The 55,394-nt window shown below is 68.2% G+C and carries 65 protein-coding genes, 3 tRNA genes and 1 pseudogene (2 of these 69 cut by a window edge); 65 read left to right on the top strand and 4 right to left on the bottom strand.

Going from position 1 to position 55,394, the window contains the following annotated elements; translation table 11 throughout:
- Positions 1-417, bottom strand: partial view of an AAA family ATPase gene (locus ACLQ28_RS00390; protein ID WP_425684221.1) — the 5' end (the start) only. 891 nt of this gene lie to the left of the window's left edge; the window shows 417 of its 1,308 coding nt (coding positions 1-417); the start codon lies at positions 415-417; the stop codon falls past the left edge of the window.
- 259 nt (positions 418-676) lie between these two features.
- Here ACLQ28_RS00390 and ACLQ28_RS00395 point away from each other — a divergent pair.
- Together ACLQ28_RS00395 and ACLQ28_RS00400 are read left to right on the top strand one after the other, a co-directional pair.
- Positions 677-931: pseudogene (locus ACLQ28_RS00395) on the top strand (transcriptional regulator); the annotation flags it as partial.
- Positions 835-1,398 (top strand): DUF2637 domain-containing protein, encoded by a 564-nt coding sequence (locus tag ACLQ28_RS00400; protein WP_425684222.1) that lies wholly within the window; start codon positions 835-837, stop codon positions 1,396-1,398. The pseudogene ACLQ28_RS00395 and the gene ACLQ28_RS00400, both read left to right, overlap by 97 nt.
- A 26-nt stretch (positions 1,399-1,424) precedes the next feature.
- Here ACLQ28_RS00400 and ACLQ28_RS00405 read toward each other — a convergent pair whose 3' ends face one another.
- Positions 1,425-1,778 carry a hypothetical protein gene (locus ACLQ28_RS00405; protein WP_425684223.1) on the bottom strand — a complete coding sequence of 118 codons (354 nt, stop codon included), beginning with the start codon at positions 1,776-1,778 and terminating at the stop codon, positions 1,425-1,427.
- A 95-nt stretch (positions 1,779-1,873) separates the two neighbouring features.
- On the opposite strand from ACLQ28_RS00405, the gene ACLQ28_RS00410 reads away from it, so the two are divergent.
- The 60 genes from ACLQ28_RS00410 to truA all read left to right on the top strand — a co-directional run bounded on the left by ACLQ28_RS00410 (position 1,874) and on the right by truA (position 50,232).
- Positions 1,874-3,628, top strand: coding sequence for a replication initiator (locus ACLQ28_RS00410; RefSeq protein WP_425684224.1), 1,755 nt, complete (start codon positions 1,874-1,876; stop codon positions 3,626-3,628).
- On the top strand, positions 3,625-3,810 hold the full coding sequence (locus tag ACLQ28_RS00415) for a helix-turn-helix transcriptional regulator (protein ID WP_030329852.1): 186 nt from the start codon (positions 3,625-3,627) through the stop codon (positions 3,808-3,810). The genes ACLQ28_RS00410 and ACLQ28_RS00415 overlap by 4 nt, the downstream gene beginning before the upstream one ends.
- Entirely contained in the window at positions 3,807-5,288 is a 1,482-nt protein-coding gene (locus ACLQ28_RS00420) for a tyrosine-type recombinase/integrase (RefSeq protein ID WP_425684225.1), read from the top strand. The genes ACLQ28_RS00415 and ACLQ28_RS00420 overlap by 4 nt, the downstream gene beginning before the upstream one ends.
- 1,264 nt (positions 5,289-6,552) lie before the next feature.
- Entirely contained in the window at positions 6,553-6,684 is a 132-nt protein-coding gene (locus ACLQ28_RS00425) for a hypothetical protein (RefSeq protein ID WP_425684226.1), read from the top strand.
- A gap of 104 nt (positions 6,685-6,788) precedes the next feature.
- Complete coding sequence (locus ACLQ28_RS00430) at positions 6,789-9,317, top strand: putative bifunctional diguanylate cyclase/phosphodiesterase (protein WP_425684227.1); 2,529 nt, start codon at positions 6,789-6,791, stop codon at positions 9,315-9,317.
- A gap of 93 nt (positions 9,318-9,410) precedes the next feature.
- Positions 9,411-9,483: transfer RNA gene (locus ACLQ28_RS00435), tRNA-Thr, on the top strand.
- A gap of 24 nt (positions 9,484-9,507) precedes the next feature.
- Positions 9,508-9,580: transfer RNA gene (locus ACLQ28_RS00440), tRNA-Met, on the top strand.
- 132 nt (positions 9,581-9,712) lie between these two features.
- Complete coding sequence (rpmG, locus tag ACLQ28_RS00445) at positions 9,713-9,880, top strand: 50S ribosomal protein L33 (protein WP_007073056.1); 168 nt, start codon at positions 9,713-9,715, stop codon at positions 9,878-9,880.
- A 125-nt stretch (positions 9,881-10,005) separates the two neighbouring features.
- The gene (locus tag ACLQ28_RS00450) at positions 10,006-10,452 is read left to right on the top strand and encodes an FAS1-like dehydratase domain-containing protein (RefSeq protein ID WP_425684228.1); all 447 of its coding nucleotides are present in this window, start codon (positions 10,006-10,008) and stop codon (positions 10,450-10,452) included.
- Position 10,453: 1 nt separating this feature from the next.
- Complete coding sequence (locus tag ACLQ28_RS00455; protein WP_425684229.1) at positions 10,454-10,846, top strand: MaoC family dehydratase; 393 nt, start codon at positions 10,454-10,456, stop codon at positions 10,844-10,846.
- Between the two features lie 129 nt (positions 10,847-10,975).
- Positions 10,976-11,048: transfer RNA gene (locus ACLQ28_RS00460), tRNA-Trp, on the top strand.
- A gap of 213 nt (positions 11,049-11,261) precedes the next feature.
- The gene (gene secE / locus ACLQ28_RS00465) at positions 11,262-11,654 is read left to right on the top strand and encodes a preprotein translocase subunit SecE (RefSeq protein ID WP_425684230.1); all 393 of its coding nucleotides are present in this window, start codon (positions 11,262-11,264) and stop codon (positions 11,652-11,654) included.
- A 39-nt stretch (positions 11,655-11,693) separates the two neighbouring features.
- The gene (gene nusG, locus ACLQ28_RS00470; protein ID WP_425684231.1) at positions 11,694-12,416 is read left to right on the top strand and encodes a transcription termination/antitermination protein NusG; all 723 of its coding nucleotides are present in this window, start codon (positions 11,694-11,696) and stop codon (positions 12,414-12,416) included.
- Positions 12,417-12,603: 187 nt separating this feature from the next.
- Complete coding sequence (rplK, locus tag ACLQ28_RS00475; RefSeq protein WP_110563109.1) at positions 12,604-13,035, top strand: 50S ribosomal protein L11; 432 nt, start codon at positions 12,604-12,606, stop codon at positions 13,033-13,035.
- 78 nt (positions 13,036-13,113) lie between these two features.
- Positions 13,114-13,830: a 50S ribosomal protein L1 gene (gene rplA, locus ACLQ28_RS00480; RefSeq protein WP_357110203.1), complete on the top strand. Its 717-nt coding sequence runs from the start codon at positions 13,114-13,116 to the stop codon at positions 13,828-13,830.
- 80 nt (positions 13,831-13,910) lie between these two features.
- Positions 13,911-14,762 carry an ATP-binding cassette domain-containing protein gene (locus ACLQ28_RS00485; RefSeq protein ID WP_425684232.1) on the top strand — a complete coding sequence of 284 codons (852 nt, stop codon included), beginning with the start codon at positions 13,911-13,913 and terminating at the stop codon, positions 14,760-14,762.
- A complete protein-coding gene (locus tag ACLQ28_RS00490) occupies positions 14,759-15,448 on the top strand; it encodes a hypothetical protein (protein ID WP_425684233.1) in 690 nt (229 codons plus the stop codon). Before ACLQ28_RS00485 ends, ACLQ28_RS00490 begins: the two co-directional genes overlap by 4 nt.
- A gap of 351 nt (positions 15,449-15,799) precedes the next feature.
- Positions 15,800-16,345: a 50S ribosomal protein L10 gene (rplJ, locus tag ACLQ28_RS00495; protein WP_204942106.1), complete on the top strand. Its 546-nt coding sequence runs from the start codon at positions 15,800-15,802 to the stop codon at positions 16,343-16,345.
- 55 nt (positions 16,346-16,400) lie between these two features.
- Complete coding sequence (rplL, locus tag ACLQ28_RS00500) at positions 16,401-16,790, top strand: 50S ribosomal protein L7/L12 (protein WP_184178735.1); 390 nt, start codon at positions 16,401-16,403, stop codon at positions 16,788-16,790.
- Positions 16,791-17,360: 570 nt separating this feature from the next.
- The gene (locus ACLQ28_RS00505) at positions 17,361-20,792 is read left to right on the top strand and encodes a DNA-directed RNA polymerase subunit beta (protein WP_425684234.1); all 3,432 of its coding nucleotides are present in this window, start codon (positions 17,361-17,363) and stop codon (positions 20,790-20,792) included.
- Positions 20,793-20,872: 80 nt separating this feature from the next.
- On the top strand, positions 20,873-24,763 hold the full coding sequence (locus ACLQ28_RS00510) for a DNA-directed RNA polymerase subunit beta' (protein ID WP_425684235.1): 3,891 nt from the start codon (positions 20,873-20,875) through the stop codon (positions 24,761-24,763).
- 94 nt (positions 24,764-24,857) lie between these two features.
- Positions 24,858-25,226: a hypothetical protein gene (locus ACLQ28_RS00515; RefSeq protein WP_425684236.1), complete on the top strand. Its 369-nt coding sequence runs from the start codon at positions 24,858-24,860 to the stop codon at positions 25,224-25,226.
- 618 nt (positions 25,227-25,844) lie between these two features.
- Complete coding sequence (locus ACLQ28_RS00520; RefSeq protein ID WP_425684739.1) at positions 25,845-26,225, top strand: hypothetical protein; 381 nt, start codon at positions 25,845-25,847, stop codon at positions 26,223-26,225.
- Between the two features lie 518 nt (positions 26,226-26,743).
- Complete coding sequence (rpsL, locus tag ACLQ28_RS00525) at positions 26,744-27,118, top strand: 30S ribosomal protein S12 (RefSeq protein ID WP_014440718.1); 375 nt, start codon at positions 26,744-26,746, stop codon at positions 27,116-27,118.
- A 1-nt stretch (position 27,119) separates the two neighbouring features.
- On the top strand, positions 27,120-27,590 hold the full coding sequence (gene rpsG / locus ACLQ28_RS00530; RefSeq protein WP_007465317.1) for a 30S ribosomal protein S7: 471 nt from the start codon (positions 27,120-27,122) through the stop codon (positions 27,588-27,590).
- 74 nt (positions 27,591-27,664) lie between these two features.
- Entirely contained in the window at positions 27,665-29,761 is a 2,097-nt protein-coding gene (gene fusA / locus ACLQ28_RS00535; RefSeq protein ID WP_425684237.1) for an elongation factor G, read from the top strand.
- Between the two features lie 212 nt (positions 29,762-29,973).
- Positions 29,974-31,167 (top strand): elongation factor Tu, encoded by a 1,194-nt coding sequence (tuf, locus tag ACLQ28_RS00540; RefSeq protein WP_184178727.1) that lies wholly within the window; start codon positions 29,974-29,976, stop codon positions 31,165-31,167.
- Between the two features lie 350 nt (positions 31,168-31,517).
- A complete protein-coding gene (gene rpsJ, locus ACLQ28_RS00545; protein WP_007073037.1) occupies positions 31,518-31,826 on the top strand; it encodes a 30S ribosomal protein S10 in 309 nt (102 codons plus the stop codon).
- Positions 31,827-31,837: 11 nt separating this feature from the next.
- Entirely contained in the window at positions 31,838-32,503 is a 666-nt protein-coding gene (gene rplC, locus ACLQ28_RS00550; RefSeq protein WP_425684238.1) for a 50S ribosomal protein L3, read from the top strand.
- A complete protein-coding gene (gene rplD / locus ACLQ28_RS00555; protein ID WP_357557765.1) occupies positions 32,500-33,150 on the top strand; it encodes a 50S ribosomal protein L4 in 651 nt (216 codons plus the stop codon). The genes rplC and rplD overlap by 4 nt, the downstream gene beginning before the upstream one ends.
- On the top strand, positions 33,147-33,449 hold the full coding sequence (gene rplW, locus ACLQ28_RS00560; RefSeq protein WP_007465304.1) for a 50S ribosomal protein L23: 303 nt from the start codon (positions 33,147-33,149) through the stop codon (positions 33,447-33,449). The genes rplD and rplW overlap by 4 nt, the downstream gene beginning before the upstream one ends.
- A gap of 12 nt (positions 33,450-33,461) precedes the next feature.
- Positions 33,462-34,301 carry a 50S ribosomal protein L2 gene (gene rplB, locus ACLQ28_RS00565; protein WP_110563095.1) on the top strand — a complete coding sequence of 280 codons (840 nt, stop codon included), beginning with the start codon at positions 33,462-33,464 and terminating at the stop codon, positions 34,299-34,301.
- Positions 34,302-34,313: 12 nt separating this feature from the next.
- Entirely contained in the window at positions 34,314-34,595 is a 282-nt protein-coding gene (gene rpsS, locus ACLQ28_RS00570; RefSeq protein WP_007465299.1) for a 30S ribosomal protein S19, read from the top strand.
- A gap of 41 nt (positions 34,596-34,636) precedes the next feature.
- The gene (gene rplV, locus ACLQ28_RS00575; RefSeq protein WP_007465297.1) at positions 34,637-35,095 is read left to right on the top strand and encodes a 50S ribosomal protein L22; all 459 of its coding nucleotides are present in this window, start codon (positions 34,637-34,639) and stop codon (positions 35,093-35,095) included.
- Positions 35,095-35,964: a 30S ribosomal protein S3 gene (gene rpsC, locus ACLQ28_RS00580; RefSeq protein WP_091402401.1), complete on the top strand. Its 870-nt coding sequence runs from the start codon at positions 35,095-35,097 to the stop codon at positions 35,962-35,964. The genes rplV and rpsC overlap by 1 nt, the downstream gene beginning before the upstream one ends.
- Before the next feature lie 3 nt (positions 35,965-35,967).
- Entirely contained in the window at positions 35,968-36,393 is a 426-nt protein-coding gene (gene rplP, locus ACLQ28_RS00585; protein ID WP_007465292.1) for a 50S ribosomal protein L16, read from the top strand.
- Positions 36,393-36,629, top strand: a complete 237-nt coding sequence (gene rpmC / locus ACLQ28_RS00590; RefSeq protein ID WP_007465283.1) for a 50S ribosomal protein L29 — start codon at positions 36,393-36,395, stop codon at positions 36,627-36,629. Before rplP ends, rpmC begins: the two co-directional genes overlap by 1 nt.
- Complete coding sequence (rpsQ, locus tag ACLQ28_RS00595) at positions 36,626-36,904, top strand: 30S ribosomal protein S17 (protein WP_425684239.1); 279 nt, start codon at positions 36,626-36,628, stop codon at positions 36,902-36,904. The genes rpmC and rpsQ overlap by 4 nt, the downstream gene beginning before the upstream one ends.
- Before the next feature lie 101 nt (positions 36,905-37,005).
- Positions 37,006-37,374 (top strand): 50S ribosomal protein L14, encoded by a 369-nt coding sequence (gene rplN, locus ACLQ28_RS00600; protein WP_007073026.1) that lies wholly within the window; start codon positions 37,006-37,008, stop codon positions 37,372-37,374.
- Positions 37,371-37,691 (top strand): 50S ribosomal protein L24, encoded by a 321-nt coding sequence (gene rplX / locus ACLQ28_RS00605; protein ID WP_184178719.1) that lies wholly within the window; start codon positions 37,371-37,373, stop codon positions 37,689-37,691. The genes rplN and rplX overlap by 4 nt, the downstream gene beginning before the upstream one ends.
- Positions 37,691-38,257 (top strand): 50S ribosomal protein L5, encoded by a 567-nt coding sequence (gene rplE, locus ACLQ28_RS00610; RefSeq protein ID WP_110563094.1) that lies wholly within the window; start codon positions 37,691-37,693, stop codon positions 38,255-38,257. Before rplX ends, rplE begins: the two co-directional genes overlap by 1 nt.
- 1 nt (position 38,258) lies before the next feature.
- Positions 38,259-38,444, top strand: a complete 186-nt coding sequence (locus tag ACLQ28_RS00615) for a type Z 30S ribosomal protein S14 (protein WP_007465272.1) — start codon at positions 38,259-38,261, stop codon at positions 38,442-38,444.
- A 116-nt stretch (positions 38,445-38,560) separates the two neighbouring features.
- Positions 38,561-38,968, top strand: a complete 408-nt coding sequence (gene rpsH, locus ACLQ28_RS00620; RefSeq protein ID WP_007465270.1) for a 30S ribosomal protein S8 — start codon at positions 38,561-38,563, stop codon at positions 38,966-38,968.
- Positions 38,969-38,984: 16 nt separating this feature from the next.
- Positions 38,985-39,527: a 50S ribosomal protein L6 gene (gene rplF / locus ACLQ28_RS00625; protein ID WP_184178717.1), complete on the top strand. Its 543-nt coding sequence runs from the start codon at positions 38,985-38,987 to the stop codon at positions 39,525-39,527.
- Positions 39,524-39,913: a 50S ribosomal protein L18 gene (rplR, locus tag ACLQ28_RS00630; protein WP_110563093.1), complete on the top strand. Its 390-nt coding sequence runs from the start codon at positions 39,524-39,526 to the stop codon at positions 39,911-39,913. The genes rplF and rplR overlap by 4 nt, the downstream gene beginning before the upstream one ends.
- A 33-nt stretch (positions 39,914-39,946) precedes the next feature.
- Positions 39,947-40,561, top strand: coding sequence for a 30S ribosomal protein S5 (gene rpsE, locus ACLQ28_RS00635; RefSeq protein ID WP_074314587.1), 615 nt, complete (start codon positions 39,947-39,949; stop codon positions 40,559-40,561).
- Positions 40,561-40,743: a 50S ribosomal protein L30 gene (gene rpmD, locus ACLQ28_RS00640; RefSeq protein WP_204942098.1), complete on the top strand. Its 183-nt coding sequence runs from the start codon at positions 40,561-40,563 to the stop codon at positions 40,741-40,743. Before rpsE ends, rpmD begins: the two co-directional genes overlap by 1 nt.
- Positions 40,743-41,186, top strand: coding sequence for a 50S ribosomal protein L15 (gene rplO, locus ACLQ28_RS00645; protein WP_112584816.1), 444 nt, complete (start codon positions 40,743-40,745; stop codon positions 41,184-41,186). The genes rpmD and rplO overlap by 1 nt, the downstream gene beginning before the upstream one ends.
- 232 nt (positions 41,187-41,418) lie before the next feature.
- Positions 41,419-42,747, top strand: a complete 1,329-nt coding sequence (gene secY / locus ACLQ28_RS00650; RefSeq protein ID WP_425684240.1) for a preprotein translocase subunit SecY — start codon at positions 41,419-41,421, stop codon at positions 42,745-42,747.
- Entirely contained in the window at positions 42,748-43,401 is a 654-nt protein-coding gene (locus tag ACLQ28_RS00655; RefSeq protein ID WP_007465256.1) for an adenylate kinase, read from the top strand.
- Between the two features lie 87 nt (positions 43,402-43,488).
- Entirely contained in the window at positions 43,489-44,340 is an 852-nt protein-coding gene (map, locus tag ACLQ28_RS00660) for a type I methionyl aminopeptidase (RefSeq protein ID WP_425684241.1), read from the top strand.
- 171 nt (positions 44,341-44,511) lie between these two features.
- Positions 44,512-45,087, top strand: a complete 576-nt coding sequence (locus tag ACLQ28_RS00665; RefSeq protein WP_425684242.1) for a DUF1707 SHOCT-like domain-containing protein — start codon at positions 44,512-44,514, stop codon at positions 45,085-45,087.
- A gap of 322 nt (positions 45,088-45,409) precedes the next feature.
- Positions 45,410-45,631, top strand: a complete 222-nt coding sequence (infA, locus tag ACLQ28_RS00670; RefSeq protein ID WP_007073013.1) for a translation initiation factor IF-1 — start codon at positions 45,410-45,412, stop codon at positions 45,629-45,631.
- Positions 45,632-45,722: 91 nt separating this feature from the next.
- Positions 45,723-45,836 (top strand): 50S ribosomal protein L36, encoded by a 114-nt coding sequence (rpmJ, locus tag ACLQ28_RS00675; protein ID WP_043965539.1) that lies wholly within the window; start codon positions 45,723-45,725, stop codon positions 45,834-45,836.
- Between the two features lie 267 nt (positions 45,837-46,103).
- Positions 46,104-46,484, top strand: a complete 381-nt coding sequence (gene rpsM, locus ACLQ28_RS00680; RefSeq protein ID WP_007465236.1) for a 30S ribosomal protein S13 — start codon at positions 46,104-46,106, stop codon at positions 46,482-46,484.
- A gap of 89 nt (positions 46,485-46,573) precedes the next feature.
- Entirely contained in the window at positions 46,574-46,981 is a 408-nt protein-coding gene (rpsK, locus tag ACLQ28_RS00685) for a 30S ribosomal protein S11 (RefSeq protein ID WP_030329919.1), read from the top strand.
- 13 nt (positions 46,982-46,994) lie between these two features.
- On the top strand, positions 46,995-47,621 hold the full coding sequence (gene rpsD, locus ACLQ28_RS00690) for a 30S ribosomal protein S4 (RefSeq protein ID WP_030489600.1): 627 nt from the start codon (positions 46,995-46,997) through the stop codon (positions 47,619-47,621).
- Positions 47,622-47,719: 98 nt separating this feature from the next.
- Positions 47,720-48,742, top strand: a complete 1,023-nt coding sequence (locus ACLQ28_RS00695; RefSeq protein WP_007465227.1) for a DNA-directed RNA polymerase subunit alpha — start codon at positions 47,720-47,722, stop codon at positions 48,740-48,742.
- Positions 48,743-48,776: 34 nt separating this feature from the next.
- The gene (gene rplQ / locus ACLQ28_RS00700) at positions 48,777-49,334 is read left to right on the top strand and encodes a 50S ribosomal protein L17 (protein ID WP_184178700.1); all 558 of its coding nucleotides are present in this window, start codon (positions 48,777-48,779) and stop codon (positions 49,332-49,334) included.
- Between the two features lie 67 nt (positions 49,335-49,401).
- Positions 49,402-50,232, top strand: a complete 831-nt coding sequence (gene truA, locus ACLQ28_RS00705) for a tRNA pseudouridine(38-40) synthase TruA (protein ID WP_425684243.1) — start codon at positions 49,402-49,404, stop codon at positions 50,230-50,232.
- Between the two features lie 21 nt (positions 50,233-50,253).
- Here the strand turns inward: truA and ACLQ28_RS00710 are convergent, their stop codons facing one another.
- The gene (locus ACLQ28_RS00710; RefSeq protein ID WP_425684244.1) at positions 50,254-51,333 is read right to left on the bottom strand and encodes a hypothetical protein; all 1,080 of its coding nucleotides are present in this window, start codon (positions 51,331-51,333) and stop codon (positions 50,254-50,256) included.
- Positions 51,334-51,436: 103 nt separating this feature from the next.
- Between ACLQ28_RS00710 and ACLQ28_RS00715 the strand changes: the two genes are divergently transcribed.
- From ACLQ28_RS00715 to ACLQ28_RS00725, 3 genes are all read left to right on the top strand, one after another.
- On the top strand, positions 51,437-52,042 hold the full coding sequence (locus ACLQ28_RS00715; RefSeq protein WP_425684245.1) for a class I SAM-dependent methyltransferase: 606 nt from the start codon (positions 51,437-51,439) through the stop codon (positions 52,040-52,042).
- Between the two features lie 41 nt (positions 52,043-52,083).
- Positions 52,084-53,763: an ABC-F family ATP-binding cassette domain-containing protein gene (locus ACLQ28_RS00720; RefSeq protein ID WP_425684246.1), complete on the top strand. Its 1,680-nt coding sequence runs from the start codon at positions 52,084-52,086 to the stop codon at positions 53,761-53,763.
- Positions 53,764-53,910: 147 nt separating this feature from the next.
- Positions 53,911-54,855, top strand: coding sequence for an aldo/keto reductase (locus ACLQ28_RS00725; RefSeq protein ID WP_425684740.1), 945 nt, complete (start codon positions 53,911-53,913; stop codon positions 54,853-54,855).
- A gap of 73 nt (positions 54,856-54,928) precedes the next feature.
- Here ACLQ28_RS00725 and ACLQ28_RS00730 read toward each other — a convergent pair whose 3' ends face one another.
- A protein-coding gene (locus ACLQ28_RS00730; RefSeq protein WP_425684247.1) for a hypothetical protein crosses the window boundary here: on the bottom strand, positions 54,929-55,394 show its 3' portion. 59 nt of this gene lie beyond the right edge of the window; only the last 466 of its 525 coding nucleotides appear in the window; the start codon falls outside the window, past its right edge; it ends in the stop codon at positions 54,929-54,931.

The following is a 55,394-nucleotide window of genomic DNA, read 5'->3' on the forward strand; positions in this document are numbered from 1 at the left end:
CTCGCGTTCAAAAACTCTGCGGCGCTTTCTCTCCGGATAGTGGAAAAGTCCTTCATAAAGGACCTGGCTAGCATCAAGCTCGAGGACGTACTCGAAACGCACCCCGTCAACCGTGGCTTCGACGACGAATTCGCTAGGTCTGGCTGGTCCTGAGCCGAATGCAAAGGGCTCCAGTGGGATTTCTTCCTCCCAGAAGCGCACCGAATCTTCCACGGCGTCGCGCAGCCAGGCGAGTGCACCGACAACGTTCGACTTGCCGGAGGCGTTCGGTCCGTAGATCGCACCTAATGTCAGGAGGCTCTCCCCAAGGTTGGGGGCCTCCCGGGCTGCCTCGCGCCCACGGTCAACAGCCACCATCGACAACTCAACGCTCTTGGCGATCGACCGGTAGTTGCTGGCCTCAAATCTGATCAGCACGAGTGCACGTTACCCCACGCTGGGGCGCGAACACCCTGGATGCTTCGTCACTTTCGAACGAAATCGCGCCTCTTCCTGCAGGCAGGGCGCGGACATCGGGTGGCGGCTGGCTCAGTAGGCGCTTCCGCCAGGTGTCCAAGGGGTGGCGGCTAGTGCAAGCCAGAGTTGTTTGGCCTACGAAGTTGTTGGCTTGTCTGCCAAGTGTCGTCTACCTTGGATCGCAACTTGGCAGACAAGTTAACAAGTTGGAGGTTGGGCGATGGCTCTGCGTGGCGGAACGAGGTTCGCGGTGCGGTGTGAGGACGTGTTCCCGGCGGGGTGCGCGTTGGTGCCCGAGTCCTTGGGCGAGGTCGAGGACTACGACGAGAAGACCGGCCGGCGCAGCCCGGCGAAGGACAAGCTGACCGGCCAGCGGGTGTGGCAGGTCCGGGTGATGGACCTGGATCCGGAGCTGGGGAAGCGGTCGCGGGAGACGACGGTCAAGATCTCGGCGGACTACCAGCCGGTGCCGCCGCCTTCACCCACGTCCACGACCTGACCGTCGCCCACGGCCAACCCGACTGGATCGGCTGGGCCAACGCCGTAGCCGTCGAGCTGATGGCCATCTACCTCGGCCTGGAAATCCGCGCCCGCCGCCGTGCCGGTCGACCCGTCGGCCTGGTCGGCGTGCTCCTGATCGCGTTCGCGCTGCTCTCCCTCGCCGCCCAGGTCGCCGAAGCCGAACCGTCCGTCTGGGGCTGGATCGTCGCGGCGGTACCGTCGCTGGCCTTCCTCGCCCTGGTCAAGGTCGTCCTGTCCAGCGAACCCACCACCCCGCCGGCTCCTGAGGTCGATCAGCGGCAGGGCGATTGGTACGACGAGCCGCAGCCGGTCGAACTCGCGCCGCCGGCTCCGGTGATGCCGCCGGCATCAGCCGCGGTGCTGCCTCCGATCGGCGTCGTCCAGCACAACCGGCCCCAGGTCGTCGGGATCATCCGATGACGGCCACCCTCGCCGCCGGGCGGCGGCTACCGGAACTCGTGAACCACCACGATCAGTCCAACGATGTGAGCGTTGAACTCGTCCAGCTCCTCGGCCGGCACCCACAGCTCCAGGATGGTCTTTCCGCCTGCCTGGCGAACCGGGTACCGACTCAGGAACTCCGACTCCACCCGGAAGCGGGTCACGTAGCCGACGCCGGACGCGGGCACGTTCCAGTCCCGGGCAATCATGACCGCGTAGTCCTCGTTCAGGACCGGGTAGAAGATCGGCTGATCCGGCAGGCGCGGCGGCCATGCCCGCCATCCCGACTCGCGGACGAGATCCAGCTCTTTCGGCCCGGTTGGGCGCCACAGCACCGTCGTACCGTCATCGCTGTTCATGTCGACCTCGCCGCTCGGATTCTTGGTGAGCCCGGACAGTACCGGCGGGCCGGCACCCGAGACCACCGCATTCGACTCACGGTGGGGGTGGGCCGATGACGGCTTCGACCCTGCCCGGTCTTGAACCCGCCCCGACCCCGGTTGCTCCTCGACCGGGGTCGCGGGCGGCCCGCATGGCGCTACCCCGCTCGATCGACGTGCTCAAAGACATCGCCATCGAGTACGGCGTCTACGTCCGCCCGCTCGCCATGCGCCGCACCGATCTCGACACCGGCCTGACGGAGGTCATCGACCTGCCCTGCGGCGCGACCCGCGAGGACAAGTGCCCGCCGTGCGCCAAGAAGAACCGCAGGCTCCGGCAAGCCCAGATCCGCGAGGGCTGGCACCGCGACGACGAGCCACTACCCGGCCCGGAACCCGCCACCGAGGCGCAGAAGTCCCTGATCCTGTTCCGCGCACACCTGGAGTTCTCCCGGGATGAGGCGGTGAGGGCGGCCCAGTGGAACCAGGTGACCGACCTTGACGAGGCAATTCGCGAGGTAGAGGAAGCCAACGCCGCCGAGGGCCTGCGCGGGCGCGTCGGACCACCGCACTCCAGCGACGACGAGGACCAGGACGACGAGCCCGGCCAGCGACGCAAGCGGTCCACCAAGCGGCGCCAAGATGCCCCCGAGCTGCCCCGGCGCAAGGTCGAGCGCCGCACCGTCGGCAAGACCTATACCGCCCCGGACGGCTCCACCTACCAACCGTCGATGTGGCTCACACTCACCCTCGACTCGTACGGCCCGGTCCGCCCCGACGGCACCCCCGTCAACCCGGCCAGGTACGACTACCGCCGCGCAGCCTGGGACGCCGTGCACTTCCCTCGGCTTCTCGACCGGTTCTGGCAGAACCTTCGGCGGTGCGAGGGCTGGAACGTCCAGTACGCCGGCTGCGTCGAGCCGCAACGCCGCCTCGCCCCGCACGCCCACTTCGCCATCCGGGGCACCATCCCTCGGGACGTGCTCCGCACGGTGGCGGCGGCGACCTATCACCAGGTGTGGTGGCCCTCGGTCGACGTCCAGCGCTACACCCTCGACCGGCTCCCGGTCTGGGACGAGCAGGCGGAGACATGGGTCGACCCCGACTCCCGCGAGCCGCTGACCACCTGGACGGAAGCCCTCGACGGCATCGACGACGACCCGGACGCCGAGCCGGTGCACGTCGTGCGCTTCGGCGCTCAGGTCGACGCCCGCGGCGTCATGCCTGGAACCGAGGACGCCGAACGGACCATCCGGTACGTCACGAAATACATCACCAAGCACACCGGCGACTGCCACAAGGCAACCACTGACCGGCAACGCAGGCACCTCGACCGGCTCTGGCAGCAACTCCAGCTGACCCCCTGCACCGACCGGTGCGCCAACTGGCTGCTCTACGGCGTCCAGCCGAAGAAGGCACACGCCAAGCTCAAGCCCGGCCGTTGCAAGGGCAAGGTCCACCAGCGCGACACCCTCGGCATCGGCTGCCGGCGCATCCTCATCTCCCGGGACTGGTCCGGCAAGACCCTCGCCGACCACAAGCACGACGCACGGGCCTGGGTGCGGGCACTGCTTGGCGTCACCACCGACGGCACGCAACTCATCGACGACCAGGGCGCCATCACGGAACGGGTCCGGCACGCCTGGGAGTTGGCCCGACCCGATGACCCGGACGTCGGCCCCATGACCCACCGGCTCATGCGGTCTATCAGCGAACGCGCCCGCTGGCGCTCCGAACTACTCGCCGCCAAGGACCGGGCCGCACAGGGGTCCCCAGATCTTTCGGCAACTCAGCACAGCGCACAGCACGACGGGGAGGAAACGCAGTGAACGAGGAGTTGTTGACCGTGCCGGAAGTGCTCGCCGAACTGCGCGTACCGCGCTCGACCTGGTTCTACTGGCGGCAGACCGGCAAGGGACCACGGGTCATCAAGCTCCCGAACGGGCAGCTTCGGGTCCGCCGGTCGGCGCTCGGTCGGTGGCTCGGCGACCTGGAGCAGGACGCCGCATGAAGAGCTACGAGGTCCAGATCTGGGAGATCGCCAAGCGCGCCGACCGGAAGGCTCGGCCGTGGCGGGTCCGCTGGGCGGTGAGCGGCCAACGCTTCGAGGACATGTTCCGTACCAAAGCCCTGGCGCACTCGTTCCGCGCCGAGCTGGTCCAAGCGGCCAACGCGGGGGAGCCCTTCGACCCGGCCACCGGCCGCCCGGTCTCCGAGGCCAGAACCAAGAACCCCACCACCTGGTACGCGCACAGCCGGGCGTACGTCGAGATGAAGTGGCCCCGGGCGGCGGCCAAGACCCGGCGCTCGATCGTCGAAGCGCTGACCTCCATCACGGTGACCCTGACCCGGCCGACCAAGCGGGGCCGACCGGCTGACGCCCTGCTCCGTGAGGCGCTGTACCTCTACGGCCTCAACCCGCGCCGCTGGTCCGACGAGATCCCCGCCGACCACGCGGCGGCCCTGGCCTGGCTGGAAACGGCGTCGCTCCCGGTCGTCGAGCTGGACTCGCCCGCGATGGTCCGCCGGGTCCTCGACAGCCTCTGCGTACGCCTCGACGGCAAGCCCGCGGCTGCCTCCACCGTCCAGCGGAAGCGGGCCACCTTCTACAACGTGCTCGGGTACGCCGTCGAGCTGGAGCTGATCGACTCCAACCCGGTCGACCGGGTCCAGTGGACAGCCCCCGAGGCCGCACAGTCCATCGACCGGCGGGTGGTGGCGAACCCGGCCCAGGTCGCCACCCTGCTGGAGGCGGTGAAATCTCTCGGCAAACGCGCCGACAAGGTCACCGCGTTCTTCGGCTGCCTCTACTACGCGGGAATGCGCCCCTCGGAAGCCGCGGACCTACGGCGCGAGGACTGCGACCTTGCCGGCCGGTGCGCCGACTGCGGGGCCGACTTCGACGACCTGGCGGCGGTCAAGCCTTCCCGGTCCTGTAACCACGAGAAGATCGAATATCGCTGGGGCCGCCTGGTGCTCGCCGGCACCTCGCCGCGCGCCGGCTCGCACTGGACCGATGACGGCGGCTCCCACGAGCGGCGCGGACTCAAGCACCGGGGGAGGGCTGAGACTCGTACGGTCCCGATCCCGCCCCGGCTCGTCGACCTGCTGTGCGCGCACGTCGAGAATCACGGAGTCGGCCCGGACGGTCGGTTCTTCCGGGGCCTGCACGGTGGGCCGCTGTCGGAGTCGGTCTACGACCGGTGGTGGAAGCTCGCTCGTGAGCGTGTCATGACCGATGCTCAGGTCGCGTCGCCGCTCGTCCGCCGGCCCTATGACCTACGGCACGCGGCGGCCTCGCTCTGGCTGAATGCCGGCGTCCCGCCGACCGAGGTAGCCCGGCGCCTGGGCCACGGCGTCGCGGTCCTGCTCCGTGTTTACGCCAACTGCATCGACGGCGGCGGCGACAACATGTACGACAAGTCGGCGTTGCGCTCGGGTGATGTTGCAGCCCAGTGCCATCATCGTGCCCGTGGCAATGAGTCGTGAGCGTCGGCGGAGAGTTGTGAGTGCCTTCGTCACGGCGGGCGCGACCTGGACAGCGGCGTCTGCTGGCTTCGCGGAGGCCCCGTCGCGATTCCAACTGATCATGTCGGGCATCGCTGCTGCCCTCGCCGCCAGCGCGGCGGCCCTCAGTCCTGACGCGTCGGCAAAAAAACCACGATCTTGCTATGTAGCCTCTCGGCTGCGACTGCTCGGCTTGGTCCGGGTCCTGGCGCAAGCAGCGGCTTTAAAAAAAGCCTCGATGGTTAGGTTTGGAAAGTTAGACGGTCTGCGTGGGCGTGGGCAGATGGTGGGCAGGCGAGCGTGAGGTGGGCAGTCGGCGGAGTCAAAACCGCAGCTGAGACCACCTAGATGCTTCAAGAGCGCGGACGCCCTGTAAATCCGTCGCGAAAGCTTCAGAGGTTCGAATCCTCTACCCGCCACCAGGTGCAGACACGGCCCCTGACCAGCAGAGACGCTGATCAGGGGCCGTTGTCGTTGATCTAGCCGAGTCCGGCTGAGCCCAGCCGTTGACGGCCGATCGTGGGCAGGGCGGGCAGGTCGATCTTGCCCTAAGGGCTTTTCTGAGGCTGGCGCCGACGCGCTCAACCTGTTCACGACGGCCGGTTCGGCTACTCCCTGCTGAATTCACCGGTCGGGCTGGCCGCCTGGACGCTCGACGATGACAACGACAGCCATTACAAGGTCTCCCGCGCGTTCGTCGACGGTACGCCGGTGGGTGGCCTCACCCGCGAGTCCATTGTCAACAGCAGCGCGCTGTACTGGTTCGGGCATCGGCACGTCGTCCGCTCGGTGCGGGCCGCGTTCCGGCCGCTGCGGAGTTCCTGAGACCAGGCGGCGGGCGGGTCAGGTCTGTCGTGAAGTCGCCTCCGCGCGTTGAACCAATCGACAGGTGTTGGTCTCGTGGGAGTGTTCTGATACAACGGTGGGTGGCCGTGGTACGGCTTCTCGGGCACTGAGTGGGCGACACCGCGGGAGCACCCGCGCGCTCGCGGATGTCACCGTTGGTCTTCAACCGGGGTGTTTCGGCTTTTTGGCGCGGAAGGTCGGAGTGATCACCTGGCGAACCGACGCGGAGCGTGACGGACGCGGAGACATCGCCGCACCAGGCGACGCGGCCTGACGATCGGTCGGACTTGTCGCCGTCCGGGCGGAGCCAGCACGCAGAGGCTTTGTTGGCCTCTCCGCGTGTGGCACCATCATGGAACCTTCACCCCCCGCCGTGTCTCTCGTGACAGGAGCCCCACAAATGCCCACTCGGAAGCTGGGTCGGTTGCTTGGTTCGACCCTGATGCTGCTCGCCCTGTTTGTTGGTGTCGGCGCGATCGCCGCGGTGCCGACCAGCGGCACTGTTCAAACTCTCGAGTTCGAATGGAACTGAGCTATTTCATGGTTCCTGCTATCTGACCGTCGACGTCTCTTTAGCACCGACGGTAGCCAGCCGTCGGTGCTAAAGATGACTCTTCGTGACGGCAAGGGAGCAGGATGAGTAGCCGCACGGTAGGTCGTCGCCGTCGCACCGACCTGGCCTGGTTCATTACCGGGCCGCTCGCGTTCATCGCAGCTTTCGGTTGTCTGCTGATCGCTCTGGTGGAGCCTGAGCCCTACGGCAGTTGGGGTCTGGCCGGTCTTCTGCTCGTCGCACTGGTCGCCGCTCATTTTCCGGTCCTGAGCTTTGTCGTTCGGCGACAGACGCTCTCGGCGACGGTCACCGAGATTCCCCTGGTCCTGGCACTCTATTACCTGCCGCCGTTGACCGTCGTCCTGGTTGCCACGCTGGCCGCGCTGATCGCACAGGTACGGCGGCGGCTGGGCATTGCCAAATTCGCTTTCAACGTCACACGATCCGCCGCCGCGACATCCCTGGGCGGCTTGGTGCTGCTGGCGCTGCCGCCGGTCCGTGGGGTTGGGCCAGGCACCTGGGGCATTCTATTCGCGGCGGTCAGCACGATCACACTGGTGACCCTGGCTGCGGTGATCGCCGTGATCACTATTCTTCAGGGTTCCCAGGCAGGTCTGGAGGTCATCCGCACCTCGACCGTTCCGCTGCTGGCCGCCGGGGTCAACGTCACTGTCGGGTTAATCATCGTGATCGCGGTGAGCACCACCCGCTGGTCGCTACTCCTCCTGGCCGCACTTGCCGTGACGGTGGCAGTGGTCTACCGCGCCTATGCCCAGTTCCTCCGCCAGCACCGCACCCTCGCCGACATCTACGACCTGACCCGCGCGATGAGTCAGAGCGGGCAGGACGGCACGCTGCCGGATGCCCTGCTCGGCCGGGTTCGCGCGTTGATGCAGGCCGAGTACGCAACCCTGTGGCTGCCCGCTCAAGGGCGACACCCCGAGGTGCTGCTCACCGCCCGGGTCGACGGCCGAGGGCTGCTCGACTTCTCCCAGATCCCGGCGACCCTGCGCGAGTCCGTCGTTGCCCAGCAGAAGCCGGTGGCCTTGGGTGTTCGGTTCGGCGAAGATCGAGAGCGCTCCGTGCTGTTGCGAGCAGCGGGTGCCAAGGACGCGATCGTGGTCCCGCTCTGGTCCGGGCAGGCGGTGATCGGCACGCTGGAGGTGGTCAATCGGCTCAGCGATGTCGGCCACTTCGCCCCGTCCGACCTCCCCGTCTTCGAAACCGTGGCCGCCCACGCCGCCGTCGCGCTGGAGAATTCCCGGCTGGTCGACCGGCTGCGGCACGACGCGTACCACGACACGTTGACCCGGCTGCCCAACCGACGGCGGATCACCGGGGCCCTGGAGGAATCAGTCAAGATCCGACTGCCCGGCGAGGTGGTGGCGCTGTTGCTCTTTGACGTCGACGGGCTGCGCCAGGTCAACGAGTCCCTCGGTCACGCGGCCGGAGACAAGGTCCTCGCCGAGGTCGCCAGCCGGTTGCGGGCCAGCGCGCCGTCGTCGGCTCTGGTTGGCCGGGCCGGTGGGGACGAGTTCCTGGTGACACTGCGGTTGGAGAACGCTGACGCGGCGCTCGAGTTGGCCGCTCAACTGCGCGACCAGATCCGCGACGAGATGGTCTTCGACGCGCTCACCCTCGACGTGAACACCGCGGTCGGGGTGGCCGTGCACCCCGATCACGGCAGCGATGTGGCAACCCTGCTGCTCAGGGTCGACCTGGCTGCCACGGCGGCCAAGTCGGTGCCGGGCAGCGTGCAGCTGTTCAATCCTGCGCTGGAGTCCCGATCGTTGCGCCGGCTGGGTCTGGCCGGCGATCTGCGCCGCGCACTGGACCAGGACGACCTGCAGGTCTACTTCCAGCCGAAGGTGACCCTGCGGGACCGGCGTCTGGTTGGTGTGGAGTGCCTGGCCCGGTGGGAGCACCCGACGCACGGCACGGTTGCTCCCGAGGACTTCGTGGCGGTAGCCGAGCACACCGGCCAGTTGAGCCGGCTCACGGAGGTGGTACTCCGCGAGGGGCTGCGCCGCAGCCGCGACTGGGCGCTGGCCGATCAGCCGCTGCCCATCGCGGTCAACCTGTCGGCCCGCACGCTCACCGACCAGCACTTCCCGGACCGGGTCCAGGAGCTGCTGACCGAGTACGGGGTGCCGGCGCAGCGCCTGACCTTGGAGATCACCGAGGCGGGTGTGCTGGACGGCACGGACCGGCCCATCCCGACCCTGCAACGGCTGCGTGACCTCGGTGTCCGGCTGTCGGTGGACGACTTCGGCACTGGTGACTCGTCTCTGGCGCACCTGCGCCGGCTGCCGGTGCACGAGGTGAAGGTCGACCGTTCCTTCGTGCAGGGCATGGCGACCGACCCGGGGGACCTGGCCATCGTCAACGCCGTGGTGACCCTGTCGCAGCAGTTCGGCCTGGCCGTGGTCGCCGAGGGTGTGGAGAGTGAGCTGACCCTGGAGCTTCTCCAGGACATCGGTTGCGAGATCGGGCAGGGTTTCCTGTTCAGCCGGCCGCTGCCGTACGAGCGGCTGGCCACCTGGTTCGGGGCCCAGCTCGAGCCGGAAACGATCTCCAGCGGGGAGTTGCCGCGCCTTCGGGTCGTGCCCTGAGCAGGGCACAGACGATCACCGGGGATCCGATTTCACCTGTCGAGCCAGGCCGTGTAGTCTTACTTCTGCGCGCCCCACGGGGAGATCGCGCAGGCCCCCTTAGCTCAGTCGGCAGAGCGTCTCCATGGTAAGGAGAAGGTCTACGGTTCGATTCCGTAAGGGGGCTCGAGGGTTCAGCTGGACCCATCGCAGCGGTGTAGCTCAGATGGTAGAGCAAGCGGCTCATAATCGCTGTGTCGCCGGTTCAAGTCCGGCCACCGCTACTCTCGTCTTCCGGGCTCGTTGCCGGTGGTCGTAGGAATGGGCGCTTCCGGCGCCCACTTTGCATGTCCGCGCTGTCAGCGTCTAGGCTGGCGCGTCGTAGTTGTTTCCGTTAGCGAGGAAGGCACTCCGCCGTGGCGAAGGCTACCGATGTCCGGCCGAAGATCACTTTGGCGTGTGTGGAGTGCAAGGAGCGCAACTACATCACGCGCAAGAACCGGCGCAATGACCCCGACCGCATCGAGCTGAAGAAGTTCTGCCCGCGCGACGGTCGTCACACGGTCCACCGCGAGACCCGCTGACCCGCGGCCGGCGTCATGCCGGCCGCTGTCGAAGCTCTCCAATCGCCGATCTGACCGGTTTGGCGCGGCTCTGCCGCTGCCTGCCGACCAGGTCGGCGATTGTGCTTTCCGTGTAGGTTCGCGGCATGTCTCTGGACCCTTCCTTCGTCGGCCGGACCTATCCGCCGACCGCCCCCTACCAGGTGGGGCGAGAAAAGATCCGCGAGTTCGCGACCGCCATCGGCGCGACCGACCCGGCCCACCACGACCCGGAGGCCGCGCAGGCGCTGGGTCACCCCGACCTGGTGGCCCCGCCGACCTTCCCGGTGATCGTCACGATGGCCGCGAGCCGCCAGATCATCGAAGACCCGGCCCTGGGCATGGACTACAGCCGTGTGGTGCACGGTGACCAGCGGTTCGCGTACACCCGGCCCGTGGTCGCTGGCGACGAGCTGGTCTGCACCAACACCATCGAGGACGTCAAGAGTCGGGGCGGGCACGGCTTCCTGACCACGCGCACCGACGTGACCACCGTCAGCGGGGAACCGGTGGTTGCCGTCTGGTCCAAGATCGTCGTACGCGGGGAGGCCTGAGATGGAGCTGCCAACCAAGACGTTCCAGGTGACCCGCGCGGACCTGGTCCGCTACGCCGGCGCCTCGGGTGACTTCAACCCGATCCACTGGAGCGACCGGTTCGCCACCAAGGTGGGTCTGCCCGGGGTGATCGCCCACGGCATGTTCACGATGGCGCTGGTCGGCCGCGCGATCACCGAGTGGGCCGGGTCACCCGACGCGGTGGTCGAGTATGGCGTGCGTTTCACCCGGCCGGTGGTGGTCCCGGACGATGACCAGGGGACCGAGATCGAGGTCACCGCGCGGGTCCGTGAGGTGACCGAGGACGGCCTCACTCAGATCGAGGTGACCGCCACCTGCCTGGGCGAGAAGGTGCTCTCACAGGCCCGGGCAACGATCCGGACGGCACGCTGAAGCAGGCCCGCCACGCGTGGCGAAGAGACCGGTTGGGAAAGTCGGGCGGCTACCCGTACACTGGTCCGCCGTGGGGCAAGTGACCCCTGCTCGGTCGTCTGTGACCGCGTGGGGCGAGTGTTGCCGCACAGGGGTGTAGCTCAATTGGCAGAGCAGCGGTCTCCAAAACCGCAGGCTGCAGGTTCAAGTCCTGTCACCCCTGCGCCTCAGGCCTGACCGTTCCCGTGGGTCGCGCCGCCAGCATGGCGGCGTCCGGCCCGTGGTGGTGGCATCGGCGGGGTGGTTCCGAGGCAATCGGGCCCTCCGGATGATCCACCGGCCGCGGCCCGTCGCGGGACGGTTGGGTCCGGCCGGCGTGACCAGCGCTGCGCACGCCGCTCGGCGTGCGACCCGAGAATCCGCGACGGAGGGCGAAGTGGCCGACAACAAGCGGCGCGGCGAGGACGCCGGCGACGATCGTCTGGACGACGAGGTCGTCGACGAGGTAGCCGACGACGACGCCACCAGCGCGGACGAGCCGGTCTCCCGGGGAGGCACCGCCACGCGGTCTCGTGCCCGGGCGGAGTCGGCGGACAGCCGGCCCACTACCCGGTCGGAAACCGGTCGGGTGGGCGTGTTCGGCCGCATCGCCCGGTTTTTCCGCGAGGTCGTAGCCGAACTGCGTAAGGTCATCTGGCCGACGCGCAAGGAGTTGCTGACCTACACCGCCGTGGTGGTGACGTTCGTCGCGGTGATGCTGACGATTGTGGGTGTGCTGGATTTCGGCTTCGCCAAGGTCGTGCTGTTTGTCTTCGGCAACTCGGACTGACCGGCTGCCTCCAGCCGATAGTGACGGAAGTGAGCGAGCGTGCCTGAGTACGACGAGACCGCCGGACCCGTGGACGAGCAGTCCGCGGTCGCGACGGCGGCTGGTGACGAGTCGGTTGAGGCCGCCAGCGAGCCGGAGTTCCCAACGACTGAGCCCGCGCCGGACGAGGAGTACGACCCGGTCGCCGAGCTGAGGCAGAAGCTGCGCTACGCGCCGGGTGACTGGTATGTGGTGCATTCGTACGCCGGCTACGAGAACAAGGTCAAGACCAACCTCGAGACCCGGATCACGAGCCTCGACATGGAGGACTTCATCTACCAGGTCGAGGTGCCGACCCGGGAAGAGATCGAGGTCAAGAACGGTAAGCGTTCGCAGATCCAGGCCAAGGTCTTTCCGGGCTACATCCTGGTTCGGATGGAGCTGACCGCCGAGTCGTACTCGTGCGTCCGCAACACGCCGGGCGTGACCGGCTTCGTCGGCGCGACCGACCGGGCCGACCGGCCCGCTCCGCTCTCCCTCGACGAGGTGCTGAAGTGGCTGGCACCGGCTGTCGAGACCGAGCAGAAGAAGTCGAAGCCGGAGATCAAGGTCCTCGACTTCGAGGTGGGCGACTCGGTCACCGTCACCGACGGTGCGTTCGCGTCGCTGCCGGCCACGATCAGCGAGATCAACGCCGACCAGCAGAAGCTCAAGGTGCTGGTGTCGATCTTCGGTCGCGAGACGCCGGTGGAGCTCAACTTCAACCAGGTCGCCAAGATCTGATTGGTCGTCGGCGGCGGGCCCGGCCCGCCGCCGACGTCGGCGTATTCCCTCCCGCTCGACCTCGGCGGACGAGTGGGCTGCGGCCTGCGCTACTCTTGAATGTCGCCGCTGTCGCATCGCGCTGACCGTGCGCGCTCCGAGGGCGGCGACAGCCGCATTTTCCCAGCTCCAAGCCCCAGGAAGTGACATGCCTCCGAAGAAGAAGCTCGTCAAGACGTTCACGCTTCAGCTGCCGGCGGGCCAGGCCACGCCGGCGCCGCCGGTCGGCCCCGCGCTCGGCCAGCACGGCGTGAACATCATGGAGTTCTGCAAGTCCTACAACTCGCAGACCGAGTCCCAGCGGGGCGACATCGTCCCCGCCGAGATCAGCGTGTACGAGGACCGGTCCTTCACGTTCGTGCTGAAGACCCCGCCCGCCGCCCGGCTGCTGATCAAGGCCGCCGGTGTGCAGAAGGGCTCGGGTGTTCCGCAGGCCGAGAAGGTCGGCTCCGTCAGCCGCGCCCAGCTGCGTGAGATCGCCGAGAAGAAGATGGCCGACCTCAACGCGAACGACCTGGCCCAGGCCGAGAAGATCATCGCCGGCACCGCCCGCTCGATGGGCATCACCGTCAACGACTGACGTCGGCCCAGGCCTTCGTTCAGACCGTGGGAGGGCTCGCGCCGAGCGGCCCGCCAGAGACCACAGGAGTAGTCAGCAATGCAGCGCAGCAAGAGCTACCGCAAGGCCGCCGATGTCATCGACCGGTCCAAGCTCTACACCCCCGCCGAGGCCGTGAAGCTGGCCAAGGAGACCACCAACGTCAAGTTCGACGCCACGGTCGAGGTCGCCATGCGCCTCGGCGTCGACCCCCGCAAGGCGGACCAGATGGTCCGCGGCACGGTCAACCTGCCACACGGCACCGGTAAGACCGCCCGCGTGATCGTGTTCGCCAGTGGTGCGAAGGCCGACGAGGCCACCGCCGCGGGTGCGGACGAGGTGGGCACCGATGAGCTGGTCGCCCGGATCCAGGGTGGTTGGCTCGACTTCGACGCGGCGATCGCCACGCCGGACCAGATGGCCAAGATCGGCCGGATCGCGCGGATCCTGGGCCCGCGCGGTCTCATGCCGAACCCGAAGACCGGCACGGTGACCATGGACGTCACCAAGGCGGTGCAGGACATCAAGGGCGGCAAGATCACCTTCCGGGTGGACAAGCACTCCAACCTGCACCTGATCATCGGCAAGGCCTCCTTCACGGAGAGCCAGCTGGTGGACAACTACGCCGCGGTGCTCGACGAGGTGCTGCGTGCCAAGCCGTCCGCGGCCAAGGGCAAGTACCTCCGCAAGGTCATCCTCACCAGCACGATGGGTCCGGGCGTTCCGGTCGACCCGAACCTGGTGAAGAACCTCACGGGAGACTCCGCCGAGGCCTGAGTCGACAGTTCGCTCCACCGGGGCGCCGCCACAAACGTGGCGGCGCCCCGCTGCGTCTCAGCTGTGGCACGCTCTACGTCATGCGGCTGGAGAACGTCTGGGTGCGGTACCACCGGCAGGGGCCGTGGGTGCTGCGCGGCGTGGACGTGCGGATCGGCCCGGGTGAGGTGGCGGTCGTGCTGGGCCGCAACGGGGTGGGCAAGTCGACCCTGCTCCAGGTGGCCGCAGGGGTGCTCCGCCCAGGCCGGGGCCGGGTCACCGGCCGGCCGGCGCGGGTGGGCTGGGTGCCGGAGCGTTTCCCGGCTGACCAGCCGTTCACCGTGGCCCGCTACCTGACCGGGATGGCCCGGGTGGCGGGGCTGAGTGCGGCGGCGGCCGACGAGGCGGTGACCTTCTGGACCGACCGCCTAGGGCTGACCGGCTTCCGCTCGGTCCGGCTGCCGGAGTTGTCCAAGGGCACCGCGCAGAAGGTGGGTCTCGCCCAGGCGATGCTGCGCATGCCGGGCCTCCTGGTGCTCGATGAGCCGTGGGAAGGGCTGGACGCCGCCACCCGCGAGTTGGTTCCCGAACTGATCTCCGAGGTGCTCGCCGCCGACGGTGCTGTCCTGGTGAGCGACCACCGTGGCGAGACGGTCCGGCTGCCGGCCGCGCGCCGCTGGTCGGTAGCCGACGGGTCGCTGACCGAGGAGGTATCGTCGGCCGAGGAGGCGATCGCGGTGGTCGAGGTCGCGGTTCCGGCCGCGCGGGTCGCCGGCACCGTCGCCCGGTTGCGCGCCGAGGGCCACCACGTTCTTCGTGTACGCGCCGACGCCTCCACCGCCGCACCGCAGGCTCGCCCCGCCACCCCACCCGGTGAGCTGGCCTCCGAACAGCCCGTGGGCGGCCAGGGCGCCGACGCGGTGGCCGAGCCGGCAGCGGGGGAGGCCCGGTGAGCGCCCTGGTGCGGATGCGGCTTGCCGGTTTCCTGCGGACCGGCCGGGCGCTGGCACCGTTGCTCGCCGGGCTGGTCGCGCTCGGCACGCTCTACGGCGGCGGCAGGGCTCAGCCGGCGGAGGCGTACGGCGTCTCGGCGGTGGTGCTCTTCCCGCTGCTCGCCTGGCAGACCAAGATCCTTTTGGACGTGGAGCCGGACGTGCAGCGCCGGCTGGCGCAGGTGACGGTCGGTGCGGCCCGGGAGCGGTTGGCGGGGCTCCTCGCCGCCGGTGTGGCGGCACTGCTGACGGTCGCAGTCGCGCTGCTCTTTCCGTGGCTGGTCGGCGGGATCTCCGGCCCGGTCGACCCGGGGGACCGGTCGATCCCGGTCGGGCTCGCGCTGGGGGTGTGGACGCATCTGCTCGCCGTACCCGCTGCGGTTGCTCTTGGCGCGTTGGCCAGCCGGGCCTCGGTTGGCAGTGCCGGGTACGGCGTCGCGGTGCTGGCCCTCGGTGGCGTCGGCGCGGTGGTGCTCGGCCTGAGCGGCTCGGTAGTTCCCTGGCTGGCTCCGCCGATCATGGCTACCGCCCGCACCGCTGCGGGCGATGCCGCCGCGCTCACCCTGCTGGGGCTGACCCTGTGGGCGTTGGCCTGGAGCGCCGCGGTCGTCGGCGGCTACCTGTGGCGGCGGCGGGCCCAGGGCTGACCGGCGAGGCGTGCTCCCCTCGGTGAGTGGCGCGGGTCACAAGGTGCGATTTGGTGCAGGTCGCGGGGTCGCGTAGTCTTCAAACGTCATCCGTGTTCTCACGGATGAGGAACCACCCAAAGACCGCTGGTCACCGTGCTTCGGCACGGTCGAAGGTCCCGCGACATCGGGCGACCCGCGTAGGGCGGCAAGCGTAACTCGGCAGTGAGCACGGTCCGCCGACTGTGACGAGCTTCCGGCCCTCGCCCCGTGCGCCCTGCGCCGGGGCTTTTCGTTGTCGTGTGCTGCCTCCGCCCCGTTCCAGCTTCGGCTGTGCCGGGGACCAGCCTCGAGTAACGAGAGAGGAGGGACATGGCGGACAAGCCGATCCGGGCCGACAAGGCCACGGCCGTCGCTGAGCTGACCGAGAGCTTCCGTAGCTCGGGCGCCACCGTGCTGACCGAGTACCGCGGTCTGACGGTTTCCCAGCTCACCCAGCTTCGGCGCACGCTCGGCGCCGAGACCAGCTACACGGTCGCGAAGAACACGCTGGCGAAGCGTGCTGCGACGGACGCGGGCATCACCGGCCTCGACGAGCTGTTCACCGGTCCTACCGCGCTGACTTTCGTTTCGGGCGACGTCGTCGAGGCGGCGAAGGGGCTTCGCGACTTCGCGAAGGCCAACCCGAAGCTCGTCATCAAGGGCGGTGTCTTCGAGGGCAAGGCCATTTCCGCGGCCGAGGTCACGAAGCTCGCCGACCTTGAGTCCCGCGAGGTGCTGCTGGCCAAGCTGGCCGGCGCGATGAAGGGCAACCTGAGCAAGGCCGCGGCCCTGTTCCAGGCCCCGCTGTCGAAGACCGCCCGTCTGGCGGCTGCCCTGCAGGACAAGCGCGAGAAGGAGGGCGCCGAGGCGGCCTGAGGCCCCCACGGCGCACCAGTTCTTTACTTAACAGAATCAGGAAAGGACGCCAGATATGGCGAAGCTCAGCACCGACGAGCTGCTCGACGCGTTCAAGGAGATGACGCTGATCGAGCTCTCTGAGTTCGTGAAGCAGTTCGAGACGACCTTCGAGGTCACCGCTGCCGCTCCGGTCGCGGTCGCCGCGGCCGGCGGTGCCGCCGGTGGCGCTGCTGCCCCGGCCGAGGAGGAGCAGGACGAGTTCGACGTCATCCTCGAGGCTGACGGCGGTAAGAAGATCCAGGTCATCAAGGTCGTGCGTGAGCTGACCGGCCTGGGCCTCAAGGAGGCCAAGGACGCGGTTGAGTCCGCGCCGAAGGCCATCCTGGAGAAGGTCAACAAGGAGACCGCCGAGAAGGCGAAGGCCAAGCTCGAGGGTGAAGGCGCCAAGGTCACCCTCAAGTGACCTGACGTTCCACCAGCGCGTGCCTGGCTCATGAGCCGGGACACGATCGCGTCGCGGCGGGCGGTGATCCGACACGGATCACCGCCCGCCGTGTTGGTGGGTCCGGTGCCGAACGGTCCTGAGCTGGGCTCCGACGACCGCGACTGGCGACCCGAACGAGCATCGAGAGTCGCCCTCCGGTGGGAAAGAACGGGTAACCCGGATACCGGCCCTTGACGCGGCCCGGGGCTGCCAGGCACGCTGACACCAGCAAGACACCGCGCTTGCGACGGCCACGACGTGGGTATGACAGCGGTGGCACCATCAGCCGTGTCAACCCGAGCGGCCCAGTGGGGACGTTGCGTTCTGAGCGGCCCGGCAGACCCCGGTTTACGGGGGCCGAGGCGCGTTCCGCAAACAACCTGCGGGGTGGGCTGGACAGCGGTTAGCCTCTCGGCTACACTGCTAGTTTGCGCTGCCTTCCGACTTGACCCCTGCTCGGAAATGTCCGTTTACGGATATTTCTGGTGGGGTCATTGGAGTGCACGCGTACCAGCCGTTCTGCAGCACCGGTCCTCGGAAGGACGCATCTTGGCAGCTTCCCGCCCTGCGAAGACCAGTCGTACGTCGAGCGCATTCGCTCCCCGCCGAGTTTCATTCGGCAGGATCACCGAACACCTCGAGGTCCCCAACCTCCTTGCCATTCAGAACGAGTCCTTCGACTGGCTCGTCGGCAACGAGGCTTGGCAGGGCCGGTCGGCGGACGACCCGCACGCACGCTCGGGTCTCGCGGAGATCCTTGAAGAGATCAGTCCCATTGAGGACTTCTCCGGCACCATGTCGCTCTCCTTCTCAGCGCCGCGCTTCGACGAGGTCAAGGCCTCGATCGAGGAGTGCAAGGAGAAGGACCTGACCTACTGCGCTCCGCTCTTCGTGACCGCGGAGTTCACCAACAACACCACTGGCGAGATCAAGAGCCAGACGGTGTTCATGGGTGACTTCCCGATGATGACGCCCAAGGGCACCTTCGTCATCAACGGCACCGAGCGCGTCGTGGTCAGCCAGCTCGTCCGGTCTCCGGGCGTGTACTTCGACAAGCAGCCGGACAAGACCTCCGACCGCGACCTCTCCAGCGTCAAGGTCATCCCGAGTCGGGGTGCCTGGCTGGAGTTCGACATTGACAAGCGCGACACGGTCGGCGTTCGCATCGACCGCAAGCGTCGGCAGGCCGTCACGGTCCTGCTCAAAGCCATCGGCTGGTCGGCCGAGCGGATCCGTGAGCGGTTCGGCTGGTCCGAGCTGCTGATGACCACGCTCGAGAAGGACCACATCGCCGGCGCCGACGAGGCCCTGCTAGACATCTACCGCAAGCTGCGCCCTGGCGAGCCGCCGACGCGTGAGAATGCCCAGACCCTGCTCGACAACCTCTTCTTCAACCCGAAGAGGTACGACGTCGCCAAGGTCGGGCGCTACAAGTTCAACAAGAAGCTCGAAGTCAACGTGCCGATCACCACCGGCACGCTGACCGAGGACGACATCGTCGCCACCGTGGAGTACCTGTGCCGGCTGCACGCCGGTGAGGACGGCTACGAGGCCGACGACATCGACCACTTCGGCAACCGGCGCCTGCGTACCGTGGGCGAGCTGATCCAGAACCAGGTCCGAGTCGGCCTGTCCCGGATGGAGCGGGTTGTCCGCGAGCGGATGACCACGCAGGACGTCGAGGCGATCACCCCGCAGACCCTGATCAACATCCGCCCGGTGGTGGCGGCGATCAAGGAGTTCTTCGGGACGTCGCAGCTGTCCCAGTTCATGGACCAGACCAACCCGCTGGCGGGTCTTACCCACCGGCGCCGGCTGAGCGCGCTCGGCCCGGGTGGTCTGTCCCGTGAGCGGGCCGGCTTCGAGGTCCGCGACGTGCACCCGTCCCACTACGGCCGGATGTGCCCGATCGAGACGCCGGAAGGCCCGAACATCGGCCTGATCGGCGCGCTGTCCACCTTCGCCCGGGTCAACCCGTTCGGCTTCATCGAGACGCCGTACCGGAAGGTCGTCGAGGGTCGGGTCACCGACCAGATCGACTACCTGACCGCGGACGAGGAGGACCGGTTCGTCAAGGCCCAGGCCAACGCGCCGCTGAAGGCTGACGGCACGTTCGCCGAGGACCGGGTGCTGTGCCGTCGTAAGGGCGGCGAGACCGAGGACGTCGTCCCCGGTGCCGTCGACTACATGGACGTCTCGCCCCGGCAGATGACCTCGGTCGCGACCGCCATGATCCCGTTCCTCGAGCACGACGACGCCAACCGGGCACTGATGGGCGCGAACATGCAGCGCCAGGCGGTGCCGCTGGTCAAGGCCGAGGCGCCGCTCGTGGGCACGGGCATGGAATACCGGGCCGCGGTCGACGCTGGCGACGTGGTGGTCGCCGAGGTCGGTGGTGTGATCGAGGATCTCTGCGCCGACTACGTCACCATCCACCAGGATGACGGCCACCGCCGGACGTACCTGCTGCACAAGTTCCGCCGCTCCAACGCCGGCTCCTGCGTCAACCAGAAGCCGGTGGTCTTCGAGGGCGACCGCGTCGAGGCCGGTCAGGTCATCGCCGACGGCCCGTGCACCGACGAGGGCGAGATGGCACTCGGGCGCAACCTGCTCGTGGCCTTCATGACCTGGGAGGGGCACAACTACGAGGACGCGATCATCCTGTCGCAGCGCCTCGTGCAGCAGGACGTGCTCACCTCGATCCACATCGAGGAGCACGAGGTCGACGCTCGGGACACCAAGCTCGGCCCGGAGGAGATCACCCGCGACATCCCGAACGTCAGCGAGGAAATGCTCGCTGACCTCGACGAGCGCGGCATCATCCGGATCGGTGCCGAGGTCGTTCCCGGTGACATCCTGGTTGGCAAGGTCACGCCCAAGGGTGAGACCGAGCTGACTCCGGAGGAGCGGCTGCTCCGCGCGATCTTCGGTGAGAAGGCGCGCGAGGTTCGCGACACCTCGCTGAAGGTGCCGCACGGCGAGACCGGCACGGTCATCGGTGTGCGGACGTTCTCCCGCGAGGACGGCGACGAGCTGCCGCCGGGTGTCAACGAGCTGGTGCGGGTCTACGTCGCCCAGAAGCGCAAGATCCAGGACGGCGACAAGCTCGCCGGCCGGCACGGCAACAAGGGTGTCATCTCGAAGATCCTGCCGATCGAGGACATGCCGTTCCTGGAGGACGGCACCCCGGTCGACATCGTGCTCAACCCGCTGGGTGTGCCGAGCCGGATGAACATCGGCCAGGTGCTGGAGACCCACCTCGGTTGGGTCGCCAAGACCGGTTGGAAGGTCGAAGGCGACGACGCCGATTGGAAGCGGCAGCTGCGCTCGATCGACGCGCACGAGTCCGAGGGTGACACGAACGTGGCCACCCCGGTCTTCGACGGCGCTCGGGAGGCCGAGATCTCCGGCCTGCTGGCGTCCACGCTGCCCAACCGTGACGGCAACCAGCTGATCGGTTCCAGCGGCAAGGCGCAGCTGTTCGACGGTCGTTCCGGTGAGCCTCTGCCGGACCCGATCGCGGTCGGCTACATCTACATCCTGAAGCTCAACCACCTGGTCGACGACAAGATCCACGCTCGGTCGACCGGCCCGTACTCGATGATCACGCAGCAGCCGCTGGGTGGTAAGGCGCAGTTCGGTGGTCAGCGTTTCGGTGAGATGGAGTGCTGGGCGATGCAGGCGTACGGCGCCGCGTACGCCCTGCAGGAGCTGCTCACGATCAAGTCCGACGACGTGCTCGGCCGGGTGAAGGTCTACGAGGCCATCGTCAAGGGCGAGAACATCCCGGAGCCGGGCATCCCGGAGTCGTTCAAGGTGCTGCTCAAGGAGCTGCAGTCGCTGTGCCTCAACGTTGAGGTGCTCTCCAGCGACGGCGTGGCCCTCGAGATGCGCGAGACCGACGACGAGGTGTTCCGGGCCGCTGAGGAGCTGGGCATCGACCTGTCCCGGCGCGAGCCGAGCTCGGTCGAAGAGGTCTGAGGTGAGCGGTCGGGGGCCGGTCTACCGGCCCCCGACCTCACCCGAGAATTAGCAGTACAGACGACGACATAGGGGACATAGTGCTCGACGTCAACTTCTTCGACGAGCTGCGCATTGGTCTCGCCACCGCCGACGACATCCGTCAGTGGTCGCACGGCGAGGTCAAGAAGCCTGAGACGATCAACTACCGCACCCTGAAGCCGGAAAAGGACGGGCTCTTCTGCGAGAAGATCTTCGGTCCGCAGCGGGACTGGGAGTGCTACTGCGGTAAGTACAAGCGCGTCCGGTTCAAGGGCATCATCTGTGAGCGCTGCGGCGTCGAGGTGACTCGCTCCAAGGTCCGTCGTGAGCGGATGGGGCACATCGAGCTCGCTGCTCCGGTGACCCACATCTGGTACTTCAAGGGCGTGCCGAGCCGGCTGGGTTACCTGCTGGACCTCGCCCCCAAGGACCTCGAGAAGATCATTTACTTCGCCTCGTACGTCGTGACGAGCGTTGACGCCGAGTCGCGTCACCGTGACCTCTCGACGATCGAGAACGAGATCCTGGCCGAGAAGCGGCAGTCCGAGAACAGCCGCGACTCGGAGATCGAGAAGCGGGCCGCCAAGCTCGAGGCCGACCTGGCCGAGCTGGAGGCCGAGGGTGCCAAGGCAGACGTCCGGCGCAAGGTCAAGGAGGGCGGAGAGCGCGAGATGCGCCAGATCCGCGACCGGGCCCAGCGCGAGATCGACCGCCTGGACGAGGTGCTGGACACCTTCCGCAAGCTGGAGCCGAAGCAGCTGGTCACCGACGAGCTGCTCTACCGCGAGCTGCGCGACCGGTTCGGTGAGTACTTCACCGGATCCATGGGCGCCGAGGCGATCAAGGCGCTGGTCCAGAACATGGACCTCGACGCCGAGGCCGAGAGCCTGCGGGAGACCATCCGGTCCGGCAAGGGTCAGCGGAAGATCCGGGCGCTCAAGCGGCTCAAGGTCGTGGCGGCGTTCCTGAACACCCGCAACTCGCCGCTCGGCATGGTGCTGGACTGCGTCCCGGTCATCCCACCGGACCTGCGCCCGATGGTGCAGCTCGACGGTGGCCGTTTCGCGACCTCGGACCTGAACGACCTGTACCGCCGCGTGATCAACCGGAACAACCGCCTCAAGCGACTGATCGACCTCGGTGCTCCCGAGATCATCGTCAACAACGAGAAGCGGATGCTCCAGGAGGCCGTCGACGCACTGTTCGACAACGGCCGTCGCGGCCGGCCGGTCACCGGCCCGGGTAACCGCCCGCTCAAGTCGCTGTCCGACATGCTCAAGGGCAAGCAGGGCCGGTTCCGTCAGAACCTGCTGGGCAAGCGCGTCGACTACTCCGGCCGTTCGGTCATCGTGGTCGGCCCGAAGCTCAAGCTGCACCAGTGCGGTCTGCCCAAGCAGATGGCGCTGGAGCTGTTCAAGCCGTTCGTCATGAAGCGGCTGGTCGACCTCAACCACGCGCAGAACATCAAGTCCGCCAAGCGGATGGTCGAGCGTCAGCGCCCGGTCGTGTGGGATGTGCTGGAAGAGGTCATCGGCGAGCACCCGGTGCTGCTCAACCGGGCGCCGACCCTGCACCGCCTGGGCATCCAGGCCTTCGAGCCCCAGCTGGTCGAGGGCAAGGCGATCCAGATCCACCCGCTGGTCTGCACCGCGTTCAACGCCGACTTCGACGGTGACCAGATGGCGGTGCACGTGCCGCTGTCCGCCGAGGCTCAGGCCGAGGCACGGATCCTGATGCTGTCGTCGAACAACATCCTCAAGCCGGCCGACGGTAAGCCGGTCACCATGCCCACCCAGGACATGGTCATCGGTCTCTACCACCTCACCCACGTCACCGCCGGTGAGAAGAAGGGCGAGGGCCGGGCGTTCAGCTCGGACGCCGAGGCGCGGATGGCCTTCGACAACGGCGAGCTGCACCTGCAGGCGGTCGTGAAGATCCGTCTGCGTGACGTGGTCGGTGTCGACAACGGTGCTGGCGCCGAGGCGTGGACCGCCCCGGAGGGCTGGGTCGAGGGTGACCCGCTGACCGTCGAGACGACCCTGGGCCGGGTGCTGTTCAACGAGACGCTGCCGCAGGGCTACCGCTTCGTGAACTACGAGATCCGCAAGGGTCAGCTCTCCGCGATCGTCAACGACCTCGCCGAGCGCTTCCCCAAGGTGGCGCTGGCCGCCACCCTGGACGGGCTCAAGGAGGCCGGTTTCCACTGGGCCACCTGGTCCGGCGTGACGATCGGCATGGAGGACGTCATCGCTCCGCCGCGCAAGGCGGAGATCCTGGCGCGGTACGAGAAGGAAGCCGACCGGATCGACAAGCAGTACCAGCGTGGTCTGATGACCGCCGAGGAGCGTCGCGGCGAGCTCATCACGATCTGGACCAAGGCGACCAACGAGGTCGCCAAGGAGATGGACACCGCGCTGCCGCAGGAGAACCCACTGTGGAAGATGATCCACTCGGGTGCCCGCGGTAACCTGCTCCAGCTCCGGCAGATCGCGGCGATCCGTGGTCTGGTGGCCAACCCGAAGGGCGAGATCATCCCGCGGCCGATCAAGGCCAGCTACCGGGAGGGTCTGTCCGTGCTGGAGTACTTCATCTCCACGCACGGTGCCCGTAAGGGTCTCGCCGACACCGCGCTGCGGACCGCCGACTCGGGTTACCTGACCCGTCGTCTGGTGGACGTGTCGCAGGACGTCATCATCCGCGAAGAGGACTGCGGCACCGACCGGGCGATCCCGATGCAGATCGGCGAGAAGCTGGACGGCAAGCTCGTCGTCCACACTCACGCCGAGACCAGCGTGCATGCCCGGACCTTGGCGGACGACATCAAGGGGCCGGACGGCACCGTGGTCGCCGAGCGCGGTCAGGACATCAACTCCATCGGGGTCGACAAGATCGTCGCCGCCGGCGTGGAGACGGTCCGAGTGCGCAGCGTGCTCACCTGTGAGTCGAAGCTGGGCGTGTGCGCGGCCTGCTACGGCCGGTCGCTGCCGACCGGCAAGTCGGTCGACATCGGCGAGGCGGTCGGCATCATCGCCGCCCAGTCCATCGGTGAGCCCGGTACGCAGCTGACGATGCGTACCTTCCACACCGGTGGTGTCGCGGGTGAGGACATCACCCAGGGTCTGCCGCGTGTGCAGGAAATCTTCGAGGCTCGGGTCCCGAAGGGTAAGGCGCCCATCGCCGACACCCCGGGTCGGATCCGGATCGAGGACGGCGAGCGCTCGCGCAAGATCATTGTGGTGCCGGACGACGGCAGCGAAGAGATCGTCTACGACAAGATCTCGAAGCGGGTCAAGCTCCGGACCCACGACGGCGGTCACGTCGCGGTCGGCGAGAAGCTGACCGAGGGCACCATCGACCCGCACGAGCTTCTGCGGATCATGGGTCCGCGGGCGGTCCAGGTCCACCTGACCAGTGAGGTCCAGGAGGTCTACCGCTCGCAGGGTGTGCTCATCCACGACAAGCACATCGAGATCATCATCCGCCAGATGCTCAAGCGGGTGACGGTCATCGACTCCGGCTCGACCGAGTTCCTGCCGGGTGTGCTGGTCGACCGGGCGCTGTTCGAGTCGGAGAACCGCCGACTCGTCTCGGAAGGCGGCGAGCCCGCCGCCGGTCGTCCGGTGCTGATGGGTATCACCAAGGCCTCGCTGGCCACCGACTCCTGGCTCTCCGCGGCCTCCTTCCAGGAGACCACCCGGGTGCTGACCGACGCTGCGATCAACTCGCGTAGCGACTCGCTGGTCGGCCTCAAGGAGAACGTGATCATCGGAAAGCTCATCCCGGCCGGTACGGGCATCAGCAAGTACCGCAACGTCCGGGTGGAGCCGACCGAGGAGGCCAAGGCCAAGGTCTACTCGATGACCGGGTACCCGGAGACCGACTACGGCTTCGGGCCGGCCAGCGGGCAGGCTGTGCCGCTGGACGACTTCGACTTCGGGTCGTACCGCTAAGCACCAATCACACGACGAGGCCCCCGGCATCCGCCGGGGGCCTCATCGTGTCCGGACCCACCCACCCCCGGTCCGAGTTCGGCATGATGGGGGTATGACGACCGCACCCGGGCAGGTGTCCGTCGCCCAGCAGGGCCTGCGCCACCCGTTGGACCCGGATCCGGCACGCGCCACGAAGGCGCGGGCGGTTTTCGCGCTGGGGCTGCTCGGCCTGCTGACCGGGCTGTTCATTGGCGGGGTGGTGCCGGCGACGGTGGCACTGCAACTGGCCCGACAGGCGCGCCGGGAGGCGTACTCCTCGGGGGGTTTCCTCACCGGCAGCGCCTGGTTGCGACGGGGTGAGCGGATGGCCTGGGCCGGCCTGGTGTTGGTCGCGGTCAGTGTGGTGGCTGTGGTGGTGATCGGAGTGGTGCGGTTGGCCGGCGCGCCTTTCGGCCACGACTATCCGGCGAACATGGACTGAGCCGCCCGTGCCGCGCCCGGCGTGGGCGGTGGCGCTCTCGGCGGTAGCCTGGCCGGTGTCCGCCGTGCGGTGGTGGCGGCCTTTCGACAGGAGAACCTCGTGACGGAACCGGCGCGGCCCCCTGCGGACGAACCGGGCGGCCATCCGGATGCGCCGGCCCCGTCCGAGCCGACTGACTGGGCGCGACCGGGTCTGAGCAGCGAGCCGCAACCACACCCGCCCGCGTCCGCGCCGGATCGGGGCGCGTCGCCATCTCCTGCGCCGCCCTCCGGCTGGGGCACGACAACTCCGCCCGGCTCCGGTCAGCCGTACCCGGTCTCCGGTGCGGCGACCCCGACACCACCGGGCTGGGGTCCGCGGCCGTCGGGGCCTGGCGTGCCGCCGGGTTGGGGTCCGCCGCCGTCGTCGGGGCCTGGCGTGCCGCCGGGTTGGGGTCCGCCGCCGTCGTCGGGATACGCGCCCGGTTGGGGTCCGCCGCCGTCGTCGGGGCCTGGCGTGCCGCCGGGTTGGGGTCCTCCGCCATCGTCGGGTCACGCCCCCGCTTGGGGTGGCGGGCCGGGGCATCCGGGGCATCCGGTGCCACCGCCCACCGACGACCAGCGCCGACCGCCGAAGCGGGTGGAGGCGGTGCCCGGTACGCCGTTCGGCGTCGTGCACCTGGACGTGGCGCCGGTCACTTCCGGCCTGGCCATCGGAGCGCTGGTGGCCGGGGTCGCGTCGGTCCTGGTCTCGCTGCTGGTGATCTGCGTCGGGGTGGCCTTCTCGAACGATGGCGGGGCCTGGGCTTCCGGGGCGTTCGCCGCCCTCGGGTTGTTGGCCGGCGTGGCGGCGGTCGTCGCCGGTCTGCTCGGCCAGCGGCAGATCCGCCGGCCGGCCGCGCCCCCTGCGGTCCGGTTCACCGGCCGAGGGCTGGCGGTGGCCGGGATCAGTTGTGGCACGGCCGGGGCACTTCTCAGCCTCCTTGGCCTGGGCCTTGCGCTGGTTCTCGCCCTGATGTGAGGCTGATCACCGTCCTGCCTGGCACCTGGGCTGGCCCATCGCAGCGTCTGCGGAGGCTTCCCGGTGCCCGCCCCGGGGGCGACGGGTGGTCCCGCGGGGAAGCCGGTACACTTGTGCCCGTAGGTGCCCATCGCGGGCGACGGGGCAGGACGAGATTGCCGGCGAGTGTGAGACAGTCGCCGGGCCTTTCCGTTTTGACCTGGGCGGTTGTGGTAGGTACTCTTTCCCCTTGTGCCCGGGCATGCCCGGGCAACTCGTGCGTGCGCTGTTTCCGGAGTCCGGGCGGCGGCACGGCAAGTCAAGGATCCGGGGCGGGGCGACTCGTGCGCCGGTGACACAAACCCGGTCGCACGCGAAAGCGTCCGCAACGGGCCCGTGAAGAGGGCGACACGCCCGACCGCGGGTGCCGGGGCCTCCGCAAGGTGGCCCTGGTCGGAATGTAGGAGAGCCGGTCATCAGGCCGGCTAACGAGCAGACGGCGCGGCCGCGAACGCGGCCGAAGGGAGCGGAGAAACCCGGTGCCCACGATCCAGCAGCTGGTCCGAAAGGGCCGCCAAGCAAAGACGAGCAAGACCAAGACCCCGGCGCTGAAGGGTTCCCCTCAGCGGCGCGGCGTGTGCACCCGCGTGTACACCACCACCCCGAAGAAGCCGAACTCGGCGCTGCGCAAGGTCGCTCGTGTGAAGCTCAGCAGCCAGATCGAGGTGACCGCCTACATCCCGGGCGTCGGTCACAACCTGCAGGAGCACTCGATCGTGCTCGTCCGCGGTGGCCGGGTGAAGGACCTCCCCGGCGTGCGCTACAAGATCGTCCGCGGCTCGCTGGACACCCAGGGTGTCCGCAACCGCAAGCAGGCGCGCAGCCGTTACGGCGCGAAGAAGGAGAAGAGCTGACATGCCGCGTAAAGGACCCGCTCCGCGGCGGCCGCTGGTCGCTGACCCGGTGTACAACTCGCCGCTGGTCACCCAGCTGGTGAACAAGATCCTGCTCCGCGGCAAGCGTCAGCTCGCCGAGTCCATCGTGTACGCGGCCCTCGAGGGCTGCCGCGAGAAGTCCGGCACCGACCCGGTCGTCACCCTCAAGCGGGCGATGGACAACGTCAAGCCGACCCTCGAGGTGCGTAGCCGTCGTGTCGGTGGCGCCACCTACCAGGTTCCGGTCGAGGTCCGCCCCACCCGGGCGACCACGCTGGGCCTGCGCTGGCTGGTCACCTACTCCCGCGCCCGTCGCGAGAAGACCATGGTCGAGCGGCTGATGAACGAGCTGCTGGACGCGAGCAACGGCCTCGGTGCCGCCGTCAAGCGGCGCGAGGACACGCACAAGATGGCCGAGTCGAACAAGGCCTTCGCGCACTACCGCTGGTAACACCCTGGTTCCGGCGCCCACGGGCGCCGGAACCGCCACCAGTTGTGTCGAGACGACGATAAGTAGGGATTGAAGTGGCCGCCGCAGACGCGCTCGCCAAGGTACGCAACATCGGCATCATGGCGCACATCGATGCCGGTAAGACCACGACCACCGAGCGGATCCTGTTCTACACCGGCATCACGTACAAGATCGGTGAGGTCCACGAGGGCGCTGCCGTCATGGACTGGATGGAGCAGGAGCAGGAGCGTGGTATCACCATCACCTCCGCTGCTACCAAGTGTGAGTGGAAAGACCACACGATCCAGATCATCGACACGCCCGGTCACGTCGACTTCACGGTCGAGGTCGAGCGGTCGCTGCGGGTTCTGGACGGTGCGGTCGCGGTTTACGACGGTGTCGCCGGCGTGGAGCCGCAGACGGAGAACGTCTGGCGGCAGGCCGACAAGTACAACGTTCCGCGTATGTGCTTCGTCAACAAGCTCGACCGGACTGGCGCCGACTTCTTCCGCTGCGTGCAGATGATGATCGACCGGCTCAACGCCACCCCGCTGGTGCTCCAGATCCCGATCGGGCTCGAGGGCGACCACATCGGTGTCGTCGACCTGGTCGGCATGCGCGCCCTCACCTGGCGCGGGGAGACCCAGAAGGGTGAGGACTACGCGGTCGAGGAGATCCCGGCCGACCTGGCCGACTCCGCTGCCGAGTGGCGCGAGAAGCTGATGGAGACCCTCGCCGACGTCGACGACGCGGTGATGGAGAAGTACCTGGAAGGCGAGGAGGTCTCCGTCGAGGAGATCAAGGCTGCCATCCGGCGTGCCACCATCGCTGGCAAGGCCAACCCGGTGCTCTGCGGCTCGGCGTTCAAGAACAAGGGCGTCCAGCCCATGCTCGACGCCGTGGTCGACTTCCTGCCGTCGCCGCTGGACGTTCCGGCCATCGAGGGTACGGCCACCGACGGCGAGACCCCGCTGCTGCGGAAGCCGTCGAACTCGGAGCCGTTCTCCGGCCTGGCCTTCAAGATCCAGACGGACAAGCACCTCGGCAAGCTCACCTACGTGCGGGTCTACTCCGGCACGCTCGATTCCGGTTCCCAGGTGGTCAACTCCACCAAGGACCGCAAGGAGCGGATCGGCAAGATCTACCAGATGCACGCCAACAAGCGGGAAGAGCGTCCGTCGGCGCAGGCCGGCGACATCATCGCCGTCCAGGGTCTCAAGCAGACCACCACCGGCGACACGCTCTCGGACCCGGCGAACCCGGTCATCCTGGAGTCGATGACCTTCCCGGAGCCGGTCATCTCGGTGGCGATCGAGCCGAAGACCAAGTCCGACCAGGAGAAGCTGGGCACGGCCATCCAGCGCCTGGCCGAGGAGGACCCGACCTTCCGCGTCCAGCTGGACGAGGAGACCGGTCAGACGGTCATCTCCGGCATGGGTGAGCTGCACCTGGACATCCTGGTCGACCGGATGCGCCGCGAGTTCAACGTCGAGGCCAACGTCGGCAAGCCCCAGGTGGCGTACCGCGAGACCATCCGCCGCAAGGTGGAGAAGGTCGAGTACACCCACAAGAAGCAGACCGGTGGTTCCGGCCAGTACGCCCGCGTCATCGTGAGCGTCGAGCCGCTGCCGCTGGACAACGACTCGCCGACCTACGAGTTCGCCAACGCTGTCAGCGGCGGCCGCATCCCTCGGGAGTTCATCCCGTCGGTGGACGCCGGTGCGCAGGATGCGCTGCAGTACGGCATCCTGGCGGGCTTCCCGCTGGTCGGTGTGAAGCTGACCCTGCTGGACGGCCAGTACCACGAGGTCGACTCGTCGGAAATGGCGTTCAAGATCGCCGGCTCGATGGTGATGAAGGACGCGGCCCGCAAGGCCGATCCCGCACTGCTCGAGCCGATGATGGCCGTTGAAGTCACCACTCCTGAGGAGAACATGGGTGACGTCATCGGTGACCTCAACTCCCGCCGTGGCATCATCCAGGCGATGGAGGAGCGCAGCGGCGCCCGCATCGTCCGGGCTCTGGTGCCGTTGTCGGAGATGTTCGGCTACGTCGGCGACCTGCGGTCGAAGACCCAGGGCCGGGCTAGCTACAGCATGCAGTTCGACTCCTACGCCGAGGTTCCGCAGAGCGTCGCGAAGGAGATCATCGCCAAGGCAACGGGCGAGTAACGCCCTGAGCAGGTGATTCGTGGTTGGTCGCGGGAGGGTTCACCCGCTCGCGGCCACCACGATCGGATCGCGTGAGACCGGGCCTGTAGGCTTCATCGCCGCAGAACCCACAATGGCTTCCCGGCCGTCAGGCCGGAAAGGCTGTCGACAGAGTCCTAAGCGCCGACCGGCGCGCCGGGCGTACGAACCAAGAAGTCCACAGGAGGACACCAGTGGCGAAGGCTAAGTTCGAGCGGACTAAGCCGCACGTCAACATCGGCACCATTGGTCACATCGACCACGGTAAGACGACGCTGACGGCGGCCATCACCAAGGTCCTGCACGACCAGTTCCCGGACCTGAACCCCTACACGCCGTTCGACGAGATCGACAAGGCGCCGGAGGAGAAGGCCCGCGGCATCACGATCTCGATCGCGCACGTCGAGTACCAGACCGAGGCGCGGCACTACGCGCACGTCGACTGCCCCGGCCACGCGGACTACATCAAGAACATGATCACCGGTGCCGCGCAGATGGACGGCGCGATCCTGGTGGTTGCGGCGACCGATGGCCCGATGCCGCAGACCCGCGAGCACGTGCTGCTGGCCCGTCAGGTTGGCGTGCCGTACATCGTCGTGGCGCTCAACAAGAGCGACATGGTCGATGACGAGGAGCTCCTGGAGCTCGTCGAGCTCGAGGTCCGTGAGCTGCTCTCGTCGCAGGAGTACCCGGGTGACGACCTGCCGGTCGTTCGGGTTTCGGCGCTGAAGGCCCTCGAGGGTGACCCCGAGTGGACCGGCAAGCTGCTGGACCTGATGACCGCGGTCGACACCTCGATCCCGCAGCCGGAGCGCGAGGTTGACAAGCCGTTCCTGATGCCGGTTGAGGACGTCTTCACGATCACTGGTCGTGGCACCGTCGTCACCGGTCGTGTGGAGCGCGGCGTTCTCCTGCCGAACGAGGATGTTGAGCTCGTCGGTATCAAGGAGAAGAGCTTCAAGACCAAGGTCACCGCGATCGAGATGTTCCGGAAGACCCTGGACGACGCCCGCGCAGGTGAGAACGTCGGCCTGCTGCTGCGTGGCACCAAGCGCGACGAGGTCGAGCGCGGCATGGTCGTCGTGAAGCCGGGCTCGAACACCCCGCACACGGAGTTCGAGGCGACGGTCTACATCCTCTCCAAGGAGGAGGGCGGCCGGCACACCCCGTTCTTCCAGAACTACCGCCCGCAGTTCTACTTCCGGACCACGGACGTCACCGGTGTCGTCACCCTCCCCGAGGGCACCGAGATGGTCATGCCGGGCGACAACACCACCATGTCGGTGAAGCTGATCCAGCCCATCGCCATGGAGGAGAACCTCAAGTTCGCGATCCGCGAGGGTGGCCGCACCGTCGGCGCCGGGTTCGTCACCAAGATCCAGAAGTGAACTAGGTAACCCCGATTAGGCCCGCCGCCGGTCGTGCGGCATACTAGTCAGGTTGCGTAACGACAGACCGTTACCTGTGTTCGGCTTATGCTGAACCTCCGGGTGGCGAGACAGTCGAGCGTGGGGTGGTTGGCGGCCCAGTCGCCAACCACCCTCGCACGGCGTTCAGGTCGCGGTAATGCGATCGGCGCCTTGACCCACCGCGCGGTCAGCACCGCTCCGGAACCTCGGGGCGGAGCCTGATCCGAGGGCGCGACACGCCCGACCGCGGGGGTCGGCGAAGTGGGCCTGTACCAGCCGGTACAGGCGCCCGCAACACAGCGGCATCGAGAGAAGGAACAGAAGCCACCATGGCGGGACAGAAGATCCGCATCCGGCTCAAGGCCTATGACCACGAGGTCGTCGACTCCTCGGCTCGGAAGATCGTCGAGACGGTGACGCGCACCGGGGCGCAGGTCGCGGGCCCGGTGCCGCTGCCCACGGAGATCAACCGTTTCTGCGTTATCCGCTCGCCGCACAAGTACAAGGACTCGCGCGAGCACTTCGAGATGCGCACGCACAAGCGGCTGATCGACATCATCGACCCGACCCCGAAGACGGTCGACTCGCTCATGCGCCTCGACCTGCCGGCTGGCGTCGACATCGAGATCAAGCTGTAGGGACCGGACAAATGGACAGGCAAGTCAAGGGGATCCTGGGCGCCAAGCTCGGCATGACCCAGGTCTGGGACAACAACCGCGTTGTTCCCGTGACCGTGGTCGAGGCCGGCCCGTGCGTCATCAGCCAGGTTCGTAGCGCCGAGAAGGACGGTTACTCCGCGGTCCAGCTGGCGTACGGCACCATCGACCCGCGCAAGGTGAAGAAGCCGATCAGCGGGCACTACGCCAAGGCGGACGTGGCGCCGCGCCGGCACATCGTCGAGCTGCGCACCACGGACGCTGGGGAATACTCGCTCGGCCAGGAAGTTACGGTCGATGAGTTCCCGGCCGGCGTCACCATCGACGTCACCGGCAAGACCAAGGGCAAGGGCTTTGCCGGCGCGATGAAGCGGCACGGCTTCCACGGTCTGGGCAGCAGCCACGGTGTCGAGCGCAAGCACCGTTCACCCGGTTCCATCGGTGCCTGCGCGACCCCGGGTCGTGTCTTCAAGGGCACCCGGATGGCCGGCCGGATGGGTGGCGTTCGCTACACCGTGCAGAACCTGACCGTCCAGGCGGTCGACACCGAGAACAACCTCCTGCTCGTCCGTGGTGCCATTCCTGGTCCCAAGGGCGCGCTGGTTCTGGTCCGTACCGCGGCCAAGATCAAGGTGAAGAAGGGCGGTGCGGCCAAGTGACCACCGTTGACGTGCGCACCGTCGAAGGCACCACCAGCGGCTCGGTCGAGCTGCCGGCGGACATCTTCGACGTGCAGGCCAACGTCGCGCTGATGCACCAGGTCGTGGTGGCCCAGCTCGCGGCGGCCCGACAGGGCACGCACAAGACCAAGACTCGGGCCGAGGTCGCCGGTGGCGGCAAGAAGCCTTACAAGCAGAAGGGCACCGGTCGCGCCCGTCAGGGCTCGATCCGCGCGCCGCAGTTCGCCGGTGGTGGCGTCGTGCACGGTCCCGTGCCGCGTGACTACAGCCAGCGGACCCCGAAGAAGATGAAGGCCGCCGCGCTGCGGGGTGCCCTCTCGGACCGGGCTCGCGCCGGGCAGGTGCACGTCGTCGAGGCGTTCGTCTCGGGCGAGAAGCCGTCGACCAAGGCGGCCCTGGCGACGCTGACGAAGCTCACCGAGGCCCGTCGGGTCCTGGTCGTGCTGAGCAGCACCGACGAGCTGAACTGGGTGTCGCTGCGCAACGAGCCGCGCGTGCACCTGATCGAGTCCGGCCAGCTCAACACGTACGACGTGTTGGTGGCCGACGACGTGGTCTTCACCAAGGACGCCCTGGACGAGTTCCTGGGCGTGCCCGCCGAGACCACCGAGGAGGGTGGCAAGTGAGCACGATCGCCGACCCGCGCGACATCATCGTGGCGCCGGTCGTCTCGGAGAAGAGCTACAGCGAGCTGAACCGGAACTGGTACACCTTCCTGGTGCACCCGGACGCGAACAAGACCGAGATCAAGATCGCTATCCAGCAGATCTTCAACGTCCGCGTCCTGACGGTCAACACGCTCAACCGCCAGGGTAAGCGCAAGCGCACCAAGACCGGTTTCGGTCAGCGCAAGGCGACCAAGCGGGCGATCGTGAAGCTGGCTGACGGTGACCGCATCGAGGCCTTCGGCGGCCCGGTCAGCTGAGGGGTGTAGACAATGGCTATCCGTAAGTACAAGCCGACGACGCCGGGCCGACGTGGCTCGAGTGTCGCTGACTTCGCCGAGATCACCCGGTCCACGCCGGAGAAGTCGCTGCTGGTTCCGCTGCCGAAGAAGGGCGGGCGTAACGCCCACGGCCGGATCACCACGCGGCACCACGGCGGCGGTCACAAGCGCCAGTACCGTCTGATCGACTTCAAGCGGGTCGACAAGGACGGCGTGCCGGCGAAGGTCGCTCACATCGAGTACGACCCGAACCGCACGGCGCGCATCGCGCTGCTGCACTACGCCGACGGCGAGAAGCGATACATCATCGCGCCGAAGGACCTGAAGCAGGGCGACCGCGTCGAGTCCGGCCCGGGCGCCGACATCAAGCCGGGTAACAACCTGCCGCTGCGCAACATCCCGGTCGGTACCACGATCCACAACGTGGAGCTGCGTCCGGGTGGCGGGGCCAAGCTGGCCCGTTCCGCCGGCGTCGGCATCCAGCTGCTCGGCCGCGAGGGCGCGTACGCGACCCTGCGTATGCCGTCCGGCGAGATCCGGCGTGTGGATGTGCGCTGCCGCGCCAGCGTCGGCGAGATCGGCAACGCCGACCAGTCGAACATCAACTGGGGTAAGGCCGGCCGTATGCGGTGGAAGGGCAAGCGCCCGACCGTCCGTGGTGTCGCCATGAACCCGGTCGACCACCCGCACGGTGGTGGTGAGGGTAAGACCTCCGGTGGTCGCCACCCGGTCAACCCGCAGGGTAAGCCCGAGGGCCGCACCCGCCGTAAGGGCCAGCCGAGTGACCGGCTGATCGTCCGCCGCCGCTACGCCACGCGTAAGCGCGGCTGAGGGAGATAAGACATGCCTCGCAGCCTGAAGAAGGGCCCGTTCGTAGACGACCACCTGCTCAAGAAGGTGGAAGTGCAGAACGACAAGGGCTCGAAGAACGTGATCAAGACCTGGTCGCGGCGCTCGACGATCATCCCCGAGATGCTGGGGCACACGATCGCCGTGCACGACGGACGCAAGCACGTCCCGGTGTTCGTGACCGAGGCGATGGTCGGGCACAAGCTCGGCGAGTTCGCGCTGACCCGCACTTTCAAGGGTCACGAGAAGGACGACCGGAAGAGCCGTCGGCGCTGACGCCGCGGGCATACGGATAGAGGGAACAAGGGGTTACAGCGATGCCAGGAAAGGGCGACGCTCCGGTGCTTCCGGGCGCGCGGGCGGTTGCGCGGCACGTGCGCATCTCGCCAATGAAGGCGCGCCGGGTGGTCAACCTCGTCCGCGGCCTGCCCGCGAAGGAGGCGCTAACGGTGCTGCAGTTCGCGCCGCAGGCTGCGAGCGAGCAGGTGTACAAGGTGCTCGCTAGCGCGATCGCCAACGCGGAGAACAACGAGCGGCTGGACCCCGACGCGCTGCTCGTCAGCGAGGCCTTCGTTGACGAGGGCCCGACGATGAAGCGGTTCCAGCCGCGGGCGCAGGGTCGGGCGTACCGAATCCGCAAGCGCACCTGCCACATCACGGTGGCGGTCGAAGCGGTCGCGCCGGCAGCGCCGAGGAAGGCCGCGGCGAAGAAGGCCGCCCCGGCCACGGAGGCCGCACCGGCCGAAGCGCAGAGCAAGACGGAGGACGCCGAGTAATGGGTCAGAAGGTTCACCCCACTGGGTTCCGGCTCGGCATCTCGACCGACTGGAAGTCCCGCTGGTTCGCGGACAAGCTCTACAAGGACTACATCGGCGAGGATGTCAAGATCCGCCGCATGATGTCCAAGGGCCTCGAGCGTGCCGGGATCTCCAAGGTCGACATCGAGCGCACCCGCGACCGGGTCCGGGTCGACATCCACACCGCTCGGCCGGGCATCGTCATCGGCCGTAAGGGTGCGGAGGCCGACCGGATCCGCGGCGAGCTCGAGAAGCTCACCGGCAAGCAGGTTCAGCTGAACATCATCGAGGTGAAGAACCCCGAGTCGGACGCTCAGCTGGTTGCGCAGGGCGTGGCCGAGCAGCTGTCCAGCCGGGTCAGCTTCCGTCGGGCGATGCGCAAGGCCATGCAGTCGGCGATGAAGAACCCGGTCTGCAAGGGCATTCGGGTTCAGGTCTCGGGTCGCCTCGGCGGCGCCGAGATGAGCCGGACCGAGTTCTACCGTGAGGGCCGGGTTCCGCTGCACACGCTGCGGGCCAACATCGAGTACGGCTTCTTCGAGGCCCGTACGACGTTCGGTCGGATCGGTGTGAAGGTCTGGATCTACAAGGGCGACGCCGTCCCGGGCCGGGAGGCTCCGGCCGAGGCCGGTCCGTCCCGCCCGCGTCGTGGTGAGCGTGGCGACCGTCCCGAGCGTCCGCGCCGTGGCCGGTCGGGTTCGTCCGGCACCACGGCTGGTGGCACCGAGGCCGGCCGGGCTGCTGCGACCACCATCGCGCAGCAGGCCGAGACGCCGAGCGGCGAGCCGGTCGACAGCGCAGCTGTCGCCGCCACGGCTGCTCCGGCAGAAACGCAGCAGGAGGGCTGACAGATGCTGATGCCGCGCAAGCCCCCGAAGGGCTTCCGCAAGCCGCACCACCCGGACCGCAGTGGCGCGTCCAAGGGTGGTAACCGGGTGGTGTTCGGCGAGTTCGGGATCCAGGCTCTCGAGCCGGCGTACGTGACCAACCGCCAGATCGAGTCGGCGCGTATCGCAATGACTCGCCACATCAAGCGTGGTGGCAAGGTCTGGATCACGATCTTCCCGGACCAGGCCCTCACCAAGAAGCCTGCCGAGACCCGGATGGGTTCCGGTAAGGGTTCGCCCGAGTGGTGGGTCGCCAACGTCAAGCCGGGGCGGGTTCTCTTTGAGATGTCCTTCCCCAACGAGCAGATCGCGCGAGAGGCCATGCGTCGCGCGATCCACAAGCTCCCGATGAAGTGCCGCATTGTTACGCGCGAAGTGGGTGAATCCTGATGGCAGCGGGCGTTAAGGCGACCGAGCTGCGTGAGCTCTCCGAGGAGGAGCTGGTCACGAAGCTGCGGGAGGCCAAGGCGGAGCTGTTCAACCTCCGCGTGCAGGCCGCAACCGGGCAGCTGGACAACAACCGGCGGTTGCAGGTCATCCGTCGGGAGATCGCCCGGATCTACACGATCATGCGTGAGCGCGAGCTGGGGCTCTCGGCCGCGCCGACTGAGGTGACTGCATCATGACCGAAGACACCGCCACCGCCGCCGCGCGGTCCCGCCGCAAGGTCCGTGAGGGCCTCGTGGTCAGCGACAAGATGGACAAGACCATCGTGGTCGAGGTCGAGGACCGGGTTCGGCACGCTCTCTACGGCAAGATCATGCGCCGTACGAGCAAGCTGAAGGTGCACGACGAGCAGAACGCCGCTGGCACCGGTGACCGGGTTCTCATCATGGAGACCCGGCCGCTGAGCGCCACCAAGCGTTGGCGGATCGTGGAGATCCTGGAAAAGGCCAAGTAGCGAAGGCTCGAGCTCGCCCGGCGTTGCGTCGGGCGTAGGTTCCGCCAGGCTCCGGCCGGCCGCTACGGCGGCCGGAGAACCGGCAGACATAGGAGATAGACGTGATTCAGCAGGAGTCGCGACTGCGCGTCGCCGACAACACGGGTGCTCGGGAGATCCTGTGCATCCGGGTTCTCGGCGGCTCGGGTCGGCGCTACGCGAGCATCGGCGACGTCATCGTGGCCACGGTCAAGGACGCGATCCCGGGTGCCGGTGTGAAGAAGGGCGACGTCGTCAAGGCGGTCGTCGTTCGCACGGCCAAGGAGAAGCGGCGGCCGGACGGCTCGTACATCCGCTTCGACGAGAACGCCGCCGTCATCATCAAGGACGGCGGGGACCCGCGTGGAACCCGCATCTTCGGCCCGGTGGGCCGGGAGCTGCGGGACAAGCGGTTCATGAAGATTATTTCCCTCGCGCCGGAGGTGTTGTGACCGTGAAGGTCAAGAAGGGCGACACGGTCGTCGTCATCGCCGGCAAGGACAAGGGTGCCAAGGGTAAGGTCATCCAGGCCTTCCCGCGGCAGGACAAGGTCCTGGTCGAGGGCGTGAACCGGGTCAAGAAGCACACCCGCATCAGCACCACCCAGCGTGGCGCCAAGACCGGCGGCATCGTCACTCAGGAGGCCCCGATCCACGTCTCGAACGTGCAGGTCCTGGACTCCGACGGCAAGCCGACCCGCGTCGGTTACCGGATCGACGACAACGGCCAGAAGGTCCGCATCGCGCGTAGCACCGGTAAGGACCTGTGATGACCACGGCTACCGAAAAGACCCTGCCGCGCCTCAAGGAGCGGTACCGCAACGAGATCGTGGCCCAGCTGCGCGAGCAGCGCAGCTACGGCAACCCCATGCAGGTGCCGCGGCTGGTCAAGATCGTCGTCAACATGGGTGTCGGCGAGGCTGCTCGCGACGCCAAGCTGATCGACGGCGCGGTCCGCGACCTCGCCACGATCACCGGCCAGAAGCCGCAGGTGCGGCGGGCGACCAAGTCCATCGCGCAGTTCAAGCTCCGCGAAGGCATGCCGATCGGTGCGAAGGTGACCCTTCGCGGCGACCGGATGTGGGAGTTCCTGGACCGGCTGCTGTCCATCTCGCTGCCGCGTATCCGCGACTTCCGCGGTCTGGACGGGCGCAAGCTGGACGGGCACGGCAACTACACGTTCGGTCTGACCGAGCAGTCGGTGTTCCACGAGATCGACCAGGACCGGATCGATCGCCAGCGGGGCATGGACATCACGGTGGTCACCACCGCCACGACCGACGACGAGGGACGGGCGCTGCTCAAGCTCCTGGGCTTCCCGTTCAAGGAGAACTGAGATGGCCAAGAAGGCGCTGATCATCAAGGCGGCCGCGAAGCCGAAGTTCTCGGTTCGCGCGTACACCCGCTGCCAGCGGTGCGGGCGTCCGAAGGCGGTCTACCGCAAGTTCGGGCTCTGCCGGGTCTGCATCCGGGAGATGGCCCACCGCGGTGAGCTGCCGGGCGTGTCCAAGGCTTCCTGGTAAGGGCGACCGCGTCCCGGCCGTCGGCTGGGAACTCCTGCACCGATTAGGTATTGCTCTTCGCCGTAGGCCCGGGGCTGATGCCCCGGGAACCCCGGCGAGAAAGGCTGACGAAATCCATGACGATGACCGACCCGATCGCAGACATGCTCACGCGTCTGCGTAACGCCAACCAGGCGTACCACGATCAGGTGAAGATGCCCTACTCCAAGATCAAGGCGAACATCGCCGAGGTCTTGAAGGCCGAGGGTTACATCGCCACCTGGTCGGTCGAGGAGCCCGAGGAGGGCGCCGTCGGCAAGCGACTGGTCGTCGAGCTGAAGTACGGCCAGAACCGCGAGCGGAGCCTGGCCGGCATCAAGCGCGTGTCCAAGCCCGGTCTCCGGGTGTACGCCAAGTCGGACGGGCTCCCGCGGGTGCTCGGTGGGCTGGGCGTGGCGATCATTTCGACGTCCCAGGGGCTGCTGACCGACCGGCAGGCCCGCAAGCGGAGTGTTGGCGGGGAAGTCCTCGCCTTCGTCTGGTAACGGGAGACAGGTAGAAATGTCGCGAATTGGACGTAAGTCGATCCCGGTACCAGCCGGCGTCGACATCACGATCGACGGGCAGACCGTCAAGGTCAAGGGCCCCAAGGGCCAGCTTGAGCACACCCTCGCCGAGCCGATCACGGTCGAGCGGGCCGAGGATGGGCAGCTGAGCGTCAACCGGCCCAACGACGAGCGCAAGGCCAAGGAACTCCACGGCCTGAGCCGTACGCTGGTTGCCAACATGATCGTCGGGGTCACCGAGGGCTACCGCAAGAGCCTGGAGATCGCCGGCACCGGTTACCGGGTCACCGCCAAGGGTTCGGACCTCGAGTTCGCGCTCGGGTTCTCGCACCCGGTGATCGTCCCCGCCCCGGCGGGCATCACCTTCACGGTGGAGCGGCCGACCCTGTTCCACGTGGCTGGCATCGACAAGCAGCAGGTCGGTGAGGTCGCCGCCAACATCCGGAAGATCCGTCCGCCGGAGCCCTACAAGGGCAAGGGCGTGAAGTACCAGGGCGAGGTCATCCGCCGCAAGGCTGGAAAGGCAGGTAAGAAGTGAGCGCCACGCTGCTCAAGCGCCGCCGCGGTGTCGCCGCCAAGCGCGCCGTTGGGCGTGCGCGTCGACACTTCCGCGTCCGCAAGAACGTCAGTGGTACGGCCGAGCGTCCGCGCCTGGTCGTCACCCGTTCGCTGCGGCACATGGTCGCCCAGATCGTCGACGACACCAAGGGGCACACCCTGGCGTCGGCGTCGACCCTGGACGCCTCGCTGCGCGGTACGGAGGGCGACAAGAGCGCCCTGGCTGGCAAGGTGGGCGCGCTGCTCGCCGAGCGGGCCAAGGCCGCTGGCGTCTCCAAGGTCGTCTTCGACCGCGGTGGCAACCGGTACGCGGGGCGAGTCGCCGCGCTTGCCGACGCCGCCCGCGAAGCCGGGCTCGAGTTCTAACAACCCCGTCACGAGAGATAAGGAAGGCTGCTGATGCCAGGTCAACAGCGCCGTGGCGGCGGGTCCGGTGGCAACGAGGGTGGTCGCCGCGACAACCGCCGTGAGGGCGGCCGCGGAAACGCGCCCGTCGAGAAGACCCCGCACCTTGAGCGGGTCGTCGCGATCAACCGCGTCGCCAAGGTCGTGAAGGGTGGTCGTCGCTTCAGCTTCACCGCCCTGGTGATCGTGGGCGACGGCGACGGCACGGTCGGCGTGGGCTACGGAAAGGCCAAGGAGGTGCCCGCGGCTATCGCCAAGGGTGTCGAGGAGGCCAAGAAGCACTTCTTCAAGGTCCCGCGGATCGGTCAGTCGATCCCGCACCCGGTGACGGGTGAGGACGCCGCTGGCGTCGTGCTGCTCAAGCCGGCTTCGGCCGGTACGGGTGTCATCGCCGGTGGTCCGGTGCGCGCCGTGCTGGAGTGCGCCGGGATCCACGATGTGCTCTCCAAGAGCCTCGGCTCGTCGAACCCGATCAACATCGTGCACGCCACCGTGGCGGCCCTGAAGGGGCTTGAGTCCCCCGAGCAGGTCGCAGCGCGTCGTGGTCTGCCGGTGGAGGACGTTGCGCCGGCCGCCATGCTGGCGTCGCGTGCGGGGGTGGCGCACTGATGGCACGTCTGAAGGTCACCCAGCTCCGGTCCGTTATCGGGACCAAGCAGAACCAGCGTGATTCGCTGCGTTCGCTCGGTCTCAAGCGGATCAACGACGTGGTGGTCAAGGAGGACCGGCCCGAGATCCGCGGCATGATCTTCACTGTGAACCACCTCGTGAAGGTCGAGGAGGTCGAGTAATGACGATCAAGGTGCACCACCTGCGCCCGGCGCCCGGTTCCAAGACCGCGAAGACCCGCGTGGGTCGCGGTGAGGGTTCCAAGGGCAAGACCGCTGGTCGCGGTACCAAGGGTTCCAAGGCCCGTAAGAACATCTCGGCGGCGTTCGAGGGTGGGCAGATGCCTATCCACATGCGTCTGCCGAAGATGAAGGGCTTCAAGAACAAGTTCAAGGTGGTCTTCCAGGTTGTCAACCTGGACCGACTCGCTGAGCTGTTCCCGAACGGTGGCCAGGTCGGCCCGCTGGAGCTCGTTGAGTCCGGCGCGGTCCGCAAGGGTCACCCGGTCAAGGTCCTCGGCACCGGGGACCTCGGCGGAGTGGCGCTCCAGGTGTCTGCGCACGCGTTCAGTGCGTCGGCCAAGGAGAAGATCGCCGCCGCCGGTGGCTCCACCACCGAGCTGTAAGGCGTACGACCATGGCGCCCGTCCAGTTGTGAGCAACTGGCGGGCGCCATGGTCTACCTGGGCCCATTGCGCCCGGTAATATTGGATTCGATTTATGTAGTCGGGCGCATCTGCCCGGACCGGCGTGGGGCTGTTAGAGTCCCATCCCAGCCATGGATTGCGGGCGCTCGCCTGTGATCCACCCCCACCCGCCAGGGTTCACCGGCGGCCCGCCTCGCGCAGGAGGAAGAAGTTGCTGTCCGCCTTTCTCAGTGCGTTCCGTACGCCTGACCTGCGCAAGAAGCTGCTGTTCACAGTAGGCATCATTGCGGTCTACCGGCTGGGTGCGACGCTCCCCAGCCCGGGCGTCTCGTACGGCAACGTGCAGAAGTGTCTCGACTCCATCTCGGGTGACTCGACGGGGCCGCTGAATCTGCTCAACCTCTTCTCCGGCGGAGCGCTGCTCCAGCTCTCGGTCTTCGCGCTGGGCATCATGCCCTACATCACCGCGTCGATCATCCTGCAGCTGCTGACCGTCGTGATCCCGCGCTTGGAGCAGCTCCGCAAGGAGGGCCAGGCCGGCCAGGCGAAGATCACGCAGTACACCCGGTACCTGACCCTCGGCCTCGGTGTTCTGCAGGCCTCGGCGTTCGTGGCGCTGGCCCGCTCGGGGCAGCTGTTCCAGAACCGCTGCAACGAGTTCCCGATCATCCCGACCGGCACCGGCATCCCGGACTGGCTGACGCTGGCCATCCTGGTGGTCACCATGACCGCCGGCACCGGCATGGTCATGTGGCTCGGCGAGCTGATCACCGACCGTGGTGTCGGCAACGGCATGTCCGTCCTGATCTTCACCTCGATCGCGGCGCGGCTGCCCAACGAGGGCTGGCAGATCAAGACCAGCAAGGGCTGGGACATGTTCGCCCTGGTCATCGCGCTGGTCCTGGTGGTCATCACCGCAGTCACCTTCATCGAGCAGGCGCAGCGCCGGATCCCGGTGCAGTACGCCAAGCGGATGATCGGCCGGCGGATGTACGGCGGCACCTCGACCTACATCCCGCTGAAGGTCAACCAGGCGGGTGTCATCCCGGTCATCTTCGGCTCGTCGCTGCTCTACCTGCCGCAGTTGGCGCTGCAGTTCTTCGACCAGAACGACCCGGGCAAGGTCCAGGCGTGGATCCAGAACAACCTGGTCGCACCGGACAGCCCGATCTACATCACGGTCTACTTCCTGCTGATCATCTTCTTCACGTACTTCTACGTCTCGATCACGTTCAACCCGACCGAGGTCGCGGACAACATGAAGAAGTACGGCGGGTTCGTGCCGGGCATCCGCCCGGGCAAGCCGACGGCCGACTACCTGGACTTCATCCTCAGCCGGATCACCCTGCCGGGCGCGCTCTACCTCGGTGTCATCTCGATCCTGCCGAACTTCTTCTTCATCTGGCTGGACAACCAGCAGTACCAGAACTTCCCGTTCGGCGGCACCGCTGTGCTCATCATGGTCGGCGTCGGTCTGGAGACCGTGAAGCAGATCGAGAGCCAACTCATGCAGCGGAACTACGAAGGGTTCCTGCGGTAGATGAGACTCGTTCTGGTTGGCCCGCCGGGCGCGGGTAAGGGCACGCAGGCGGAGTTCGTCGCCGCCCACCTGTCGGTGCCCAAGATTTCGACCGGAGACATCTTCCGCTCGAACGTCACCCAGGGCACGCCGCTCGGTGTTGAGGCGAAGCGGTACATGGACGCAGGCGAGCTGGTCCCGGACGAGGTCACCATCAACATGGTCCGGGACCGGCTGGCCGAGCCCGACGCCAGCGAGGGCTTCCTGCTCGACGGCTTTCCGCGGACCACTCCGCAGGCTGCCGCTCTGGACAAGCTCCTCGCCGATCTGGGCACCGCCCTGGATCTGGTCCTGGAGTTGGTGGTTGACGACGACGAGGTGATCCGCCGTCTTTCCGGTCGGCGTACCTGCCGGGGCTGCGGCAAGATCTGGCACGTCGAGTTCGACGCCACCACCCGGCCTGGCATCTGCGACCGGTGCGGCGCCGAGCTGTTCCAGCGCGACGACGACAAGCCGGAGACGATCGCCACCCGGCTTCGTGAATACAGCGAGAAGACCGCGCCCCTGGTCGACTACTACGGCGCTCAGGGCAAGCTGGTCGGGATCGACGCCACCGGTCCGGTGGAGGACGTCACCACCCGGGCCATCGACGCACTGCGGTCGTACGGCGGCTGAGGTCCTGCCGGGCCACGGCGGATAGAGTGCGAACAGCGGGGTACGCGTGACGTGCCCCGCTTTTCGGCAACGAAAGGTAATCGCTCCATGCGTCGTCCCCAGCTGGACATCCAGCTGAAGACCCCTGACCAGATCGAGAAGATGCGGGCCGCCGGGCTGGTGGTGGCCGAGGCGCTTCGCCGGATGCGGGAGGCCGTTGCCCCCGGTGTGAGCACTGCCGATCTGGACGCCATCGCCGAGTCGACCATCCGCGAGGCGGGTGGCGTTCCGTCGTTCAAGGGCTACCACGGCTTTCCGGCGTCGATCTGCTCCTCGGTCAACGAGCAGATCGTGCACGCCATCCCGTCGCCGGGGCAGGTGCTCCAGGCCGGTGATCTGATCTCCATCGACTGCGGCGCGGTGCTGGACGGCTGGCACGGCGACTCCGCGATCACGGTCGGCGTCGGCGACGTCGACCCGGCACTGCTGAAGATGGCCGAGGTCGCCGAAGACGCGATGTGGGCCGGCATCGCTGCCGCCGCCCGCGGTGCAGCCAGCGGCAAGGGCCGGCTCACCGACATCTCGCACGCGGTGGAGAGCGCCGTCCGTAAGGGCGGCCGGTACGGCATCGTCGACGGCTACGGCGGGCACGGCATCGGCACCGAGATGCACCAGGACCCGCACGTGCTCAACCACGGTCGGCCGGGTAAGGGCCCACGGTTGGTCCCCGGCATGGCGTTGGCCATCGAGCCGATGATCACGATGGCGTCGCCGCGTACGGTCGAGTTGGCTGACGGGTGGACGGTGGTGACCCGGGATGGTTCGGTGGCAGCGCACGTCGAGCACTCGATGGCCTTGCTGCCGGACGGCGTCTGGGTGCTCACCGCCTTCGACGGGGGCCGGGCCCGCCTCGGCGACCTGGTAACCGCACGGCAGCCTGCCGCCTCGACCACGCCCTAGGCCTGTGTCGGCTAGGCGGTTTCGACGCCGTATCGCCGATCTGGGGATATTCAGCCCGCGCGTCACCCCCCAGATCGGCGACCTGGGTGTGATCAACGCGCTACCTCGAATGGATCTAGGGCGACGGGTGGGGTCGGACGCGACTGGCGTGACGGTGGCATGCTTGCCGGCATGGACGGGCACGGCGGGATGCGAGCCGCAGACGCGGACCGGGCGGCGGTGGCTGACCGGTTGCGGGTCGCCCTCAACGAGGGGCGATTGGACCTGCACGAGTACGACGAGCGGCTGCAGCGGGCCTACGCGGCGCGTACGTACGCCGAGTTGGAGCCTCTGCTCGGCGACCTGCCACCGGTGACGCCGGCGCAGCGGTCGACGCTGTCACCGGCCGCCCCGCAGAGCGTGGGCGCGAGCGACCAGGCCCCCGCAGCCGCGGGTGGTGTCACTGCCCGCTGGCTGGCCGAGGTGTGGTTTCCGTACCTGAAGGTGATCGCCATAGTGGTGACCATCTGGGCGGTGACCTCTTTCCTCAGCCAGGACCTGCTCTACTTCTGGCCGGCCTGGGTGGCCGGGCCGTGGGGTGCGGTGCTGGTGCTGCGCACGGTCGCCGGGTTGACCGGGGGAGAGCCCCGACGTCAGGCAGTCGAGCGGGAGCGTCGGCGGCAGCGCAGGCGGGCGAAGCGGGGACGCCAGCGGGAGCTGCGCGCCGGGGAACCGGACGAACGGGACGACCCGCGACCGGCTGCCTGACCGCCGACGCTGAGGGAGTTGTCGCCGCAGGCTCGGATGGGCCCACCGGCGTGCGTGACCCGGCGGTGGTCTCGGGGAGATCAACGGGCATCCGGTTGGACCCTCGGTGCCCGCCACGACGGCGCGGTGGGTGGCCGGTTTGGCGACCCTGCACAGGCGGGCGTACACTTTCAGATCGGCGCACAGCGTCCACTCCGGCATGCCCACCCTGCGCTTCGGTGGGAGCTGGAGCCGCGGCTGGCGCGGGCTTCTGATTTTCGTCAGATCCCGTGTAAGACGTTGTGGGCCGCCCGGTGCAATCGACGTCAGGACAGCGGAGGACATGCCGAAAAAAGACGGAGCCATTGAGATCGAGGGTCGGGTCATCGAGCCCCTGCCGAACGCCATGTTCCGGGTGGAGCTCGCGAACGGCCACAAGGTGCTGGCTCATATCAGCGGCAAGATGCGGCAGCACTACATCCGCATCCTTCCGGAGGACCGGGTCGTCGTCGAACTCTCGCCGTACGACCTGACCCGCGGGCGCATCGTCTACCGCTACAAGTAGTCCTGACGACGGCCGGGAAGTCCCGTGTCCGTCTTCGACGTCCGGTGTCGCGCATCGCGTGTCCCCGGGCCAGATGGGAAGTAAGGCAACCGTGAAGGTCAAGCCGAGCGTCAAGAGGATCTGCAACAAGTGCCGGGTTATCCGCCGGCACGGCCGGGTCATGGTCATCTGCAGCGACCCGCGCCACAAGCAGCGCCAGGGCTGACTCAGCCCGTCCGGCCGTAGCTTCGGCCGGGTGGCGTTGGTCCGGGCAGATCCCCAGCGACAAACACATCACACATGCTCGTCCCAGCCGCGAGCGGTACGCGAGACGTACTTCTGCGTGGCTGACCCCCGGTCGGAGGCCGGGGCCCGCTCGGGCAGCGACCGATCCCGGTCGCCGGCGCTCACCGCGTCGGAAAGACGGGACGGCCGGTAGCGGGATGGGACGGGTCCACACCTCCGCCACACATCACGAGGAGTACGCCCGCACATGGCACGTCTAGTCGGCGTGGATCTCCCCCGCGAAAAGCGGATGGAGATCGCGCTCACCTACATCTTCGGGGTCGGTCGCACCCGCGCCCTGGAGACACTCGCCGCTACCGGCATCTCGCCGGACAAGCGCGCTCGGGACCTCACGGACGAGGAGCTTGTTCAGCTCCGCGACCACATCGAGGGCAACTACAAGGTTGAAGGCGACCTGCGCCGCGAGGTCGCCGCTGACATCCGCCGCAAGGTTGAGATCGGCTGCTACGCCGGCATCCGGCACCGCCGGGGTCTGCCCGTGCGTGGCCAGCGGACCAAGACCAATGCACGGACCCGCAAGGGCCCGAAGCGGACCGTCGCCGGCAAGAAGAAGCCCGGCAAGAAGTAGATTTTGACCGGAATTCGGGTCGTTGTCGGGTCTAGTAAGACCGGACCCTGCGGCCCAATCCGGAAAGTCAACTAGGAGCGCACAGACTTATGCCACCGAAGGCTCGTGCCGGAGCCGCTGTAAAGAAGGTCCGGCGCAAGGAACGCAAGAACGTCGCCCACGGGCAGGCGCACATCAAGAGCACGTTCAACAACACCATCGTGTCCATCACGGACCCGACCGGTGCGGTCATCTCCTGGGCCTCCGCTGGCCAGGTGGGCTTCAAGGGCTCCCGCAAGTCGACTCCGTTCGCCGCGCAGCTGGCCGCCGAGGCTGCCGCGCGTCGCGCCATGGAGCACGGCATGCGCAAGGTCGACGTGTTCGTCAAGGGCCCCGGCTCCGGCCGGGAGACCGCCATCCGTTCGCTGCAGGCCGTGGGCCTCGAGGTCGGTCAGATCGCCGACGTCACCCCGCAGCCGCACAACGGATGCCGTCCGCCGAAGCGTCGCCGGGTCTGAGAGGTAGAGAGAGATGGCTCGTTACACCGGTGCTGACTGCCGCCGTTGCCGGCGGGAGAAGATGAAGCTGTTCCTCAAGGGCAGCAAGTGCGATGGTCCGAAGTGCCCGTTCGAGTCCCGGCCGTTCCCGCCCGGGCAGCACGGCCGCGGCCGCACCAAGGAGACGGAGTACCTGCTCCAGCTCCGTGAGAAGCAGAAGGCCCGCCGCGTTTACGGCGTGCTGGAGAAGCAGTTCCGCGGTTACTACGAGGAAGCCGTTGGCAAGCAGGCCAAGACCGGTGAGGTCCTCCTGCAGATCCTCGAGTCGCGGCTGGACAACGTCGTTTACCGGGCCGGCTACGCCCACTCGCGGGACATGGCCCGCCAGCTGGTCAAGCACGGTCACTTCACGGTGAACGGCAAGAAGGTCGACATCCCGTCGTACCGCGTCAAGGAGCACGACATCATCGAGGTTCGGGGCAAGAGCAAGGAGCTCACCCCGTTCATCGTCGCGCAGGCCCAGGCCGGCTCGAAGACGGTTCCGGCGTGGCTTGAGGCCATCCCGAGCCAGATGAAGGTGCTCGTGCACTCCCTCCCGGCCCGGCAGGTCATTGACACGCAGGTCCAGGAGCAGCTGATCGTCGAGCTCTACTCCAAGTAGTCCGAGCTCGTTCGGTGGCCCGCCCTTCGGGGCGGGCCACCGGAACAGTTTGTGTCGTGGGCGTCAAATAGCGGGCGCCCCGGAAGAGAAGAGAAAAGATGCTCATCAGCCAGCGACCCTCCCTCTCCGAGGAGTCGATCAACGAGACCCGGTCGCGGTTCGCCATCGAGCCGCTGGAGCCGGGCTTCGGCTACACCCTGGGTAACTCGCTGCGGCGCACGCTGCTGTCGTCGATCCCGGGCGCGGCCGTCACCTCGATCAAGATCGACGGTGTGCTGCACGAGTTCACCACGATCCCCGGTGTCAAGGAGGACGTGGTCGAGCTCGTCATGAACATCAAGGAGCTGTGCGTCAGCTCCGAGCACGACGAGCCGGTCAGCATGTACCTGCGCAAGCAGGGCCCGGGCGACGTGACCGCTGGCGACATTCAGCCGCCGGCCGGCGTCTCGGTGCACAACCCGGATCTCAAGCTCGCCACCCTCAACGGCAAGGGCCGGCTCGACATGGAGCTGACCGTCGAGCGGGGCCGGGGCTACGTGACGGCGGCGCAGAACAAGCAGTCCGGCGCCGAGATCGGCCGGATCCCGGTCGACTCGATCTACTCGCCGGTGCTGAAGGTGACCTACCGCGTCGAGGCGACTCGTGTTGAGCAGCGTACCGACTTCGACCGGCTGATCATCGACGTCGAGACCAAGCCGTCGATGGGTCCGCGTACCGCGCTGGCCTCCGCCGGTTCGACGCTTGTGGAGCTGTTCGGGCTCGCCCGGGAGCTGGACGAGACCGCCGAGGGCATCGACATCGGGCCGTCCCCGCAGGACGCCCAGCTGGCGGCGGACCTGGCCCTGCCGATCGAGGAGCTGGACCTCACCGTCCGCTCCTACAACTGCCTCAAGCGCGAGGGCATCAACTCCGTTGGTGAGCTCATCGGGCGTACCGAGGCCGACCTCCTCGACATTCGCAACTTCGGTCAGAAGTCGATCGACGAGGTCAAGATGAAGCTCGCCGGGATGGGTCTCGGGCTGAAGGACTCGGCTCCGAACTTCGACCCGGCGCACGTCGTGGACACCTTCGGCGAGGCCGACTACGACACCGACGACTACCGCGAGACCGAGCAGCTCTAGTCCGCGCTGCCGCCACAACTGAGGAGCACCAAAAATGCCCACGCCCACCAAGGGCCCCCGCCTCGGCGGCAGCCCCTCGCACGAGCGGCTGATGCTGGCCAACCTGGCCACTGCGCTGTTCCAGCACGGCAAGATCCAGACCACCGAGACGAAGGCCCGGCGGCTGCGTCCGCTGGCCGAGCAGCTCATCACCAAGGCCAAGCGCGGTGACCTCGCCTCGCGGCGGCGGGTGCTGGGTGTCGTCAAGGACAAGGACGTCGTCTACGCCCTGTTCGACCAGATCGCGCCCCGGTACTCCAACCGCCCCGGCGGTTACACCCGGATCGTGAAGACCGGTCCGCGCAAGGGTGACAACGCGCCGATGGCGATCATCGAGCTGGTGGAAGAGCTTCAGGTCGCCGAGCCGAAGGTGAACAAGAAGACCGCCGCCCGCAAGGCCGCGCAGCAGGACAAGGTTGAGGCCCTGGCCCCGGCCGAGGAGACCCCGCAGTCGGCCCAGGCCGACCAGGACTCCGAGGCGCCGGTGTCGGCGTCCGGTGACACCGACGCCGCCCGCGAGGACAGCGACGAGGCCACCGAGAACAAGGCCTGATCAAGGGCAACGTCGGGCCCGGCACCCCATCGGGGTGTCGGGCCCGACCCGTAACAGGAGGTACGAGGTGGACGAGCGGATCCGGTTGCGGCTGGACGTCTCGTACGACGGCACGGGGTTCTCCGGCTGGGCCGCCCAGCCGACCCGGCGCACCGTCGCGGGGGTGCTCGTCGAAACCCTGGACCTGGTCCTCGGGGCCGGCACGGCCACCGGGTTGACGGTCGCCGGGCGGACCGACGCGGGGGTGCACGCCACGGGGCAGGTCTGCCACCTGGAGTTGCCCGTCGACGTGTGGAGGCAGCACGACGGGCGGCTGTTGCGCCGGTTGGCCCGTCTGCTCCCCACCGACGTTCGCGTACGGGCGATGACCGAGGTGCCGGCCGACTTCGACGCCCGGTTCTCGGCCACCTTCCGGCGCTACGAATACCGGGTCACCGATGCGACCTTCGGCGCGGAGCCACTGCGCCGGCACGAGGTGCTGGCCTGGCCGAAGCCGCTGGACCTGGCCGCGCTGAATGCCGCGGCGACCGGCCTGGTCGGGGAGCACGACTTCGCCGCGTACTGCCGGCGCAAGGAGAACGCGACCACGTTGCGCGAGGTGACCCGGCTGGACTGGCGGCGCGACCCGGACGGCATCCTGGTCGCCACCGTGCAGGCCGACGCGTTCTGCCAGGCGATGGTGCGCAGCCTGGTGGGGGCGATGCTGGTGGCCGGGGATGGCCGCCGCCCGGTCGAGTGGCCGGGCAGCCTGCTCACCCGCCAGGAGCGGTCCAGCGAGGTGACCGTGGCTCCCGCGCACGGGCTGACCCTGGTGGCCGTCGGTTACCCGGCCGATCCGACCGAGTACGCCCGCCGCGCCGATCTCACCCGCCGACTGCGTGTCCCGATCGAGGGCTGACCGCCGACCGCGTGGCGAGGGTCAGTCGCCCGGCAACCCGCTGTCGCCGGTGCTGCCGCCCTGGGGCGCGCTGCTCTCGGAGGGCGCGGGCGTCGGTTGCGCGGCTGTGCCACCGTCAGCCCGCTTCTGCAGCACGCCCCGGCTGAGGTGCAGCTCGATCATGTCGAACAGGATCTCGCGGACCTTGGTGTCACCCGCCTTGATCGCTGCTCCGTCCTCGCGGACCACCAGCGCGTACGCCAGGTAGTGGCCACGGACCTGCCAGCCGACCCGAGCCGGGGCGCTGGTCAGCACGTCGGTGCCGTCGTCGTCGCCGGCGGTGAGGCCACGGAACCGGCCCTGCCGCTCATCGAGGAGTTGGCGTACCCGGTCCCGGGCCCGTTCCGCGCTGACCTTGTCGGTGAGGTTGAACAGGCCGGCGGTGACCAGGTGGTCGCCGTCGGGCGTACGAAGCGTGGCCCGGACGACCTGGTTGCAGCCGAGTAGGACCAGCAGGTCGGCGACCTCGCCGGTGGCGGCTACGGCGCAACTGCCGCTGGACTGTGTCTTGAGCACCTGGTAGTTCGGCTGGCCGGCGGCGAGTTTCAGCGTCTTGTCGGGGAAGAGTTCCTTGGCGGTGAGTGGGGCCTGGTCGGACTCCCGGGAGTCGAGGGCCAGCCGTTCCGGTGTGGCGGACGTCGGTGCGGCGTTCGTCGGGGCAGCGTTCGGCTGGTACGTCGGGGTGCTCTGCGGTTGCTCGTTCTGGTCGATGAGCAGCGCGGCGGCGCCGAGGCCGCAGAGTGCGAGCAGCACCAGGACGGCCGCACCGCCGATCAGCACCTGCCACAGTCGGCCGCCACCGCGTCGGGCGGCTGGCTCGATCGGCGTGGCCGAGGTGTAGACCTGGCTGCGGGGCGCGGCGGGTGGAATGTCGGCACGAGTCGGCGGCGGCTGCGATGACGGCAGCGAGAGCTGGTTCGCCCGGGGCAGCGACGGTGTGGGAAAGCGTGACGGAGAGGGCCCGGCCGGCGGGGGCGGACCGGCGCCGAGCACCGGCAGGTCGGACCCGGGCCCCGGGTACTCCTCGAAAGCGTCCTCATCGGACTCGTACCGATACACCATGTCGCCCAGAGTAGGAGTGATTGTCCCTTTAGGGGGTAATATCGGGGAAATGTGCGCGTGGGCCGCGTCATGGCGGCCCCGGGTCGGTGCGAGAATTGCCAGCGTGACCGGCGACCACTACTTCACCGCTCAGCCCGCCAGCGATGCTCCGCCGCGCGAGGTCGAGTTCTCCGTCGCCGACCGCGACTACCGGCTCGGCTCGGCCGGCGGCGTCTTCTCCGCCAGCCGTCTCGACCCCGGCACCGCCGTACTCCTGCGCAAGGCCGACCTGCCCGCCGCCGACACCGTCGGTGACCTGCTCGACCTCGGCTGCGGGTTCGGTCCGATCGCGTGCGTGCTGGCCGACGTGGCACCGGCGAGCACCGTCTGGGCGGTCGATGTCAACGCCCGCGCCCGCGAGCTGACCGCCGCCAACGCGGCCCGGGTCGACGCCGCAGACCGGGTCCGGGTCCGCGCGCCCGACGACGTCCCGGCGGACATCCGGTTCGCCCAGCTCTGGTCCAACCCACCCATTCGGATCGGCAAGGAAGAGCTGCACGAGCTGCTGCTGCGTTGGCTGCCCCGGCTCGCCCCGGACGGCGTCGGCTGGCTGGTCGTCGCCCGGCACCTCGGCGGCGACTCGCTGCAGCGCTGGCTCACCGAGCAGAGCTGGCAGGTCGAGCGGTACGCCAGCCAGAAGGGCTTCCGGGTGCTGCGGGTCACCCGGTAATTGGATGTCCTTCCCGGCCTTCGCTGGGGCAAGATCCCGGCGTGGGATACGTGGACGTGGCAGCGGTCGGGCACATCCTGCCCGACGGTCGGGAACTCTTCGCCGACGTGTCGTTCCGGGTCGGTGAGGGCAGCAAGGTCGCCCTGGTCGGGCCGAACGGCGCGGGAAAGACGACGCTGCTGCGGATGGTCGCCGGTGACCTGCCCGTGCGTACCGGCGTCGTCGCACGGGCCGGCGGGCTGGGCGTGATGCGCCAGTTCATCGGCATGATCGGCGACGAGTCGACGCTCGCCGATCTGGCGTTGTCGCTGGCCCCGCCGTCGCTGCGCGATGCCGGTCGCCAGCTCCATGAGACCGAGGCCGCCATGCGGGCGGCCGAGGCCCGCGGCAAGTTCAGCAACGCCGCAGGCAAGGCCCAGTTGGCGTACGCCGACGCGCTGGGCGCCTGGGGCGAGGCCGGCGGGTACGACGCCGAGGTGCTCTTCGACACCGTTGCGACAATCGTGCTCGACCTGACCTGGGATGCCGTGCGGGACCGGCCGGTGCGCACCCTGTCCGGCGGCCAGCAGAAGCGCTTCGCGTTGGAGTTGCTGCTGCGCGGCCCGGACGAGGTGCTGCTGCTCGACGAGCCGGACAACTTCCTCGACGTGCCCGGCAAGCGCTGGCTGGAGGCGCGACTGCGCGAGTCGACCAAGTCGGTGCTCTACGTCTCACACGACCGCGAGTTGCTGGCCCAGAGCGCCGACCGGGTGGTGGCCGTCGAGGGTGGCAGCGCCTGGGTGCACCCGGGCGGGTTCGCCAGCTGGCACTCCGCGCGCGTGGCCCGGCACGCCCGCCTCGACGAGCTGCGTCGACGCTGGGACGAGGAGCACCAGAAGCTGCGCGAGCTGATGCTGATGTACAAGCAGAAGGCCGCGTACAACGACGGGTTGGCCTCGCGTTACCAGGCCGCGCAGACCCGGCTGCGCAAGTTCGAGGAGGCCGGGCCACCGCCCGTACCGCCGAAGGACCAGGACATCCGGATGCGGCTGAGCGGCGGGCGGACCGGCAAGCGCGCGGTCATCTGCGAGCAGTTGGAGCTCGACGGCCTGACCTACCCCTTCGACCTGGAAATCTGGTACGGCGATCGGGTGGCGGTGCTCGGTGCCAACGGCACCGGCAAGTCGCACTTCCTGCGGCTGCTGGCCCGGGGCGGCACCGACCCCGACCCGGCGAACGGGCCGGTCGACGGGGCGGGCGCGCTCGCCCCGGTGGCGCACGACGGCGTGGCCCGGCTGGGTGCCCGGGTCCGCCCCGGGCATTTTTCCCAGACGCACGACCGACCGGAACTGATGTCGAAGACGCTTGTCGAAATTCTCTGGCGTGGCGACGAGCACCGCACCGGAATGGACCGGCACGCGGCGATGGGGGTGCTCAGCCGCTACGAGTTGGCCGCGCAGGGCGACCAGCGCTTCGGCACGCTCTCCGGTGGTCAGCAGGCCCGTTTCCTGGTGCTGCTGCTGGAGCTGTCCGGGGCGACCCTGCTGCTGCTCGACGAGCCCACCGACAACCTCGACCTGGCCAGCGCCGAGGCCCTCGAAGCAGGCCTGACCGCCTTCGAAGGGACGGTGATCGCGGTCACCCACGACCGCTGGTTCACCCGCTCATTCGACCGGTTCGTGCTGTTCCGAGGCGACAGCGAGGTGGTGGAGACTCCGGAACCGGTCTGGGACGTCGGGTGATCCCCGCCGACCTGCCCGACCGGCTGTGCGCCGTCGAGCTTTCCGCCACCATCAGCGCGGCCCGCGAGCTGGTCTCGGAGGTGGTCGTTTGAGCAGCCGCCGGGGTTGCCCGCACCTGGCCGGCATAGGGTGGATCTCGTGACTGACATGACCTATCGCCGGCTGGGCGACTCCGGGCTCGTGGTGTCCGTGGTCGGTATCGGCTGCAACAACTTCGGCCGGAAGCTCGACCTCGACGGCACCCGCGCGGTGGTGGACGCCGCCCTGGACGCCGGGATCAACCTGTTCGACACCGCCGACATCTACGGTGAGCCGCAGGGCGGCTCCGAGGAGCTGCTCGGGCAGGCGCTCAAGGGGCGCCGCGACGACGTGGTGGTGGCCACCAAGTTCGGGATGGACATGAACGGCCTCAACGGGCCGGACTTTGGTGCGCGGGGTGCGCGACGCTACATCGCTCGCGCCGTGGAGGCGTCGCTGCGTCGGCTGGGCACGGACCACATCGACCTCTACCAGATGCACGAGCCCGACCCGGGCACCCCGATCGACGAGACCCTCGCCGCCCTGGACGACCTGGTCCGCGATGGCAAGGTGCGCTACCTGGGCAACTCCAACTTCACCGGCTGGCAGATCGCCGACGCGGACTGGGTCGCCTCGTCCAACGGCCGGTCCCGCTTCATCAGCGCCCAGAACCACTACAGCCTGCTGGAGCGCTCGGTGGAGACCGAGGTCATCCCGGCCTGCGAGCGGTTCGGCCTTGGCATGCTGCCGTTCTTCCCGCTCGCCAACGGCCTGCTCACCGGCAAGTACAAGCGCGACGGCCAGCCGCCAGCCGGCAGCCGGCTCTCCGGCGGTGGCCGGTACGCGGAGCGGCTCGCCGCAGCCGACTGGGACACCATCGAGGCGATCGAGGCGTACGCGGCCGAGCGGGGTCTGACGATGCTGCAGGTGGCGATCGGCGGTCTGGCCGCCCAGCCGGCGGTGACCTCGGTGATCGCCGGTGCCACTACCGCGGAGCAGGTACGCGCCAACGCCGCCGCCGGCACCTGGGAGCCGAGCGACGAGGACCTGGCGGCGCTGCGCGCCATCCTCTGAGCCGGACGACAGCGGGCCGGGCCGCTCGTCGCGGCCCGGCCCGGTCGTCGGATGGCGCTTCAGCGCCGCCCGGTCAGCCGGTGCGGCGGCGACCGAACAGCATGGCCACCCCCATCGCCGCGGCGACGAGGACGAGACCGCCGGCCGCGAACGGCCACCAGCCCGCGCCCGCACCGGCGGTTCGGTCTGGCGCGGTCACCGCGACCGGCGCGGGCGCCGGCGGGGACTGCGCCACCCGGGCCTGCACCGTGGCGGTGGCCTCGCTCTGCAACGGGGCGGGGGACTTGACCGTCACCTTCCACTTGCCGGCGGAGAGCACCGGACCGCTGCTGTAGAAGCCGTGCCCCTCGGGTTGAGGTTCCAGCTGCACCGGCCCGATCTGTTGCCCGTCCGGGCCGGTGGCGGTGAGGAGCAACCGCACCGCCTGCTCCAGCCGGCGGCCGTCGGTGTGGGTGGCCTGGATGGTGACGCCCTCGGCCCCATCGCCGGCCACCGTGAGTTTGAGCTTGTCTGCCTGGGCCGCCGCCGGGGCAGCGGCG

The sequence above is a fragment of the Micromonospora sp. DT201 genome (assembly GCF_049841575.1).
GTDB lineage: Bacteria > Actinomycetota > Actinomycetes > Mycobacteriales > Micromonosporaceae > Micromonospora.

Coding starts and splice junctions, on each gene's coding strand:
- ACLQ28_RS00405 (WP_425684223.1), bottom strand. CDS start 1,778: ATGAACAGCGATGACGGTACGACGGTGCTGTGGCGCCCAACCGGGCCG.
- ACLQ28_RS00410 (WP_425684224.1), top strand. CDS start 1,874: ATGACGGCTTCGACCCTGCCCGGTCTTGAACCCGCCCCGACCCCGGTT.
- ACLQ28_RS00420 (WP_425684225.1), top strand. CDS start 3,807: ATGAAGAGCTACGAGGTCCAGATCTGGGAGATCGCCAAGCGCGCCGAC.
- ACLQ28_RS00425 (WP_425684226.1), top strand. CDS start 6,553: ATGCCCACTCGGAAGCTGGGTCGGTTGCTTGGTTCGACCCTGATGCTG.
- ACLQ28_RS00430 (WP_425684227.1), top strand. CDS start 6,789: ATGAGTAGCCGCACGGTAGGTCGTCGCCGTCGCACCGACCTGGCCTGG.
- ACLQ28_RS00450 (WP_425684228.1), top strand. CDS start 10,006: ATGTCTCTGGACCCTTCCTTCGTCGGCCGGACCTATCCGCCGACCGCC.
- ACLQ28_RS00455 (WP_425684229.1), top strand. CDS start 10,454: ATGGAGCTGCCAACCAAGACGTTCCAGGTGACCCGCGCGGACCTGGTC.
- rplK (WP_110563109.1), top strand. CDS start 12,604: ATGCCTCCGAAGAAGAAGCTCGTCAAGACGTTCACGCTTCAGCTGCCG.
- rplA (WP_357110203.1), top strand. CDS start 13,114: ATGCAGCGCAGCAAGAGCTACCGCAAGGCCGCCGATGTCATCGACCGG.
- ACLQ28_RS00485 (WP_425684232.1), top strand. CDS start 13,911: ATGCGGCTGGAGAACGTCTGGGTGCGGTACCACCGGCAGGGGCCGTGG.
- rplJ (WP_204942106.1), top strand. CDS start 15,800: ATGGCGGACAAGCCGATCCGGGCCGACAAGGCCACGGCCGTCGCTGAG.
- rplL (WP_184178735.1), top strand. CDS start 16,401: ATGGCGAAGCTCAGCACCGACGAGCTGCTCGACGCGTTCAAGGAGATG.
- ACLQ28_RS00515 (WP_425684236.1), top strand. CDS start 24,858: ATGACGACCGCACCCGGGCAGGTGTCCGTCGCCCAGCAGGGCCTGCGC.
- rpsG (WP_007465317.1), top strand. CDS start 27,120: ATGCCGCGTAAAGGACCCGCTCCGCGGCGGCCGCTGGTCGCTGACCCG.
- rpsJ (WP_007073037.1), top strand. CDS start 31,518: ATGGCGGGACAGAAGATCCGCATCCGGCTCAAGGCCTATGACCACGAG.
- rplC (WP_425684238.1), top strand. CDS start 31,838: ATGGACAGGCAAGTCAAGGGGATCCTGGGCGCCAAGCTCGGCATGACC.
- rplB (WP_110563095.1), top strand. CDS start 33,462: ATGGCTATCCGTAAGTACAAGCCGACGACGCCGGGCCGACGTGGCTCG.
- rpsS (WP_007465299.1), top strand. CDS start 34,314: ATGCCTCGCAGCCTGAAGAAGGGCCCGTTCGTAGACGACCACCTGCTC.
- rplV (WP_007465297.1), top strand. CDS start 34,637: ATGCCAGGAAAGGGCGACGCTCCGGTGCTTCCGGGCGCGCGGGCGGTT.
- rpsC (WP_091402401.1), top strand. CDS start 35,095: ATGGGTCAGAAGGTTCACCCCACTGGGTTCCGGCTCGGCATCTCGACC.
- rplP (WP_007465292.1), top strand. CDS start 35,968: ATGCTGATGCCGCGCAAGCCCCCGAAGGGCTTCCGCAAGCCGCACCAC.
- rpmC (WP_007465283.1), top strand. CDS start 36,393: ATGGCAGCGGGCGTTAAGGCGACCGAGCTGCGTGAGCTCTCCGAGGAG.
- rpsQ (WP_425684239.1), top strand. CDS start 36,626: ATGACCGAAGACACCGCCACCGCCGCCGCGCGGTCCCGCCGCAAGGTC.
- rplE (WP_110563094.1), top strand. CDS start 37,691: ATGACCACGGCTACCGAAAAGACCCTGCCGCGCCTCAAGGAGCGGTAC.
- ACLQ28_RS00615 (WP_007465272.1), top strand. CDS start 38,259: ATGGCCAAGAAGGCGCTGATCATCAAGGCGGCCGCGAAGCCGAAGTTC.
- rpsH (WP_007465270.1), top strand. CDS start 38,561: ATGACGATGACCGACCCGATCGCAGACATGCTCACGCGTCTGCGTAAC.
- rplF (WP_184178717.1), top strand. CDS start 38,985: ATGTCGCGAATTGGACGTAAGTCGATCCCGGTACCAGCCGGCGTCGAC.
- rpsE (WP_074314587.1), top strand. CDS start 39,947: ATGCCAGGTCAACAGCGCCGTGGCGGCGGGTCCGGTGGCAACGAGGGT.
- rpmD (WP_204942098.1), top strand. CDS start 40,561: ATGGCACGTCTGAAGGTCACCCAGCTCCGGTCCGTTATCGGGACCAAG.
- rplO (WP_112584816.1), top strand. CDS start 40,743: ATGACGATCAAGGTGCACCACCTGCGCCCGGCGCCCGGTTCCAAGACC.
- ACLQ28_RS00655 (WP_007465256.1), top strand. CDS start 42,748: ATGAGACTCGTTCTGGTTGGCCCGCCGGGCGCGGGTAAGGGCACGCAG.
- map (WP_425684241.1), top strand. CDS start 43,489: ATGCGTCGTCCCCAGCTGGACATCCAGCTGAAGACCCCTGACCAGATC.
- ACLQ28_RS00665 (WP_425684242.1), top strand. CDS start 44,512: ATGGACGGGCACGGCGGGATGCGAGCCGCAGACGCGGACCGGGCGGCG.
- infA (WP_007073013.1), top strand. CDS start 45,410: ATGCCGAAAAAAGACGGAGCCATTGAGATCGAGGGTCGGGTCATCGAG.
- rpsM (WP_007465236.1), top strand. CDS start 46,104: ATGGCACGTCTAGTCGGCGTGGATCTCCCCCGCGAAAAGCGGATGGAG.
- rpsK (WP_030329919.1), top strand. CDS start 46,574: ATGCCACCGAAGGCTCGTGCCGGAGCCGCTGTAAAGAAGGTCCGGCGC.
- rpsD (WP_030489600.1), top strand. CDS start 46,995: ATGGCTCGTTACACCGGTGCTGACTGCCGCCGTTGCCGGCGGGAGAAG.
- ACLQ28_RS00695 (WP_007465227.1), top strand. CDS start 47,720: ATGCTCATCAGCCAGCGACCCTCCCTCTCCGAGGAGTCGATCAACGAG.
- rplQ (WP_184178700.1), top strand. CDS start 48,777: ATGCCCACGCCCACCAAGGGCCCCCGCCTCGGCGGCAGCCCCTCGCAC.
- ACLQ28_RS00710 (WP_425684244.1), bottom strand. CDS start 51,333: ATGGTGTATCGGTACGAGTCCGATGAGGACGCTTTCGAGGAGTACCCG.
- ACLQ28_RS00725 (WP_425684740.1), top strand. CDS start 53,911: ATGACCTATCGCCGGCTGGGCGACTCCGGGCTCGTGGTGTCCGTGGTC.